A 52,732-nucleotide genomic window follows, 5' to 3' on the forward strand; every position below is an offset into this window, starting at 1 on the left:
ACGGGTCGTTAAGTCGCGACCTTCTCGCTACACCGTTCGGTACCTGAAGAAGGACCTTAACTGAACGGCATTACACCCTCGGGTGCCCTTTCTTCTGCCTGGCAGGTGCGCCTAGCGCACCACCGCATCAACGCTCGTAGCGCGAACGGCTGTTGCGGTTGCCGTTGCCGCCGCCATTGCCGCCGAAACCGCCGCCAAAGCTGCGATTGCCGTCACGGTTGCCGTCGCGGTTGCCGAAGCTGCGGCCTTCGCCGTTGCCACCGGTGTTGCCACGATAGCCGCCGCCGGTGCGGTCGCCGAAGCCACCACGGTTGTTGTCGCCAAAGCTGCGGGGGGCGGCGCCGTCGCGGTTGCCGAAACCACCGCGGTTGTCGTCGCCGAAGCTGCGGCCGCCTTCGCGGTTGCCGAAGCCACGCGCACCGTCGTTGGCGCCGCGGTAGCCGGCGCCCTGGCCGCCCTGGCCCTGGCCACGGTAGCCGCCTTCACGATTGCCGAAGCCGCCGCGGTTGTCGTCACCGAACGGGCGTGCGCCTTCCGGGCGGTTACCGAAGCCACGGCTCTCGCCGCTGAACTTGCGCTCGCCGAAGCCGGTGCGGTTCTCGCCACCGCCGAACTTGCGGTCGCCGAAGCTGCGTTCGCCGCCACGGTAGCCGCCGCCATTGCCGCGGAAGTCACCACGGCCGCCACCCGGCTTGCCGCCGAAGTTGGAACGCGGCTTGGGCGAACGGCGCGGCTCCAGGCCTTCGATCACCGAAGCGTCGATGCGCTGGTTGGTGAAGCGCTCGATGCGCTTCCACTGGAACATGTCGTTGTGGTTCACCAGGTTGATGGCGGTGCCCGAGCGGCCCGCGCGGCCGGTACGGCCGATGCGGTGCACGTAGTCCTCGGCCTGCTTGGGCAGGTCGAAGTTCACCACGTGGGTGATATCGGGCACGTCGATGCCGCGCGCGGCCACGTCGGTGGCCACCAGCACGCGCAGGTTGCCGCGGCGCAGTGCGGTCAGGGTGCGGTTGCGCGCGCCCTGGGTCATGTCGCCGTGCAGCGCGCCGGCGGAGAAGCCGGTGTCGGACAGGCGCTCGGCCAGCGAATCGGCATCGCGCTTGGTCGCGGTGAAGACGATGGCTTGCTTGAGCGTCGCGTCGCGCAGCAGGTGGTCCAGCAGGCGTTCCTTGTGCGACATGTCGTCGGTGAAGTGCAGGCGCTGCTCGATATGGCTCTGGTCGGCGCGGGCCGCGGCGATCTCGATGCGCTGCGGGTCGCGCAGCTGGCGCGAGGCCAGCTGGGCAATGCGCGCATCCAGCGTGGCCGAGAACATCAGCGTCTGGCGCGTGGCCGGGGTGGCATTGACGATGGCGTCGATGTCGTCGGCAAAGCCCATGTCGAGCATGCGGTCGGCCTCGTCGAACACCAGCATCTGCAGGGCCGACAGGTCGATGCGGCCGGCGTCGATATGATCGAGCAGGCGGCCTGGCGTGGCCACCAGGATGTCAGGCATCTTGGCCAGCGCGGCCAGCTGCTTGGGGTAGGGCATGCCGCCCAGGATGCTGGCGCAGACGATGCGGCGCAGGTTGCGGCCGTACTTGGCGGCGGCCTCGGTCACCTGCAGCGCCAGTTCGCGCGTCGGGGTCAGCACCAGCAGTGCGGGCTGCGCCGGCGACGGGCGCGGGCGCTTGCCCTTCATGCGCTTGGCGGGCTCGGTCGCGCGCTGCGGCGCCGGCATTTCGCTGATGCGCTGGATCGCGGGCAGCATGAACGCGGCGGTCTTGCCCGAGCCGGTCTGGCTCGAGACCAGCAGGTCACGGCCGGCCAGGAAGGCCGGGATGGCCTGGGCCTGCACCGGCGTGGGCGTGTTGTAGTTCAGTTCGGAGAGGGCGCGCAGGATGGCCGCATCGAGGCCAAGCGTGGCGAAACCGCTTTCCACGGCCGGGGCTTCTTCAACTGCCGGGCTGGGGTTGAGCAGGGCGTCGAGCTTGTCGAGCGGGCTCTGGGCAGCGTCGGAAGTGATCGAAGCGTCGGTCGCGGAGGCAATAGCTTGCTCCGCACGAATGTCGTGCTGGGTCATGTCGGAATGGTCAAATAAATGCATGGCACCCCGGCAAAGCAAAATGGGGTGGGCGCAGTGCAAAGTCTTAAAAAGGCTTCGGCGCCAATCGGTGAGGCCGTTACGACAGACACAGCTGGCAGTACGGCGGCAGGCAGGGCGGTGGCTGGTCCCGCTAGGCGGTCCGGCCGTATCCCTGGCAGGCAAACAGCTCAGGTTTCAGGCTGTTCAACAGGATCGGAGACGAGGCGACGTCAGGTGAGCGGTGCGTTCTGCTGGGCGGCTGGGGCCATGAAGTGATGACTAGGCGTCCGGCAGCGAGGAAACAGAGCTTGGGAGGGCAGCGGATTCGCCGCGGCAGGAAGCCGGGCGTTTGGCGGATCTCACAGTTGCGAAACTCACGGCGCGGATTATAGCAGAGTACGGAATTTTTGTTGCACTGCGAAAGCGTAACCGGATATGTCAGGCGCTCGTCACCTTCCAGACGCGCCCGCGCCACGCTGGTTGAAAGCCGAAAACCCCCGCCTATACTGGAGGCGCGAGCACACAGGATGCCCGCACGGGGCGGACGAAAACGCTCCCGCTTGACCTCTTCCAGCGGCATTGGGCCGCTGTTCGCGGCGAGCACTGCGGTCATTGACTCCAAGCGCCAGTCTTCCTGCGACTCTCCGGGTGGTCCGGATGGGCGTCCGCTACATGCTACATGGGCGGAATCATGGGAAGCCTGCCTGGAACAGAATGACCGAACTGCTGACCGCGTGACCCAGGTGGTCCGGGCCCGTCCGCATCCAAAGCCCGCCAGCGATGGCGGGCTTTTCATTTGGCGGTTGCGGTCGCGGTTCAGTCTTCTGCATCCTTGCCAGCGGCCTTGCGCGGCAGCCGCCCGAGCGGCTGCTCCTGCGGCATCACATGGCGGTTGCCCGGCAATCCGCCCGGGTAGTCGACGATGCGCGCGGCGCCCTGGCGCCGCAAGCCATGCCATGCCTGGCCGCCGGCGGTGCGCCCGCCGCCCAGGATGGCGGTCATGGCCTGCCGGTCGAGATCCATGCTGTCGGGCAAATCCTTGATGACGATCACTGCCATGGCTGTCTCCGGTCAAGCGGCGCCACGGCCATGCGGCCGCGGGACCGCTTCAGTATAGGCGAGGCGGTCCGCGGTATTGTCCGCGGGGCCGCCGCGCGGTGCGCTCAGACTGCGGCGAAATTGCCGGCCCATTGCGACGGGTTGACGTTGACGCGCACCGGGCCGAAGTCGGGGCCGACGATGCTGTTGTTGAGCGTGTTGACGTTGATGCTCTGCAGCTGCGCGATGTTCTGGTTGACGTTGACGGTGACGTTGGCCAGCGGGCCGACGCTGCCGACACCGCGGCTGAGCCACGAGTTGCCGCCGCGTACGGCGCACAGCGAGGCACGGTCGAGTTCTTTGCTCAGGGCGAGATCGCGGACGAGGATCGATGACATGGTGGTGCTCCTTTGAGTCGGGTGCCGGGGGCGGCTGGCGCGGAGATTGCAGCATCTGCGCGCCAGTCGCGGCCAGGGCGTATCAGCCGAAGATGTTGTTGGTGGCGTTCTGGTTGGTGTGCACGTCGGACTTGACGTGGTCCAGGAAGGCCGAGCCGTTGCCGTTCAGGTTGGTCACGGTCTGCATCTGCGCGATGCTTTGCGTGGCGTTGATGCTGTTGTCCAGCGACAGCCTGATCGGCGTGTAGACGGCGGCGAAGGGCAGGTAGGCCAGGCCGCCGCGCACGGCGTGCATGCGCTTGCTGTCGAGGGTTTCGGCGGCGGGCAGGTCCTTGATGGTCAGCGTGGTCATGATGTTCTCCGGTATCGGTCAGTGCGTGGGTGGCTGGGGCGCGTGGGCTCAGCCGTAGATGTTGTTGCTGGCGTTCTGGTTGGTATCCACATGCGAGCGCACGTGGTCCAGGAAGGCCGAGCCGTTGCCGTTCATGTTGGTGACGGTCTGCATCTGGGCGATTTCCTGCACGGCCTTGATGCTGCTGTCGAACGACAGCTTCACCGGGCTGTAGACCGCGGCGAACGGCATGTAGGCCAGGCCGCCGCGCACGGCGTGCATGCCCTTGCGGTCCAGGGTTTCGGTGGAGGACAGGTCCTTGATGGTCAGCGTGGTCATGATGGTCTCCGGTAGAGGAAGGTACTGCCTTGGGTCTGGTTTCGAGCATCGGGTTGGTGTCGCGCTCGGGAGGTACTAACGCAGGGACTGTGCCAATGACGTTGCCGGCCCCGCCAGGCACGCGCAACTGCCTGAAAACACGGGCGATTTATTTTCGATGTCGGCTTGCGGGCACTGGCTGCGGGCGCTGCCGCATGCCGCGGGTGACGGGCCGCGGCCAACAGGCGGCGTGCTGGTGTTGGCGCGGCCGCGACAGTGGCGCGCCAAAGGCGATGCGGTTGGCAGGGAGCGCCCGCGCGCGGCGTTGCACGCCGGCTTCGCATGGTTTGCGCATGCCTTGGGTGCGCACTAGTATCCATCTCGAAGGCAGGCATATCCGCATCGTGGGATGCGCCGTGCCAGCAACCATGTCGGGGCATCCGGTGGCCAGTCTCAAAGAACTGATCCGCAAGTTCCAGAACGGCGGTCTCTCCGACGACGAGTTTGTTGCGTCGTTCGAAACGGCGCTGGCGCAGGACCCCACCACGCCCAGCCAGGCCGCGCGCGTGGTCATCGAGGAAAACACGCGCTTCCCGTTCCCGCCCGCGGTCTATGCCGAAGTCATGCGGCGCATCGAGCGCCGCGGCGCCACGCAGTACGACGGCGCCACCGAAGCCACGCGCCTGGCCGGCACGCAGACGGGCTCGCTGTATGCGACCTCGCCCGAGCCGGGCACGCTGCCGCCGGCGGCGCATACCAAGGGCGTGGGCGATACCCTGAACGGCCGCTTCGTGCTGGAAGAATGCCTGGGCGTGGGCGGCATGGGCACGGTTTACAAGGCGCTCGACCTGCGCAAGCTGGAAGCCTCGGACCGCAAGCCCTATATCGCCATCAAGGTGCTGAACCTGCAGTTCAGCGGGCACCCCAAGTCGCTGATGGCGCTGCAGCGCGAGGCGCGCAAGGCGCAGACGCTGGCACACCGGAATATCGTCACCGTCTATGACTTCGACCGCGACGGGCCGGTGGTCTTCCTGACCATGGAATACCTGTCTGGCTCTTCGCTCAACCATGTGCTCAAGGCCCCGGGCTTCACCGGCATGCCGATGGCGCGCGCCATGTCGATCATCAACGGCATGGGCAATGCGCTGGCATACGCGCACGAGCGCGGCTTCGTGCACTGCGACTTCAAGCCCGCCAACGTCTTCCTGACCGCCAACGGCGAGGTCAAGGTGATCGACTTCGGTATTGCGCGCGGCTTCCTGCCGCCGGCCGACGAGTCCGACCGGACCGTGTTCGATCCCGGCTCGCTGGGTGGCATGACACCAGCCTATGCCAGCCCGGAGATGTTCGACCATTGCGAGCCCGACCCGCGCGACGACATCTTTGCGCTGGCCTGCGTGACCTATGAACTGCTGACCGGCAAACATCCCTACCAGCGGCTCTCGGCCAACCAGGCGCGCGATGCCGGGCTCAAGCCGGCGCAGCCGCCGCAGTTGAGCCGCACGCAATGGAAGACCCTGCGCGAGGCGCTGTCGCTCGACCGCGAGACACGCACGCCCACCGTCGCGCGCTTCCTGCATGGCATGAGCGCGGTGCCGGTGGTGTCCACGCGGCGTCCCTCGCCGCTGATGGCAGGCGGCGCGCTGGCCGTGCTGGCGGGCGTGTCGGCGATCGGCTACTACGCCTGGCATTCGCAGCGCCAGGCCGAAGCGCCGGCTGGCGACACGCGCGTCGAGGCCCCGGTTACACCGGTGCCCGCCGCGCCGGTCACCCCGCCCGCACCGGCTGCCCGTCCGGCGGTGCTGTCGATGGCCGACGTCACGAAGATGCTGGCGGCGGTGCCGTGCTCGCTGCTCACCGCCACCCAGCAGGCGCAGACGTTGCGTGTGCGCGGCTTCCTGGCCGAGAGCGTCGGCGCCGTGCGGCTGCGCGAGCAGCTCAGCGCGTTGCCGGGCGTCAAGGAGCTCAAGGGCGTGTCGATCGACACCCAGCCGCTGGCCGCCGACAAGTGCGACGTGGCCACCCTGATCGCGCCGTACTGGTCGGGCCACCGCGAAGGGGGCACGGCTTCGTCGCTGCGGCTGCGCGGCCAGGGCACGCAACTGACCGAAGGGTCACCGCTGGTGCTGGATCTGCGCACGCCGGCGCGCGACTCCTATGTCTATGTCGATTACTTCGCGGCCGACGGCAAGGTGGCGCACATGGTGCCGAGCGCGCGCGTGCCCGCCCACCAGGCGCCGCCCAGCCATGGCGCCACGGTTGGCGACGGTGGCGACTGGATCATCTCCGGGCCGTTCGGCACCGAGCTGGTGGTGTTGCTGACCACGCCCGCGCCGCTGTTCGATGGCCGGCGCGCCGAGGTCGAGCTGCACAAGGACTACCTGAAGGCACTGGAAAAGCCGCTGGCGCAGATGGCGCGCACCTATGGCCGGGACCGCATCAGCGCGGACCTGGTGCAGATCTCCACGCGCGCGCGCTGATTGCCGCCAGCCGGCCGGCTTGCCGCTTGCAAATTGCGCCAGCCGCTACTTCATGTCGCGCGCCACGCGAAAGCCGTTCTGCGACTGCCGCACGCTGGGGCTGTACTTGAAGCGCGTGGACGACACCATGTAGCTCGCCCCCTCGCGCCAGGAGCCGCCGCGGATCACGCGTGCGACGCAGGCGTTCTCGTTCCACACGCGCCCGTCGGCGGGCGCGCCCTTGTATGAGCTGTGCCAGCAATCGGCCACCCATTCCCACACGCTGCCGTTGACGTCGTGCAGGCCGTACGGGTTGGCCGCGAAGGTCCCGACCGCGGCCGGCGCATCCTGGCTCCACGGGTCGCCGCAGTCCTTGCAGTTGGCATTGCCCTTGCGCATCTGGTCGCCCCACCAGTAGGCACTGGCGGTGCCGCCGCGCGCTGCGTATTCCCATTCGGCCTCGGTGGGCAGCCGGTAGGACTTGCCGGTGGTCTTGCTGAGCCAGGCCACGTACTGCTGCGCGTCGTCCCAGCTGACGTCGCGCACCGGCGCGGTCTTCGCGCTGTCGGCGACGGTGGGGACGCGCTGGCAGCCGCCGGCGTCGGCGCAGGCATTCCATTGCTCGACCGTGACCTCATAGCGGCCGATCGCAAACGGCTGGCCGATGGTGACGTGGTGCGGGGGCTTCTCGGCGGGATCGCTGGCACTGCTGCCCATGGTGAAGCTGCCCGCCGGCAGGGAGACCAGCACCGGGCAGGCCGGGCAATCGCGGATCTCGCCGGTGCGCAATGTGGCGCTGACCGCGCCGCCCGCCGCCGCGCCCGGGCGTAGCGATGCCGTTGCCGGTGGCGCAGCAGGTGGCGCAGCGGGCGGCGATGCCGGACGCGCTGCCGCGGCCGGTGCCGGCGGCCGCGTGACCTGGCCCCCGGCAGAGGTGCCGGAGCGGGGCGGCGGCGCGGGCGCCTGGGCCTTGGGTGCGGAGGCGGACGCTGCCAGCCGCTCCAGGCGCGCCCTGGCCAGCACCGCGAAGCGTCCGTTGGGGTACTGCTTCAGGTAGGCCTCGTAGTCGCCGGCGTAATTGCTGTTCTTGATCGATTCCCAGAAGCTCAGCTCGTACTGCTCGTCGGTGTTCTTGGGCATGATGCCGGCGAGCAGCAGCGGTTCCGTGGCCGCGGGGCCGGCGGCAGCGGCGGCCGCCTGCGCAGGCAGCGGCGCGGCGGCGAGCATGGCGGCCATGGCGGCCGTGCGTACGACTGGTAGATTGCGCCACATCTTCACACCTCGCTGGAGCCGCGGCGATCCCGCTGCATGCCGGTAGCTGCCGGCACATGCGTCGGGGGCGCATTGTGGTGTTGCCGAGACGTCGACCGGCTTGCTTCAAGATAGCACAGCGCCTGTGTCTCCGGCGGGGCATTGCCATGCCACCGCGACGCGCCGGGGTCGCTTTTTCCGGGCTTGCGACCTAACCTGAATGACGAATCGCCGAGCGCTGACCAACAAGCAACAAGAATGGGCTTTCGGGACAACGTGATCGGGTTTCGGACTGTTATCCGGGAGGCGCCGCGTATGTCCAGACGATTCCTGTTCCGCCTGCTGGCGGTTGCCGCCCTGGCCGCGGCCCCGTCGCTGTCGCTGTCGACGGCAGCCCCGCCCAATGCCGAGGCCTACATCATCTGGCCGCACGATGGCACGGTCATCAGCGGCGGCAAGTTCTGGGTGCGCATGGGCCTGCGCAATATGGGCGTGTGCCCCAAGGGCGTCGAGTCGCCGCGCTGCGGGCACCACCACCTGCTGGTCGACACCGAGCTGCCGCCGCTGGACAAGGAAATCCCTTCGGACAAGAACCACCTGCACTTCGGCGCGGGCGAGACCGACGCGCGCATTGAGTTGCCGCCCGGCAAGCACACGCTGCAGTTGCTGATGGGCGATGCCAAGCACGTGCCGTTCGAACCGCCGATCTATTCGAAGAAGATCACGATCACGGTGAAATAGCGGGGCAGCGCGCGCCGCGGAAGCCGAACCAGGCCGATCAGCAAACAGGGAGAGCACCATGTCCAGAGTACTTGCCGCGGCTGTCTTTGCCGCCAGCCTGCTGCTGTCAGCGGTGGTGCAGGGTGGTTCGACGCCGGCGCCGCCCAACGCCTACCTGTATATCGGCTGGCCCAACGACGGGCAGACCATGCCCGCGGGCAAGCCATTCAAGGTCTGGTTCGGGTTGCGCAATATGGGGGTGGCGCCGAAGGACGTGAAGTACCCCAATACCGGGCACCATCACCTGCTTGTCGATGTGGACCTGCCGCCGATGGACAAGGAAATCCCCAATGACCGCAATCACCTGCATTTCGGGGCGGGGGAGACCGAGACCATGATCGAGCTGCCGCCCGGCAAGCATACGCTGCAGCTGCTGATGGGGGATGACAAGCACATTCCCACCAACCCGCCGGTTTATTCGAAGAAGATCACGATCTACGTGAAGTGACCCGGACCTTGCGGTGACGGCGGCGCGCATGCGCCGCTTTTTTTCGTGCGCCGGCGAAGCAAGTGTCGCCCGCCATCCAACATCGACGCGCAATCTGTTGGCTGCGCCCCGCCAGTGCGCGCTGACGCAAGCTCGCCGCGCCTCCGCAGCGGGAGCCGGCTGCAAGCAGAAATCCCCGTGTTTACAGGCACTTCCGTGATCCGCGCAGCCGTGGCCCCGGGGCTGGCACGCTCCCTGCGATTGTCCCTCCTGAGCGCGACACCAACCCGATGCTCGACCAAACCAAGGCAACACCTTCCTCTACCCGGAGACCATCATGACCACGCTGACCATCACCGACCTGACCACCATCGACACCCTGGACCGCAAGGGCATGCTCGCCGTTCGCGGCGGCCGCACCCTGCTCCCGTTCATGCCGGTGTACCACCCGCTCAACCTGTCGTTCGACCACAGCATCACCGCCGTGCAGGAAATCGCGCAGATGCAGACCGTCACCAACCTGAACGGCAACGGCTCGGCCTTCCTGGACCACGTGAAGTCCGACGTGCACACCAACCAGAACGCCACCAACAACATCTACGGCTGAGCCCCTGCGCGCCAGCTAGCTGCTTGTTACCGATACCGGAGATCATCATGACCACGCTGACCATCAAAGACCTGTCCGCCACCGAAGCCCTCGACAGCAAGCGCATGCATGCCGTGCGCGGCGGCCTGTCGTACCTGCCCTTTGCCGCCGTGTATGCGCCGATCAAGCTCGCGTTCGACAGCAGCATCACCGCCAAGCAGGAAATCGCGCAGTTGCAGTCCGTGACCAACCTGAACGGCAATGGCTCGGCCTTCCTCGACCATGTCCGTTCGCATGTGGATACCAACCAGAACGCCAGCAACAATATCTATCGTTGAGAAGCTTGTTGAGATGGCGCAGCGCCGCGGGGGCGTCCCCGCGGCGCTTTTGTTGAGCCCCTGCATATCGGGGTTGGAGCGCGCGCCAGCGCGCACCACAATACAGACAGACTTCGCGGCCCCGGCATGCCTTGGGGTATCTCCAGCGCATCCCGTCCGCCGCCGTCGCACGCAGGAACCCATCGTGCCCGAATCCATCACTGCCTCGCCCGCGGTTGCGTCAACCGATGCGCCGCACCGAACCGCCTGGCTGACCGCGCTGGCCGCCTGCGCGGCATTGCTGGCAGGCTGCGCCGATTTCCGGCCGCCCGTGTACCAGCGCCCGGAAACCCCGGCCAAGGCCGAATGGACGCGCCAGGAATCGATCACGGTATCGCCGGCCGAAACGGTGCAGCCCAACTGGTGGCTGGGCTTCAAGGATCCTTACCTGAACAGGCTGATCGACCAGGCGCTTTCCGGCAACTACGACATCAAGGTGCTGGCGGCGCGCATCCGCGTGGCCAACGCACAGATCGGCGAGGCCCGTGCCGGCGGGCTGCCGGTGATCGATATCGGCGCCGGTGCGAGCTTCGAGAAGAGCACCGGCCAGAAGTCCACCTGGACCTATAACGCCGGCGCCCAGCTGAACTGGGACATCGACATCTGGGGCAAGGTCGAGAAGGGCGTGCAGGCGCAGACCGCCGAGTTCCGCGCCACCGAGGCCGACTGGCGCGCCGGCTACCTGACGCTGGTGTCCAATGTATCGACCACTTACTTCCAGATCCTGCAGTTCGACGAGCAGATCGAGCAGCAGGCGCGCACCGTGGCCAAGAACGGGCAGATCCTGTCGACCTACCAGGCCATGTACCAGAACGGCCTGGTGCCAAAGATCCGGGTGATGCAGCAGCAGGCGGAAATCAACCGCCTGAACAAGGACCTGCTGGAGCTGCGCCGTTCGCGCGATGTGGCTGAAAACGCGCTGGCCACGCTGGTCGGCGTGCCCGCGGGCAATCTCAAGGTGCCGGCGGGGCGCCTGCAGGACCGCGTGCAGCCGCCCGCGGTGCCGGCCGGGCTGCCATCGCAATTGCTGGCGCGCCGCCCGGACGTGGTGGCGGCGGAATACCGCGTGCTGGCCGCGTACAACATCGTTGGCCAGGCCCGTTTGGCGCAGTTGCCCACCATCAGCCTGACCGCGCGCGGCGGCACCGCCAGCTTTGCGCTGAGCGACCTGCTCAAGTCATTCACCTTCGGCTTCATGCCCAGCATCAACCTGCCGATGCTCGACCCGAGCGTGCGCGCGCGCGTGAAGACCACCGAGGCGCAGGTGGGCGTGGCGGAAAACGAATATGGCCGCACCGTGATGACCGCGTTCGAAGAGGTGGAGAGCGCACTGGTCAATGTCGACGCGCACAAGAAGCAGCGCATCGAGCTGCAGCAGCAGGTTGAGCAGCTGCGCGTCGTGTCCGCGCAGATTGAGGCGCAACTGAAGGAGGGCGTGGTCTCGCAGCTGGAAGTGTTCGAGACCGAGCGCTCGCTGCTGGCCGCGCAACTGCAGTTGTTGGCGGTCCACCAACAGATCCTGGCCGACACCGTCACCCTGTACAAGGCGCTTGGCGGTGGCTGGCCCGATACCGACGTGCGCAACGCGGCGTCGAATCCGCCGCAGTAAGTGCTGCCAACGGTGCTGTAGGGCGGTTCAGGTGATGCCGGCGCCTGCAACGCGTTGCGCAACGCGCCCATAGCCCTGGCCACCTGCCCCGCTGCATGTGCCGCTGCCGCGCCAACCGCGCGTTCCGCGTCCCGATTGACTAGCCTTAGCCGTCGCCTACTATGTTCTTAGTCGCTTCATCCCCTGGCCTGCCGCCGCGGCAGCCGCGCTGTTGGCTTGCTGGAAACATGGCTCCTGACGAAGCACTGATCATGGAAATGCCGGTGAAAATGGCCCAGGGATTCACGCGGGAATTCTCTCAGGATCTGGCGCAGGAATTCGATGTGTTCCTGACGCCCGTGTCGCGCCCGGAGCTGGGCGAGATCCGCATCGACGAAGACCTGTTCGCCGTCGGACGCAGCGAACTGCCGTTCGCCGCCTACCCGGAAGACCTGGCCGCACCGCTGTCGCGCCGGCATGCGCGCATCTTCGCCGAGCATGGTGCGGTCTATGTGGCGGATCTCGGCAGCAAGAACGGCACGCGCGTGAACGGCGCGGCGGTGGCGCGCCAGCCGGCGCAGCTCAGCGATGGCGACGAGGTGGCCTTCGGGCCGGCGCTGTCGTTCCGGGTCCGGCTGTCGCCGCGCGCGGCGCAGCCCGAGCCGCCGCGGGTAGCGGTGACGCTGGTGCCCGAGCGCGGCGATGTCGGGCTGCAGCCGCTGCACGTGGACGGCTTCCCCTACCTGATCAGCAAGGCCGACGATGCCTTCGCGCGCTACCGCGACAGCTATCCGCAGCAGGTCAACTACCTGTCGCGGCGCCACGCGCACGTGTACCTCAAGGGTGGCGTGCCATTCGTTGAGGACCTGGGCAGCACCAACGGCACCTTCGTCAACGGCAAGCGCCTGGCTGACCACGGCGTGCCGCTGGACGACGGCGACCTGATCGCCTTTGGCGGCAACCACTTTGTCTACAAGGTGCAGGTCCAGCACACCGGCGACGGCGATGCCACCGCGACGCATTCGATGCTGCAGCCTGTCGCTGCGCCGGACACGCCGCCCGCGTCCCAGGCTTCGCCCGTGCGCGACGAGGATGACCGCACCACTTTTGTCGGTGCCGCCGATTCCTTCCTCGACATCTTCTGCGTCGACTATGCCGCGCAGCAAGACGACGAGGTCAACGCCGAGGCCGAGGCACAGGCCGCGGCGGCCACGGCCGCGCACGACGGCGCGCAGGCACGCCGCAAGCGCGGGCGTGCCGCGCTGCTGCTGGCCGAAGGTGCCAGGCAGTTCGGCCTGAACGATTCCGTACGCACGCGGCGCGCGGCGCGATGGGGCGGCGCGTTGCTGTTGCTCGCGCTGCTGGCGGGGGCGGCCGTGTACTGGCGCGGTGCGCCGGAGCGCGAAGTGCAGGCGCTGTTTGCCGCAGGCGATCACGCGCGCGCGGCGCAGGCCGCCGACGACTACCTGGCGCGCCATCCCGGCGATGGCCAGGTGCAGGCCATCGGCACCGAGGCACTGATGCGTGCTGACGTGCCCGCTTTCGCCGCCAGGCTGAAGGCCGGTGATTTCAGCGGCGCCGATGCCGTGCTGGCCCGGATGCACAAGCTCAGCGCGCACAATGCCGATGCGCGGCCGCTGGTGGCGGAACTCGACTGGATCGGCAGCCTCGAACGCTTCACCGCGCAGCGCGGCGCCGACGCGCCGATCCGCCTCTACACCGACGAGGCGCCGATCCGGCAACTGCTGGCGTACTGGAACCAGGACACCACCGCGCACCAGCGCGCGCTCGGGCGCATCGCGGCCGATGTGCCGGCGTTCCGCGATCTCTATGCCGATGCGCTCAGCGACGTGCGCCGCCTGCAGAACGACGCCTCGGTCTACCTGGCTGCGATCGACCGGCTGAACGCCACCATTGCTGCCGAACTCGGCCGCGACCGCCCGGAGGCGTTGCAGCCGGTCATTGCCGAGTACCGCGAGAAGTATCCGCGCCTGGCCGGGCTTGACCGCGTGCAGTCAGACCTGGACCGCTACACCGCGCTGGTGCAGGCACTGCGCGCGCGCCGGCCCGGGCCGCTGGTGGCGCGCCTTGCCGACAGCCGCTTCGCCACGCCGCCGTTCCAGGCGCAGTTCAACCAACTGGCCGCGCGCCTGCCGCCGCCGGAGATGGTGCGTCAGTACGCCGGTGCGGCCAAGGCGTGGCAGCAGGGCGACAGCGCCGCTGCGCTCGCGGGAATCAAGCAGATCAGCGGCGGCCCCTGGGCCGAAGACCTGGCGCGCGACCTGTCGCACAAGCAGAAGGTGGCGGCGCAGTACGCCGAGCTGCAGTCCGCGCGCGGCAGCAAGGGCTATGAGGACCGGCTGCTGGGCTTCTACGCCATGCTCGATGCCGCCGATGACGGCCACTTCGCCAAGGCGGTCGAGGCCGACGTCAACGGCGTGCGCGACAGTGCCCTGCGGCGCGCGCGGGAACTGATGGGCAGCGCCGTTGCCGCATGGAAGCAATACCGCAGCAATGGCGTGATCGGCAGCGAGCAGCGGCTCGAGCCAGGCATCTCGCCCAGGTTCCGCGCGCAGGCCCGGTTGCTGTCGCAGGCACAGGATGACGCGCGCCAGGGCATGCGCATCTTCACGCAACTGCGCGCGGGCGAAAGCGCCGACCTGGCGCAACTCGCCAAGATCGAGGAAGAGATCCGCGCCGAGGCCGACCAGCAGCGGCACGCGCTGCGCGAGCTGCGCACCGTGCTCGATCCCGCCGTGCTCAAGACCAAGCTGGAACTGATCGGCGGTGAAGACACCGGCAAGGCGCCGGAGCCGGCCGCGGCTGCCGCGGCGCCACAGCAAGCGGGGCAGCCATGAAGGACGATGCCCGCCAGGGCGGCCTCAAGCCACTCTCCGAGGCGCTGGAAGACCACAGCGCCGAGGGCATTGGACTGCTGAGTGCCGAGCCGTCGCGCCTGGGACTGCTGACCATCGTCACGACTTTCACGCTGGTGTTGTGCGGGCTGGTGTGGTCCTTCGTCGGGCATGCCGATGTCATTGTCACGGCGCAGGGCACGCTGGCGCCGGAATCCGAGGTGCGCCGCTTCTATGCCCCGGTGGACGGCGAGCTGGCCGACCTCTACGTGGCCGAGGGGCAACCGGTGTCCAAGGACGACGTGCTGGCGCGCCTGAATGCGCGCGGCGCGATCGAGGCCGCGGCCAACGCGCTGGAAGCGCAGCTCAAGCTGGAAGACTCCGAGCGCGAATGGAAGCAGTTCCCCGACAAGAAGGCGCTGATGGAACGCCGCGCGGCGGCGCTCAAGCAGCAGATCGACGTGGCCACGCGCCAGCACGAGACCCGCATTGCCGAAGGCACCACGCGGCTTGCCGAACAGCAGCGCGCGCAGTTGCAGGAAGCGCGCAGCAACCTCGAGAACGCCCGGCGCGCGCGCGAATTCGCGCGCCAGGAGCAGGACCGCTACGCGCGCCTGCTGGCGTTGCCGGGTGGCGGTGGCGTTTCGCAGTCGCAGGTGGATGCCAAGCGCGCCGCGGCGCAGGACGCGGAGAACAATCTGCGCGTGGCCCAGTCGCGGCTGACGGAGCTGGACGCACGCCTGGGCCGCGAGCTTACCCAGGCCAGTTCCCAGCTCGAAAGCAGCGGCCAGGACCTGGCCGGGCTGCGCGTGCAGTATGACGCGGCGCTGCGCGAGATCGCCAACACCGAGGACAAGCTGCGCCTGCAGGTGCAGACCGCCCGCCTGGTGGCGGATGCGGCAGCGCGCATCCGCTTCGAGAACATCGACAAGGACAACTTCCTGCTGATCCTGGCGCCGGTGTCGGGTGTGATCACCGATGTCACCTCCACCCAGCGCGGCGACAAGGTGCAGGCCAACACGCCGCTGGGCGGCATTGCCCCCAAGGATGCGCGCCCGGTGGTGAAGATCGTCATCGCCGAGCGTGACCGCGCCTTCCTGCGCGAGGGCCTGCCGGTCAAGCTCAAGTTCAGTGCCTTCCCGTACCAGCGCTACGGGATCATCGAGGGCACGCTGGAATTCATCTCGCCCGCGACCAAGCCGGGCGGGCCCGACAAGCAGCCGGTCTATGAGGGCCGCGTGCGCCTGGCGCGCGACTACTACGCGGTGGCCGACAACAAGTATCCGTTGCGTTACGGCATGACCGCCACGGCAGAGATCGTGGTGCGCGAACGCCGCCTGATCGACCTGGGGCTTGACCCCTTCCGCGAGGTGGCCGGCTAGCGCAGCGGGGAGAGACAGGCGCAGAACATCTGGACAGCCTGGCGCGCAACCGCGCGGGCGTCAAAGGAGCCGAGAAAATGACTGGCATTGTGCGTATCGACGACGAGGTGCTTGGCTTCGAGGAGTTCGTGCGCTTGCTCAAGCTGACCGGACAGTTCGAAGGGCTGGTCGAGCAGATGGTGCGCGACAAGCTGACCGTGCACGCGGCAAAGCGGCAGGGCGTGGTGGTCTCGCCGGAGGAGATCCAGGAACGCGCGGACCAGTTCCGCCGCGTGCAGGGCCTGCATCGCGCCGCAGACATGAATCACTACCTGGATGCGCTGAGCATCAGCCTGGACGAATTTGAAGCCTTTATCACCGACAACCTGTACCAGGAGCGGATGATGGAGCAGGTGTGCAGCGAGGCCGCGGTGCAGGCGTACTTTGCGCTCAACTCGCCGCGCTTCGACAGCATCGAGGTCAGCCATATCGTGGTCGACAGCGAGGGCAAGGCCAAGGAGCTGATCTCGTACCTGCAGGATGATCCCGATGCCTTTGCCGAGATGGCGCGCGAGCATTCCATCGCCGACACGCGCGAGCGCGGCGGCGAGATCGGCAAGGTGTTGCGCGGTTCGCTCAAGACCGATATCGAGGCCAAGGTGTTCAATGCCGAACCGGGCGACCTGCTGGGACCGTTCCCGTCGGCTGACCGTTCCTTCTTCGAAGTCTTCCTGGTGCGCGACAAGCACCCGGCCACCCTCGACAGCGAGGTGGCGGTGGAAGTGCGCCGCCTGCTGCGCGAAGACTGGCTGATGGCCAGGGCGCAGGAACATGTCATCGAAGCCCGCTAGCGCGAGCGGCGAGCCCGCCGCCCCGCCTGCCCCGGACCAGCCGGAGGCAGGGTCGGCGCTGGCCGCCTTCCTCGCCACCGTCGAGATCCTGTCGGTGCTGACGCCGGAGGAGCTGGCACGCCTGGCGGAAGCCGCGCAGGTGCTGACCTTCGGCTTTGGCGACACCGTCTGCAATGCCGGCGAAGCGGCGCCCGGCCTGTTTATCGTCAAGTCCGGCTCGGTGCGCGTGTTCAACGAGGAGCACGGCAAGGAAATCAGCATGGGCGTGCGCAAGGCCGGCGAGGTCTTTGCCGATATCGCGCTGCTGCGCGACTACCGGCATGAGTCGTCGGTGCGCGCCTCGGGCAAGACCGAGCTGCTGATGATCCCGCGCAGCGTGGGTGAGCCCGTGGTGGCCGGCAACCCGGCGGCGCTTGCGTTTATCACCAGCTATGTCGCGATCAGTTCGGCCGGAGGCTTTGTCGCGCGGCTGTTCGACCTGCGTGGCAAGCTCGACAAGCAGGAGCTGGAGGACGCCGTGCGCAGCGTCGGCGTCAAGCGCGTGGCGGCCGGCAAGGAAATCCTGAAGCAGGACGGCCGCGAAGACCGGCGCCTGTACGTGGTGCGCCAGGGCACGGTGCGCATCGTGCGCAGCGAAGAGGGCAGCGAGTACCCGCTGGCGACGCTGGGGCAGGGCGACATCTTCGGCGAGCGTGCCTGCGTGATGCGGCAGGAGCAGCTGGCCTCGGCCATCGCCGAGACCGACGTGCGCCTGCTGGTGATTCCCGAGAAGACCGTGCAGCTGATCCTGGAGCGCAACCCGCGCCTGCGCGAGGTGCTGGAAGAGCGCATCCGGGTGTTGGACCGCGAGTTGCATCGGCAGAAGAAGCTGGCCGAACGGCGCAAGCGCCCGGTGCTGCTCGACCTGCATTCCAAGCCCGAGCTCGGCGAAAAACTGATCCGCCGCTTCGCGCTGGTGGAGCAGGCCGAGGAGATGGATTGCGGCGCGGCCTGCCTGGCGATGATCTGCCGGCACTACGGCATCCCGATGACGCTGGGCAAGCTGCGTGAACTGGCCAATGTGACCACCCAGGGCGCCACGCTGGACAGCCTGGCGCGCGCCGGCGAAGCGCTCGGCTTCACCACGCGCGGGGTGCAGTGCACGCGGGATTCGCTGATGGGCTTTGAGCTGCCCTTCATCGTGCACTGGGAGGGCTACCACTACGTGGTGGTGTACGGGATCTCGTCGCGCTGGGTGTGGGTGGCCGACCCGGCCATCGGCTTCCGCAAGATGAGCGCCGAGGAGTTCGAGCGCGGCTGGAGCGGCACCTGCCTGCTGTTCACGCCGGGCGAGAGCATGACCCAGCTGTCGGTGTCGCGCTCGCCGTGGCTGCGCTTTATCGGCTACCTGGCGCCGTACAAGAGGATCCTGGCACACCTGTTCCTGGCCACCTTCGTGATCCAGATGCTTGGGGTGGTGCCGCCGCTGATCATCCAGAACATCCTGGACGGCGTGGTGGTGCACCAGAACGTGGGGCTGCTGAACCTGCTGATCGCGGGGCTGATCATCTCCAACGTGTTCTCGCAGCTGATGTCGACGATTCGCGCATATCTGGCCAACTTCATGGTGCGCAACATGGATTTCGCCATGATGTCGCATTTCTTCAAGCACACGCTGTCGCTGCCGCTGTCGTTCTTCGCCAAGCGCAAGACCGGCGACATCTTCGCGCGCTTCCAGGAGAACCAGACCATCCGCGCCTTCCTGACCGAGTCGACCGTGACCACGGCGCTGAACCTGCTGATGGTGTTTATCTACTTCACCATCATGTTTCTCTACAACGTCAAGCTGACGCTGCTGCTGATCGCCTTCGTGATTCCGATCGCGGCGCTGACGGTGGTGGTGACGCCCAAGGTCAAGACCTATGCGCGCGAGGTGTTCGCGGCATCGACCGATGCCAAGGCCTACCTGATGGAAACGCTGGGCGGCGCCGAGACCGTCAAGGGAATGGGCATCGAGCGCCCGGTGCGGCTGCGCTGGGAGCGCAAGTACGCCAAGGCGCTGGACGCGCAATACCGGGCGCAGGCCTTCCACATCCTGGTGGGGCTGGTGAGCCAGCTGCTCAACGCCGCCACCACCATCGCGGTGCTGTGGGTGGGCGCGACGCTGGTGCTGGAGCGCGAGCTCACCATCGGCCAGCTGATCGCCTTCAATGCCTTCATGGGCAGCGTGCTGGCGCCGCTGATGGGGCTGGTGGCATTGTGGGGCCAGCTCAACGATGCCGGCGTGGCGATGGAGCGGCTGGGCGACGTGCTCGACCTCGAGCCCGAGCAGAAGCCGCAGGACGTGCTGTCGCGCGTGATGCTGCCCGACCTGCAGGGCGAGATCGTGATGAAAGACCTGTACTTCCGCTACGGCGGCGAAGACACGCCCTATGTGCTGGAGAACATCAGCTTTGCCATCCGCCCCGGCGAGATGGTGGCCATTGTCGGGCGCAGCGGCTCCGGCAAGACCACGCTGGCCAAGCTGCTGGTGGGCTTCTACAAGCCTACCGAGGGCTCGATGACAGTGGACGGCTATGACCTGAACGTGATCGACGCGGCGTTCTACCGCGCGCAGGTGGGCTACGTGATGCAGTCCAACCTGCTGTTCTCGGGCACCATCGCCGAGAACATCGCCTGCGGCGATGACAGCCCGGACCGGCGCCGTATCGAGGAGGTGGCGCGCATGGCCGATGCCCATGCCTTTATCAGCAAGCTGCCGCTGGGCTACGAGCAGGTGGTGGGCGAGCGCGGCATCGGGCTTTCCGGCGGGCAGATCCAGCGCCTGTGCATCGCTCGCGCGCTGTACCACGACCCGCGCCTGCTGGTGTTCGACGAGGCCACCTCGGCGCTCGACACGCAGTCAGAGAGCAACATCCTGGCGAACATGCAGGACATCCTGCGCGGGCGCACCGCGGTCATCATCGCGCACCGGCTCAGCACCATCATGCAGGCCGACAAGATCCTGGTGCTGTATGAGGGCGCCATCGTCGAGCAGGGCCGGCATGAGGAGCTGATCGAGCGCAAGGGCATGTACTTTCAACTGGTGCAGAAGCAACTGAGTGCCGCATGAAGCTATACAACCAGGGTGCCACCCCCGCCTCGGCCACCTCGCCGGTGTCGTTCGCCGGCCTGATCGAGAAGATCGAGATCCTGCGTTCCACGCTGCGCTGGTCGTCGCGGCTTGACCGGCCGGAGATCGAGAAGCTGCTCAAGCAGGCCACCACGCTGCGCGACGAGGTGATGGGGCTGTCGCACAAGGAGCGCTTCGTGCAGGCGGCATCGGCCGAGGCCGCCCCGCCGCAGGAAGAAGTCGAGCGCATGCCGCGCGCGCGCCGGCAGGCACTGGTTGAGCGCAGCTTTATTTTCGAAGGGACCTTCGGCGACAACCCCAAGTTGCTGGAGGCACTGGAGATTGCCGAGAAGGCGGCGCCGACCGACCTGCCGGTGCTGATCGATGGCGAGAGCGGCACCGGCAAGGAGCTGATGGCCAAGGTGATCCATGCCAATGGCTCACGCACCGACAAGCCGTTTATCTCGGTCAACTGCGGCGCCATCCCCGACAGCCTGCTTGAATCCGAGCTGTTCGGCCACAAGAAGGGCGCCTTCACCGGCGCCAGCAACGACCGCCGCGGCAAGTTCGAGAGCGCGCATACCGGCACCATCTTCCTGGACGAGATCGGCGAACTGCCGCTGACCGGGCAGGTCAAGCTGCTGCGCGTGCTGGAGGCGCACGAGATCCAGCGCGTGGGCTCGGACGAGGCGATCTCGGTCGATACGCGCATCGTCGCGGCGACCAACAAGGACCTGCGCCGCATGAGCCAGGCCGGCACCTTCCGCGAAGACCTGTTCTACCGCCTGAGCGTGATCCACGTCAGCCTGCCGTCGCTGCGCGAGCGGCGCGACGAGATCCCGCTGCTGGTTTCGTACTTCAGTGACGAGGCCGCCGGCATGCTCAAGCGCCGGCCACTCAAGCTGACGCCGCGGCTGCGCGACTTCCTGCTGCACTACGACTACCCGGGCAATATCCGCGAACTGCGCAACCTGATGTACCGGCTGAGCTGCCTGGCCGGCGACACCGCCGACCTGGCCCACCTGCCGCAGGACATCCGCCCCAGGCCCGCCGCGCTGGCGGTGGTGGGCAATGGCCCCGCGGCTGCCGACATCGCCATGGCGACGTCCCTCAGCGAAGCCAAGCGCGCCGCCAGCGACGAGGCCGAGCGGGCCTTCCTCGAACGGGGCTTGCAGGAAGTCGGCGGCACCGTCGCCGAACTGGCGCGGCGCTTCGACATGAACCGCTCGCACCTGCAGATGCTGCTGAAGAAGCACGGCATCCACTCTAAGGATTTCCGCGCCAACCGGCAGGCCGAAGGCGGCAAGGGGTAGGGCGGCGAGGCTGCCGGCGGTCGTGCCTTCAGGCGTCCAGCTCGGGATTGACCAGGGTCTTGTCAGAGCCGTAGGGGTCCGCCGCACGCAGCACCACCACCGACACGTTGTCGCGGCCGCCGGCATCGAGCGCCATCTGCACCAGCGTCGGCGCGGCCTGCGCAACGTCCTGCTGCGCCAGCACTGCCGCGATGTCGTCATCGTCGACCTCGTTGCTCAGGCCATCGCTGCACAGCAGGTAGACGTCGCCATCGGCGACCTCGGTCAGCAGCTGCTCCGGCGCCAGCGTCGGGGCCGCGCCGACGGCGCGTGTGATGGTGTTCTGCGCGGGATGGTGGCGCGCTTCTTCCGGGGTGATCAGCCCGCGCGCCAGCAGGCGCTCGACCTGGTTGTGGTCGCGCGTGAGGCGCGCGAACTGGCCGCCGCGCAGCCGGTACAGGCGGCTGTCGCCAGCCCACACGCAGGCGCAACGGCGATCGCCCGCCAGCATCACCACCACCGTGCTGCCGATGCAGCGCACGCCCAGGCGCGCCGCTTCATCGACCAGCGCCAGGTTCACGCCCTGCAGCGCCGCGCGCGTGGCGTCGACCCGGTCTTCCAGCCGGGGCTGCGGCGGCAGCGTGGCCAGCGCCTGGACCACCGCCTGGCTGGCGAAGTCCCCCACGGCATGGCCGCCCATGCCGTCGGCCACCGCCCACAGGTCCTGGCCGGGCAGGTCCAGGCAAGCGTCCTCGTTGCGCTCGCGCACGCGCCCGACGTCCGTGCATGCGGCCGAGGTCCACTGGAAGTGCGAGTCGAAACCCAATCTTGTCTCCGGTCCGCGTCAAGCCCCGGACCAGCCGGGGCACTGCCACGGCGGCGCTGGCGCTCAGATCAGCATCAGATCAGCCTGCCGTCGTTCCTCGCGCCCTGGTCGCCCTGGACATTGATGTTGGCGTTTGGCGCGTTGTTGCGGATATCAATGTTCTGGAACTGGTTGTTCATCTGATCAGCATAGAAGCTGTAGTTGATCTCGTAAAAGTTGATCACCGTCCCGAGCGGCAGCGGAGACGAGGGCACGAACGGGCGGATCCACCCGAACACCCACTGCCCGCCGGCGCCGCGCACGCGGGCCATGGCGGCGGAAGCAAGTTCGCGGCAGCTGGCGAGGTCGTTGATTGCAAGGGTGGCCATGTTCGGTCTCCGGTGGATGTGGCGTGGCGCCGGGGGCGGTACCGGTATTGAGCAAGGCGCGTGCCACAGCATGGGTGTGGCAGTAGGTCGACTGGAAACCCAAGGCCGGCGCGGGCTGCAGGGCGGGGCGGGGACAATGGGGCGCACCCCGGCAGTCCAGCCACGTTGGCCTTGACCCGACACCCGGCCAGCCAGTGTCGGGATGGACCCACCACAGCGCAAGCATCGCGCGATCCCTGCCGCCAGCCCGCCCAGGCCTCGCGGCGCGCGGCGAATGGTGGCTGCCAGCCAACAGAATTGCCGCCACGCGGTTGGCTGCCATCCGACACTCGATCCCCTCCAAAACCCCCGGATTTCCGCCAAACCGTTGTCGGGCCGGGCCTCCCTGGTATTGGCATGGTTGATGCGGTTGGTCTGGCACGAAGCAGCAATGCCTGCAGCAACCAGACACACCGAGGCCAGCCATGAACATCCAGGAAGTACAAGAACGCGCTACCGGCAGCGACGATCGTTTCGCCGACCCGCTGCCGCTCGGCGCCCACCTGGTCACCGAACGCCACGGCTACGCCCATCATGGGATCTACGCCGGCGCCGGCCGCGTCATCCACTACGCCGGTTTCGCCCGCTCGCTGCAGGCCGCGCCGGTTGAAGAAACTACCCTCGAAGCCTTCGCCGCCGGATTCGGCATCGCCGTCAAGCCGGAACCCTGCGCCCGCTTCGCCGGCCGCCAGGCCGTCGAACGCGCCCGTTCCCGTGTGGGCGAAAATGCCTACCACTTGCTGACCAACAACTGTGAGCACTTCTGCTCCTGGTGCCTGTCCGGCGAAAGCCGCAGCGAACAGGTGGAAACATGCATGCGCCGCCCGCGCGCCGCGCTGCACATCGGCTGGCTGCTGCTGGGCGCGCTGCTGCAAGCCCAACTGGGCGGCCTGAACCTGGACCTCGCCTGAACCGCGCGGCCATCACCGAATCAAGGAGCCTGCCATGTCCGGACTGATCGACTGGGAACTGCGCTGCAACCTGCGCGGACAAGCCTGCCACCGCAGCTGCGCCACTGCCGCCGCCAACTGCGCCCGCGGCCGCCACCGGCCGGGGCGCCGCGCCCTGCGCCATGCCGGCCGGCCGACGCGCCTGCCGTCGTCCGGCCGCCTTGCCGGGCGAGGCCGCCGGGACGGGTTTGCCACTGCTGGCGAGCCGGGCCGGTGCGGATTTTGATATACTCCGGGCCGTCTCCAGGATCACCGCGCCCGCGGTTCCCGATCCTGACAGTCCTGTCCCTCGCCGTAGTTCAATGGATAGAACGAGCGCCTCCTAAGCGCTAGATACAGGTTCGATTCCTGTCGGCGGGACCACAGAATAGTTCGCTGTGGTTCTCTGAAGTGCTTCCCTCCCAAGTAAATCAAGGCTTCGCGCCGAATCGACGTTCGCCAAAGTTCGTCATCGCCCGTTGGCATCCGTCACTTTTTGGGGCATCCTTAGGGGCATCTACGAATGCCCCTATTTTCGGTGCCCCTACGCGATGCCCCGCACGGTCGAGCCATTAACCGATACCAAAATCCGCAATGCCAAGCCGCGTGAGAAAGCCTACAAGGTTTTCGACGGCGGCGGCCTGTATATCGAGGTAATGCCGGATGGTCGGAAGCTGTGGCGCTTCAAGTACGTGCGGCCGTCCGGCAGCGAGAGCCGGCTGGGCTTCGGCGTCTACCCGGGCGTCACCCTGGCTCAGGCCAGGTCGCAGCGCGAGGCCGCGCGCGCCATCGTGGCGGACGGGCGCGACCCGGGCGCCGTGAAGCAGGAAGAGCGCCGCGCCGCGCGCATCGCCGCCGGCAACTCGTTCGAGGCGGTGGCCAGGGACTGGCACGCCACCCAGAAGGGCAGCTGGAACGAGGTCTATGCCGGGAAGGTGCTGGCCTCGCTCGAGAATGACGTCTTCCCGGTACTCGGCAGCACGCCGATCGCCGACATCAAGGCGCCGGCCGTTCTGGACCTGCTGAGGAAGGTCGAGGCCCGCGGCGTGCGCGACACTACGAAGCGCATCCTGCAGCGCATGCGCGCGGTGTTCCAGTACGGGATCATCTATGGCCTGTGCGATCGCAACCCGGCCGCCGACATCGACAGCGCCGCGGCGCTGAAGTCCGAGCCGGTTCAGCATCAGGCCCGCGTGTCACATATCGAGCTGCCGCAGCTGCTGCGCGACATCGATGCGTACGAGGGCGACGCCGTGACGCGCTTGGCGTTGCAGTTCATGACGCTAACGTTCGTGCGCACCACCGAAATGATCCAGGCGCGGTGGGCCGAGATCGACGAGGCCAAGGCAGAGTGGCGCATCCCGGCCGACCGGATGAAGATGCGCGATCCGCACATCGTGCCGCTGTCGACTCAGGCGCTGGCCGTCCTGGCCGAGCTGCGCGAGATCACCGGCCATCGCGACTTCCTCTTCTACAGCCCGCGGGGCAAAACCGGCTACATCAGCAACAACACGATGCTCTATGCGCTGTACCGTATGGGGTACCACTCGCGGATGACTGGCCACGGGTTCCGGGGCCTGGCCTCAACAGCGCTGAACGAGTTGGGCTTCCGCCCGGACGTCATCGAACGCCAGCTGGCACACGTCGAGCGCAACAAAGTTCGCGCTGCTTACAATCACGCTCAGTACTTGCCAGAGCGCCGGCAGATGATGCAGGCGTGGTCAGATCACGTCCAAGGGACGAAACTTCAACAAGAGGGGCAATAGAGATGCGAGCTCTAGTCAGAGTTGTGCTGTTAGCTGCGTTCGTTAGCTGCCTGACGTGGGGAGTACTGAAGCCAGGCTTCGATTCGATCACTGCCGCCATTGTCGCTTTCGGGACATTACTCGGTGCCTTCGTTGTCGAAAAGCGATCGGAACCGTCGATGTCTCAGAAAATTGGAAAGGGCGGGAAAGGGCTTCAAGCGGGCGGAAACATTACCATTAACAAAAAATAGAGAGCATCATGTTCGGAGCCAAGCAGGAACAACAAGCCGCCAGTGGGGCGATTGCTATTCAGGCAGGTGGTAACGTCAGTATCGGTCTGCAGCTTTCCGAAGTCAGAGAGTTGGTACAACTCTTCCTCAATCAAAATTTTCCTGTTCTCAGGGAGGAGGCTAAGGCGGCCGCAGAAGGGCACGTTCAGAAGTTCCTTGGTGCATTGGAGGAAAAGGTCATTCGCTCGGCGGCAACCATAGATCCGACTCGATTCAAAGATCCAGATGTTCAAGCCACGATGAACGATGCTGTTCAAGCCAGCGCACGCAAAGGGGATGCAATCGATACCGATGTCCTTTGCGCTTTAATTGCTGAGCGCATCTCGATTCGGCCCGGCGAATTCAAGGACATTGTTATTTCAGAGTCCGTCAAGGTCGTGCCTTTGCTCACTGCGCCGCAGGTGTCGATGGTCTCATTGGTTCATTTCGTGAATTCAATGTGGTTCGGTGAATTGCCTTCGCTGCGGGCACTTGAGCCATGGGCACAGGCGGCGATGCCGGCGTTTCGGCTGGCAGCAGGCTTGTCTATGGCTCAAAAGCGACATGTTGAGTATGCCGGGGCATGCTCTTACATCAATATGGTCGAGACAAGTCCCTATGGTCACGCTCGTCAGCAATGTGCACATCTTGGGTACGATGACGCCAACAAGTTTTACGAGGATATTTGCGCCCAAGCCCCAACGTACGCTGCAATACTGAATCAATATTCAGCGGATCATTTGTGGTGCATTAGTTTGACCAGCGTTGGGCAAGCTATTGCTTTGGCGAATCTCACTCGTTTTCTTCCGGGCATTGATTACAGCGTCTGGCTAAAATGAGTCCTTTCGCCGTTCGCAGGCACCCGGTGATTCCACGCCGCCGCCGCGCTGTCATCGCACTTGTGCGTCAGCGCGATCTGTTGGCCGCAGTACGCGATGTCGATGCAGCTGGCGGCCGACCTGGCGTCTTCATTTGGCCGGGCAGCCCGCAGAACGGGCACGGCAGCACTGCGATTGGCTTCATGGCGCTTCGCCCTTTCATGCAGTGAATCGTTGCGGCCGTGTGCTGGCCGCGATATAGAGGGGATGCTTGGGGCTGCCATCCTTATTTAGGCCCAGGTGGTGCAGCAGCGTGCCGCGGCCGCACATCCGGATGATGCGCAGCACTTCCGCCGCGCGTACCGGCGCCGCCTTGTGCGCACCCCAAGCGCAGATCACCACAGAGCAGCGATCGATCGCGTCCATCATCGCACCGTTGGTAGTGTCTTCCCGCCCGAGAGGCTCCGCATGTGTCAGCAAGCCGTCCGGATCGGTCGATCGCAGCGGAAACAGATTCACCACTTCCAGTCGCCCGTACTTCCCCGCCAGCGCCCGCTGCATGCACCTGGTGATGGTCGGATCGTTGACCAGATGATCAGCGGTCGACGGGTTGAGCATGATGAACCCCAACGCCGGCCGGCTGGCATCCCACTCGCGCCAGAGGCGGTAGCGATACTGCTCGCCGTCGGAGAGGATGCAGCCGGCCTCGCCGTCGAGGGTCTGGGTGATCAAGCGCTTCATGCTAGGATTTCTGGAAAACAATCCGGGAGACTCACATGGTTGCTCCGAATCGACAGTGTGTTGTGCGTGGCCATACGATTGTCGTCACCCTTCAGGATGGCAGACTGGAGGTCTCGATCGAAATTCGCGTTCCGCAGGGAAAGGCAGGCGGCCTGCATCCTCCGCGGCTGGTGTCGATTGCCCCCTTTTTGCAGGGTGGTCTCTCTGAGGTGGCAGCACTCGAGGCGGTTCGCGACCTGGTCGCACTCGGACTTGGAGGCTATGAGATGGGAAACGGGTAGCATCAGCTAAACCTCCGGAAGTCCATCACCCACACCCATGGATTCGCCGCCCAAGCGCCGGCGCCGTTGATGCTGTCCCACAGCAAGGCGTAGGCCGCCTGCGGAATGGGGGCGGCGTGGCCGTCAGCACCTGACCACCAGCCGCCCGGCGCCGACATCAGGCCTTCGGCCAAGGCGTCGGCCTCGCTGCAGTCATTCAGCCGCTCGACGCGTACGCCAGTGATCTCGAGCGTGATGCGCGACGCCCAACGCGGCATGAAGCGCGCGTGCCGGTAGCGGCCGGGCTCTGGCGGATCGCCGTGCGGCGGGGTGCTGGTGTGTTGCCAGTTCCGCCGCTCGCTGTCCGCCTCGTATTGGATCGGTGCCCACGGCTTCATGTATCCAGCGTCGAGGCACATCTCTGCAATCCCTCCGCCGCTGTGCAGGTCCAGTTCCTTCGTAGACCGCCATGCCTCGCGAACGTATAGGCGGTCGCCCAGTTCCCCATGGGGGCAGCCCCGTTGGTTCGGGAACCTGGCCAGCACCTTGTCGACATCCAGGGCGTCAAATTCAGTGGCCACGCGCCGCGTCTGCGTCTTCCGACCGTCCAGGATGGCGCGCACCATGGCGCCGCTGAAGAGGATGGGGCGTTCTTTGGTCATGTTAGGATTCCGTGATACTAAAAGGAGGGACGGGCATGGCATACCCAGTCGCTGTTCGAGTTGCCGACGATGATGTCGGCGTCAATTTCCAATTGTTGGTCAGGGGCTGGAATCAATCCTTCTGCATCAGCCGCGAAGCGTTGGAGGATCACTTCAGCGCTGGTGGCAGAGATCTCAGCGAGGCAATGCTCAAGGCATTTCGTGATCACTTCGATGCAATCGCGCAAGCTGCCGAACAGAAGCATGGCGTTCCCAGCAACGCCGTCATAGTTCTGCGATCGTCCGACTTCGGCTGACCAGAGGCGGAGGCGGTCATCACTTGAGCACGTGCCGGCGAATGCCGGTGATGCCAGGTGGCAGGGCGTCGCTCGCCTGCTGGGCATCGAGAAAATCGGCGCTGCTCTGGCCGGTGACCTTCAGGTAGTCCACCTCAACCTTAGCGCTGTCCACGACGACCCGGGCGACATCGGCCACGGCCCGGGCGCGTTCTACGTCCATCGGGTTATCGCGGTTGCGGAGGTCGGCCAGGGTGTCAAGCAGATGCTGGCGGACAGTGCTGATGTTGTTCGAGCTCATGACTGCTTCTCCTTCGCTTCGCGGGAAATTCGGTTGACCTGACGCGCTATGGCGCCCTTGAGCTGCACCAGCTTGGCCAGCTCAGGTGATTTGTTCTTGGGGTGGTTGCGGCGCGCCAGCTCGGCGCGGCTGACGAGCTCCAGGGCGTCATCTGTGATCAGCGCTGCGTCGGTGGTTCTGCGCCCAGGGCGAAACGTCACCGCGTGACCAGTCGGGATGGGGCCGTTTGCCGCTTCCCACACCAGGCGATGCACCGCAACCCAGCGGCGCACCGGGACGATGTTGGGGTCGTCAGTGACTTTGCGCTCGAGGTAGCCATCCCTATTGATGCGCTCGGTTCCGATCGGCTGATAGTTGTGCGACATCTCGGGCGGCCGGCCCTTTTTGAATTGGGTCTCGGCGCTCCGGCCGCCGGCCTTCCAGCCCTTCAGGCCAGTATTCCAGCCGGGCTGCCCCTTGCGAAACCGGGAGCCGTTGCCGCGCACACCATCAAGGCGCCCCGACGCGGGGCTGGCAAAGAACTCCTCAGACTTGCGGACGCCGAGCTCGTCGGCAAGGCGGTACACCGTGGCGACGGTACGGCCCAGAGCTGCGGCCAGATCGCAGGTCTTGGAATTTGGGTATAGCTGGCGCACGGCCTCAAGCTCATGCGGTTGCCATGGGCGTCGCATCATTCGCCCCCTTTGCTGGTGCGCAGCACGGTGCGGTCGTCAGCGGCCTTGCGCGCATCCTTCCATTGTTGGCAGGCACGCTTATGGCTGCTCCACCCGCCGTTCCCTCGGCATTCCTTCCCGCAAACGCACACCTGTGCCAGTTGCGCATGCTTGCGCACTTGCGCCTTCCTCTTGTCGCTTACGATGTTGGCGCTCATTTCGCATCCCTCGCATCGTCTGCGCCTGTAGCGGGTGGCGTGGCGGCGAGCACATGGCAGATGGCCGAGTAAAGCGCTGGCTTCAGGCCATTGAAGATCGGCCCAGGCAGTTGGTGCGGCATCGCCTCGATGAACTTCCAGCATGCGTCGTTGATCACGATGCTGGTCAGCTCCGGCACATGGCATTGCGGCGCAGCGTGCACGGTCCGAACTGGCGACGAGATGTGAGACAGCGTTGCCTGCAAGGCAGGGATCGCCTCATCCATCGCCAGCGCGAGAGTGGTCGGGCTGTTGGCAGTCTCCCAGGCGCGCGCGACTTTCCCGGCGGCCTCGCGTAAACCGTTGGCCTGCAGTTCGCTGGCTGCGGCTGGCGTAGCGAGCTTTTCCTGCTTCAGCGCGTTGTACTCAGTCAGCAGCTCTGTCTTGACATAGACACAGCCTTCTGGCGCTTCTCGATTGAAGAGCGCGGCGCGCTTGGCGATGCGCATGCACAGATCGAAATCGTCGCGCGACAAGGTACGGCCGGCTTCTTCGTGCACGATGGCGAGTAGGGCGGTGTGGTTAATCTGTTCGCTCACCTTTCGCTCCTCACACGGTACAGGGCCAACAGCAGCGCTTCAGCATCGACCGTCAGGAACAGACGCTCGCGCTTCGTACCAATCTGGGCCGCGATCTCAACGTATTCCGGCCCGCTATCGCTGTCATCGCTGACGTACACGATGACGTCGCTGGCGGTGTATGGACCGTCTGCGTCATCCTTCCACGCCTGTGCTCGGCCGATGATGTTCTGGTAGCTCATCTCAGTGATCCTTGATCGATTCGAGGAAAGAGGCCATCGGCCCGAACTTCACCCAGCGCGACAGGGGCTGGTGCGGGTGCTTCACCGCGGCGCGCTTGAGCTCGTGCGCCAGCTTTTCCAGCTGTGCGATCTGCAGCGTCATCACGGCGTGTGCCTGGCGACAGACCGTCAGCGCCTCTTCGGCGTGCGCGGCGGCATGCTGGGCTGCCATCAGCTGCCGGCGCAGGTCGGCGTCGGTGGCAAGGACGGAGAGGGCGTGCATCAGTGGCCCCCGCGCGTGGCGATGATTTGCTCATCCACCCACTTCTGGACCTCTTCCTCGATCCAGCCGCTGGCCCGGCCCAGCTTGATGGGCGCGGGGAAGGTGTGTTCTTTGATCCGCTCGTAGATGGCGGTCTTGCCCAGGCCGACACGCTCAGTGACCTCGGGCAGCCGGATGATTCGGCGCTGCGGTTGGGTGTTCATGAGAAATGCCTCCCATGCAGTTCATCGAGCTTCTCGACCTGGTTGCCGGTGAGCTTCGTCACCTCGCCGGCGTGCATGCGTTGCGCGAGGCTGCGCACAAACTGTTGTTCCCAGGCGCTGAGGTCCTTGGTTCCCAGTAGACCTTCCAGACGCTGGATCATGGTGGTGGTGCTGACCATCACGCGGCCTCCCTGATGCTTCCGACCTGGTGGTCCTCGATCCAGTAGGCGGTGATGGACTCAGGCAGCTGCCCGGGCGGCGCCTTGAGGCTCATGAAGACCAGGGCCGTGTCGATCTCGCCCGCCGCTGACAGGTCGTCCAGCCACCAGAACAGCCGGTCGCGCTCTGCGCCGATCAGGACGTCAGCGCGGTCCAGCACCAGCAGGCGCATGCCGGTCAGGCGCGAGATGGATTCGGCCAGCAGGGCGTCGGCGCGCCACTTCTCCGATTCGGAGAACAGGGCATAAGGCCGGCCACCGTCGCCCGTGATCGCCATGTCGGCGCCGATGCCGATGCGCATCCATTCGGACTCGACTGCCGCGGCGGCCAGGCGCTCGTTGATGGGGTCCAGTGCCTCGGACAGCAGCTCGGCCGGGATACCGCTGGGCCCGAACGCCTCGGCCAGCGCTTCCCACGCGATAACGTCGGCGTGGTGCTGGGCGGCCTTGGCCGTCTGCTCGGCGGCCTGGGCGATGGCCCGGCGCGCGGCGCGCGCGGCTTCGAGCTCTTCGCCAACCTTGCCGATAGCGGATTGCAGGATGCTGAGCTCGCTTTCGATCTTGGCGCGCAGCTCGCCGTCGGCGTCACCGGTATCCGCCGCGGCGTCCTTGCGCAGCAGGGCAAGCTGCTTGGCTGCGGCGTCGGCTGCGTCGCGCTCGGCCGTGCGGCTCTTCAGGGCGTTCGCCAGGACGTTCAGGCTGCGTTCGTACTCGGGCAGGCGTGCCGCCGCTTCGGGGTCGGCCTGGGTCGGCTCGTACTTCGCCAGCTGGCCGGCCAGGAAGAGCAGCATGGCGCCGCACTCGGGGCAGCTGCAGGGCATGCCGGCCACCTTGCCGCCGGCAGCGGCCCGCAGCGCCTCGACCTTGGGGCGGAAGGCGTCCAACTCTGCCTGTGCCCGCTCAACCGATTCCTGCGCCTTAGGCAGCTGAGCAGCCTTGGCCGACAAGTCGGAGATCTGGCGCTCACGGTGCGCGCGCTGGCGCGCCGCGGCGTCGATCTCGCCCAGCTGCCGCTGCAGGTCGCCAGCCGATGCACTGGCGTCGGCAATATCGGCCTCGCATTCGGCGATCGTGGCGGCCAGGTCTTCCGGGGCGGGGCCGCCGGCTGGCGCGGGTGCGATCCAGTCGGCGGCCTTGACGCTGCCGTAGGTCTCGTTGGTGATTGCACGCCAGGCGCCCTTCGCGGCGGTGGCCTTGGTCTGCGCTTCCTTGGCAGCGGCGTCGAAGCCGGCACGCACCAGCGGCAGCACGGCTTCGGTCTTCTTTGCATCGCAGCCGCGCGCCACCAAGCGCTCGCGCACCTGATCGGTACCGATCTTGATGCCCATCAGGTCGAACAGGAAGGCGCGGCGTTCTTTGACGTCCAGCTGGGCGAAGCGCTGGGCGTCCAGCACGAATGGCAGCCGCGGGTCGGCCGGGATGCCCTGCGTGACTTTGCCGGAGGGGAGGGCGACGCTGTTGGACTGGGGGCCCGTGGAAATCACAATCGATCCCGATTCGGTTCCGTCGTGCAGCAGCTGGCTGTATTCCTTCTTGAGGCTGACGCGCACGCTCTCACCAGCCAGCGCCATGCGCACGGCTTCCTGGATGCTGGACTTGCCGGCGCCGTTCGGGCCACAGATCAGGGTCACCGGCGTGACCGGGCTGATGTCGGCTGCCCGGATGCCGAGAAAGTTGCGGGCGTGGATGTGGGTGAGCTTCATGCTGTTGCCCCTTCGGATGCCACCAGGTGGCGGTTGCCCTCGTTGTCGGGTGCCGAGACGATGCCGTTGACTTCCATTGCCTCTATCAGGCGAGCCGCGCGGTTGTAGCCGATGCGCAGATGGCGCTGGACCAAGGAGATCGACGCGCGGCGGTGTTCGATGACCAGCTCGCGTGCGGCGGGATAGAGTTCATCTTCCGAACCCCTTTCTGCGTAGACGTAGCTGGATTCGGCGCCTGCTCCAAAGTCGAGCTCGCTGTCACTCGGCACCAGGCACAGCTCGATTTCGTCCTGCAGGAACTCCGCGATTCGCGCCACCTCGTCGCCGCTGGGCTTGAGCGACACCGAGAACGTCACGGTCACCTTGAATCCGTCCTTGGGCTCCAAAGCGAACTTTTTGACGCGCACGCCAAAGAACGTGCTGCTGACCATGTCCAGCCGGTAGCTCTCCAGCTCATGGCCGTAGGTGACGGGGCCCATGATCTTGTTGCGCACGGCGCCGTTCGAAAGGAAGACGAAGTTGGACAGCAGCTCATCGAAGAACCGCATGACGTTGTGGTCGGCCACAGTCTTGAGCTTCAGGTCGAGCGCAAGCTCCTGCGCATCCTCGGGCCCTTCCTTGCGGGTGTTGAGGTGCAGGATGGTCGCGCGACCCATGAATCGGAATTTGTCCATGGGTCTCGGCCTCAGTCAGCGTTGATCGGCGCGCGGGTGCGGCGGGCCGGCTGCGCGGGGGGTTCATCAGACGGTGCCAGTTCGCGCATGCGGCGCGCGGCGACCTGGTTGAGCGTCGCCTTCTGCGTTTCGTCCGACAGCTGCTTGATCAGGCTGCGGGCGTAGTCCAGGTCCTCGATCGACGAGGCCTGCAGCAGCTCGCGGTTCACGTCCTGGAACGTGGGGGCGTCGCCGGCGTCGGTGTTGTCGCCCGGCACCGGCTCGCCGGCCGGTGCATCCGCGGTATCGACTTCCGGTTTTTCGACCTCGGAGGAGGCGGTCTGCGCCGGCGCGGTCTTGCGCTCGACGACCTCGGCCGGCTGCGCGGGCTGGGCCGCTGCCGCGCGGGCGCCACCGCGCAGTTCGTCGACTGACGTGCTGGCCACCGTGTACGAGCCGTCCGGGTGCAGATCGATGATGTCCTGCGCCTCTTCGACAGATTGCAGGCCCATCAGCAGCTCGGGCGCGTAGAGCTTCCCGAAGAAGCTGGCGGTGCGGTAGCGCAGCATGACCTCGTCCATGGTCTGCCACTTGCTGCCGTTCTTCGTGTACCAGCCTTCCTTGACGGCCATCTCGATCGATACCGAGGGCGACTCGATGCGCTCGCCGGTTTCCTTCTCGATGGCCCAGGCCACGCATACCTTGTCGAGGATGGTCACCTTCTTCGTGACCACGTTGCGGTTGCCGTTCTCCCAGACAGTCTCGACACGCTCGACGGTCTTCTCGCCCAACGCCTTGATGTCGAAGCGCAGCGGCGAGAAGCGGCCGCAGCCGTTCACCGCGGCGATGATCCACTGCGACGACCAGGAGGGGCGGCCTTCGACGATGTAGAGGTTCTGCATCACCATCAGGGGGTCAGCGCCCATACGCTGGGCCATGTTCAGTGCCACGACGGCGTTGGCAAGAGCATTCGGGTTCTCGCGCGATTCTTTGACGTTGCCGTATTTGTCCAGCTTCTCGATCACCTTGCGGTAGGCCGCGGGGACCAGGGTGGACGACGCCAGCAGGTTGGCGGCGCGTTGCATCAGTTCGAACGACTGCGAAGTGCCGAAGCCCATGGTCACGACGGGAGCGGCTTCGCGCACGGCGGGCGAGCGCATTTTTTCGAGGGTTGCGGTTGCGGTCATGGTGGTGGTCTCTTTTCGAAGTTTCGAAATTCCGAAATTTGTGGTCAGGACTTGTATGGGCAGGTGGCGTGCCGCGGGCAGTACTTCGCCGAGCACAGGACGGATTTGCCGTTGCCGTAAAAGGCGCCGGAATGGATGAGGCGGGATGCGTGCTGCAGCAGGCCCGGCTGTTCTTCGGTGCCCAGCAGTGCCGCGCGCGGCGATTCGATTTCGCCGGTACCGACGCGCTGTGCCGCGGCGGTCTTGCCGGTGTTCAGGCCGACGATCTGCGCCGGCGCGCTGATGGGCACGCCCAGGGCGTGTTCCGCCAGCAGCTCGTAGACGCCCAGCTGCGGGCCGTGGCCGGCGGTCACCGCGGTGCCGTCGGTGCCCACGGCGCGCCCGCCGGTCTTCAGGTCAGAGATCCCGAAACCTGCCTCGGTGGTGCGCACGCGGTCGGTGGTGCCGGTCAGGGCCAGCCCCAGCTCCGGGATCTCCAGACGCTCGCAGGCAACCTCGACGCCGACGTAGCGCTGGCGCGGGGCGATCTCGGCGCAGTAGCGGGCATGCAGCGCCAGGCCGATGCGCTCGGCGGCGGCCGGGTCGGTGTCGTCCCAGTCCACTTCGGCGTTCTTGTCGCGGATCGTGTCGACCAGCACGCCGGCGGCGTCGTCGGCGGTGATGGGTGCGCCATCGAGCGTGGCCTGGTCGAACAGGCCGGTGCTGGCGTGCACGGCGGTGCCCAGGTGCGCGGCGGCGCCGGACGGCATGCGCATGCCCAGGATGTGCTTCGCTTCCCAGCGCGCCGGGCAGTCGAAGAGTTCGGCCAGCGAGCTGGCGCGGATGGTCACGATGTTCATGGTGGTGGTCTCAGTGGATGCGGGTCAGCTCGGGTTCACCGCTGGCGAGCCAGCGGCCGGTGGGGCGGAAGCCCGCGGCGTGCTGCAGGCGCAGCCAGGCCTCCCAGGTGATTTCGGGGTTCATGTGGTCTTCCGGAACGAGGTGGGATGGACCAGGACCGGCTCATCCGTTGCTGCGGCGTAGACGCAGAACACGGCGGCCAGGGCGGCGGTGGAGACGAGCCACAGGCAGATCAGCTGCCCAATGGCGCGGGCGAGGGTGGGGCGGCGCTTCATGCTGCGGCCCCGGTGACGCGTGCGATGACGGCCTCGCGCTCGAAGGCGCGGGTGATTCCATCGCCGTCGACGCCGTCGCGAGCGTTGCGTTCGCCCCAGACCATCTGGCTGGTCGACATCAGGTTCAGGGCGTTGCGGATGATCAGGTGCGCGGCTTGCAGCTCACGCAGCAGCTCGGCGCGCGAGCTGTCTGCGGCTGCCTGGCGGATAGCGGCTTGAGTCGGGGTCATGGCTCGCCTCACTCCAGACCGTAGGCGCGGACCACGACGACGTAGTCGAGGCCTTCCCAGTAGCGGCCCACCACGCTCGGCGAGCGGTGCGGGTCGATCAGGTTCTTGCGGTCGAGAGCGGCGGCGTAGACCTGGTCTTCGTCGGTGCCGCGGAACTCGAAGTGCGGATTGCCGTACATCGTGCGGCTGATCTCGCGCACTGCCGGCAGGGCATGGCCGCCGCCGGCGCGTTGCTGCGCTTCGAACGCGCGCTGATAGGCGGCTGCAGGGGGAACGGCGTTTGGCATCTCTGTCTCCAGCGAACCGCTGCGAACGTCAGCGGCGTGGAGATAAGTATAGAAACGCTAGACAATAGAAGTCAAGGCAATCTATACAAATGTTCAGTGAGCCTATACTTCGTCGGCAGCAGCTGAAGTAACTTCGGACCGCACAGACGCAAAAAAGCCGCCTCAAGGGCGGCTGCGGTGTGTGGTGCGGGCAATAAAAACCCGCCGAGGCGGGCCTGGTGCCAATCCTCAGGATTGAGTCTTGATGGCGTCGGATGGCTGCATAAGGCGCCGGATTTTCAGGCGGCCTGCAGGAAGCTCTTCTCCATCTGCTACGAACACTACTTTCAGATTTGCCTCTTCTGGGATATTCAGAGGTGACAAGACAACTTGAGACGTGATTGCCAGCCGAGTGAAGGGATCTTCTGGGTCATCTCTTGACTGGATGTCTGCAATGATCTGAGAAAGCACTTCTTCTGGCAGGTTTTGCTCCTGCACTAACTGCGTACCAAGCGTAATTTTGAACCCAAGCGTCTTAAATGGCTCGGTCCTTGAAGTGAAGGCGTATGCAAGGATGCAGAGCTTTGGGAGCGTGGCCGGAATTTGGGGAAGGTAAAGCTCACCACCATACATCCCGATGGCGGAAACCTTATTTCCAACTTCGAACCTTATATCGTCGCAGAACTGAGAGAACGCAAGTCTAGTCATGATTCTTGTCCGCTCATTGTGGGCTGTTCTGTTTGTATGATGTTCGCAATATCATCTAGGCTAATTCCCAGGGCACTGGCTATCTTCGAGGCCGTATGTAAGTAAACTTTTATTCGACCACTTTCGATTTTGGCAATGTGGGACTGGCTTGTGCCGACCAGGTCAGCAAGTTGCTGCTGGGAATACCCTCGCTTCATACGCAATCCGGCTAGCGTGATCGCTCTTTCAGAGTAGATCTCGTTCGCAAGACTCTTCCGAGCTTCAGCCATTCTGGCGCGGTACGCGGGATCTACAGCCTCGCGTTGCGCGGCTGCAATATTACGGGGCAATCTGCCAGTAAGCGGTGAGCGAACTGCTTCGGGTCGAACAATAACTGTCAGATTTATTGGAAGCTCAGTCGTGCCGGAAGGTTGCGTTCCGGTGCCACTAGCGAATGCGTGGTATCCCGATGCCGTCGTACTCTTCGAGTACTCGCAAGGTAATAGGATGATTTCGCTCATAGTCGTAGTACTCATGGCTATATGCCATCCCCTGCGGCTTCTTTTTCACCACGGCAAGCGCGTACAAACAGTCCTCGCTCGGCTTAGGATGGTAAGCGTAAAGAATTCGATAACTGCCTAAGGCGCGCAATCCACGGATTCGGTAGATATTGAAGCCTTCCTGTTGCAGTTCAACGATAGCCTTGACGTTAAAAATAGGGTCGGGATAAGTCCGCTCGATGGACCACTCGGTCATCTGCCGGAGAGCAGTTTCATCGCCAGCAAGCTCAGAGAGGAATGCGTCCAGTCTGTCCGCGTCGGCTGCAGTTGCAGGCGAGTTGCGCAACAGATCTAGGTCGTCCTGGATGTGGTCCCCATCGTAGAGAGCTGTCACTATATCACGCAGTATATAAGTGGTGGGCCGAAAGTGAAAGCGGTGATGACTTTTGTGACGTTTCCGCTATCTCTCTGTTCGCTTTGCGTCCAGAGCGTTCGGGTGAGTCTTGAGACTAGTCGGGCCGCCAAGCCGACGATTTTACGATGCCCGCGACGTACTGCAGGCGCTCGATCTGCTCCTGCGGGATGCGGACCATGCCGTGCCGCTCGTTGACTGACGAGAGGTGCACCACACCGTCGCGCACATAGGCCAACTCCTTGACCATGACGCGGCCGTCCTGAGACTTCACCAAGACCTCGTCGCCGTTTGTCACAGCGTGGTTCGGCTCCACCACGACGAATTCGTTGTGCTTAACGCGAGGCCGCATCGAATCGCCGTTGCAGCGCAAGCCGTAGGCGTCCGGGTCCATGGTGGGAAACACCAGGAAGCCGTCACCGTGGCCCACGGGGTATTCGATGTCGGAGAAGTGCCCGTTGTCGCCGAGCTGAGCCATGCCAACCACTGGAATGCGCCTGTAGCTGCTTGATGGGATATGGACGATGTCAAAGGGCAGGCTGGGCTCGTCTAGCTCGGCCTCCTGGGGATTCGACAGCTGCGGTGCGCCCTTGCCGTTGATCAGCCAGGCCGGGCTGTACCCGTAGTTCTCTTGCAACTTCACCGCATGGTGAAGCTGCAACTTCGGCGCGTCCGGCTCCAACCAGGATCGCACGACGGCCGTCTCGACCCCTAGCAGCGCGGCAAGAGCATGCACGTCCAGATGTTGTTCCACCAGAACGATCTGCAAGCGCTCTGCGGGTGAGCTGCCGCGCTCCATGCCGGGCGCCAAGGGCGTGAGGATGCTTGGCTCGGAACTCGGGCGGCGCAGCTCATCGGCTAGCCTCGGGCTGATCGCTTCGAGATCGACGCCCAGGCCCCTCGCGAAGCCCTGGGCGACCTTCATGGTGAGAGGGATTTGGCCGGCCAGGTACTGATTAATCTGCTGGCCAATCTCATAGCGGCGGCTGAACTCTTCGATGCTGAGCCGGCCGCGGTGCTGGGTGAAGAGGTCACGGAGGCGGTCCGCATCCTCTTTTTGCCAGGCCACTAGGGTTCCAGCGCCCTGGACGGAGGTGGGTGCGTCCTGGCCAATGGGCAAACCGCTTAACTCTGCGATCGCGCTGAGCTGCGCAAAGCTGGCTTCGTGCCGGCCGTTTTCCCATGCCGACACGTTGCCCTTCGTGAGGCCGAGCGTCTCCGCCAGCTGCTCCTGCGTGAGGCCAGCCTTCTTGCGAGCGAGACGAATCCAGGACTTCATTTCCATCGCGCGATGGTACAGAAAATCTAAACAGGTATGGTCTACGTTTTCTTTACCATGGTGTCTAGAAGTTCTATACTTATCGAAAACTTGAACCGGATTCGGAATCATGAGCGATCACCCCGTAAAGCGAGCTGCTGCACTGGCAGGCGGCTATGAGAAGTTGGCGAAGGCGCTGGGCGTCACCAGAGGCGCGGTGCACCAATGGTTGGATGAGGGACGGCAGGTCCCAGCCGAGCACTGCCCGAAGATCGAGCTGATTACCGGCGGGCAGGTGACCTGCGAAGAGCTGAACGACAAGGTTGACTGGGGGTTCGTGCGCTCGTCGCGCGATTCGCCGGCTGATCGCGGGGCGCGGAAGGGTGGGAAGCCGAAGGCTGACGCCCATGAATCTCACCCTGAGGCCGCCTGAAGGCGACCCAGGCACCAAGACCTTTGGCGCGCCGCTTGGCTCGCCGGGCACAAAAGAAGGGCGATAGCCCAACCGGGGGAATTGCCATGCTGCGCAGTCCGCAGAGGGCGACATCTGGCCGAAGCCGACGCGGCATAGCGCGGCGTGCTGCTTGCCTGAGTGGCAAGCGGTGGTGGCATCCGTTTCCCATTTTCTTCTTCTCGCCGGCCAGCGCGCCGGCTGTCTTGTTTCGTTGGGTGAATCGTATGAACCTCATTGAGCACTTGGGAGCATCACATGCCTAGCCTGGAATCCATGGTGCTGAACCGTGTTGCTCCGCTCACCCAGAAGAAGGTGGCCGAGCGCATCGGCGTCGAGCCGACCAACTTCTCCCGGTTCCTGAACAACAGCGGCCACCGGCTGACTTTCGCCGAGTTCTGCCAGCTGTTCGACGTGCTCGAGCTGGACGTCGTCGCGCCCGGCGACGACAGCATGGTTTGCCTGCCGCGCGAGGAATACCAGGCGCTGCGCACGCTGGCCCGGAAAGGCCTGGAGGTCGCGTGATGGACGAGGTGATTACCGTCGGGGCCGCGGCGCTGATGTTCGTGTCGGTGATCGGCTCGATCGTGTGGGGGTTCGTGACATGAAGGTCGACCACTGCTACCAGGGCGACTGCCGCGAGGTCATGCGCGACCTGATCGCCGCCGGGGTACGCGTGCAGTGCATCGTGACCAGCCCGCCGTACTGGGGCCTACGCGACTACGGCCACGCGGGACAGATCGGACAGGAGCCGACCCTGCGCGGGTTCCTCGACAACATGGTCGAGGTGTTTGACCTGTGCCGTCAACTGCTGGCTGACGATGGCACCCTCTGGCTGAACATGGGCGACAGCTACGCCAGTAACGCCGGCCCGACCGGCCCCATGACCGGTGCACAGTTCATCAACCGTCAGCGCGGCAAGGCCGCCATCTGTCTGTCGAATCGCAAGGCTGGCCAGGAAGCGGGCCTCAAACCGAAAGACTTGGTCGGCCAGCCTTGGCGCCTTGCCTTCGCGCTGCAGGATGCCGGCTGGTGGCTGCGTCAGGACATCATCTGGCACAAGCCCAACCCGATGCCCGAGAGCGTGCGCGACCGCTGCACCAAGGCCCATGAATATCTGTTCCTGATGACCCGCAGCGAGCGGTATTACTTCGACGCGGACGCCATCAAAGAGCCTGCCACGTATGGGCCCACGCCCACGGGCGTCGGCTTTGGTCACGGCTACGACGCCGAACCGAAGGCGCGCGTGCGAGTGCCAGGCAACGTCAACCCGGCAAAGGGGCAAGCCGCCTACGAGGCTGGCGACGACCGACATCGGACAAAGGCAGGCCTCCAAGCCTACGCCCACAAAGTGCGCGAGAGCGCAAAGCGAGGCGACTTCGATGGGAAGACGAACGATCTGCCCGGCCGGGAGGCCTTCCGCGCGATCACCGAGATGCGGAACAAGCGCAGCGTCTGGACGATCGCCACGCAGTCGTACAGCGGCGCCCACTTCGCCACCTTCCCGGAAGCGCTGGTCGAGCCCTGCATCCTGGCGGGATCTCGAGCAGGCGACATCGTCTTCGATCCGTTCATGGGTTCCGGAACTGTGGCCAGCGTCGCGCAACGTCTGGGCCGCCGCTGGCTCGGCGCAGAGTTGAATCCGGACTACATCGCCTTGCAGGCTGAGCGGACGCGCCAGCCGGGCCTGGTCCTCGAGGTAGCAGCATGAGCAAGAAGAACGACACCTGGATGCCGCTGTACATAGGCGACTACCTGGCCGACACGTCGCGGCTGACCACCGAGCAGCATGGCGCCTACCTGCTGATCCTGATGGACTACTGGCGCAACGGACCGCCGCTGGATGACGACGAAGAGCTGGCGACGATCGCGAAGCTGTCGTTGGCGCAGTGGCGCAAGCACGCCCCCAAGATCCGCTCGCTGTTCCACTCCGAAGATGGGCGCTTGGTCCAGAAGCGTGCAGAGGAAGAGCGCTCGAAGGCGGGCCTGATCAGTAACAAACGGCGCGAGGCCGGCAAGCAAGGCGCTGCCAAACGATGGGGCAAAGAGGGTGGCAAACCTGATGACAAACCGATAGCAAATGCTATGGCAAATGGCATAGCAAATGGTATGGCAGACCCATCGTCTGAGACATGGCAAAACGATAGACCGTCACAATCACAGATACATAAAAACAAAAGCTATAGCGGCGGCGTAGGTGATTCACAGGGGGTAGAGCCTGTGGATAACTCCGATTCGCCGCCGCTTTCCGCTGACGCGATCGGCGAACAGCTGGTGCTGCTCGAGGCCGAGCGGGGCAGGACGTTGCGGCTGTCCTCGCGCGCGCACGAGGCGTTGCTCCGGCTTGAGGCCCGGCACATCGCGCTGCCAGTGTTGCTCCGGGCTCATGCCCTCGCGTGCGCGCGAAGGGCGGCCGACGGGGATCCAGCGGCGGTGAACCCGGGCTTCCTTGAGCCGTTCATCGACGAGGCCAATGCGCCAGGGCAGGGCGGCGGCACCGCGGCGGCTTGGGACGAGACTACTGAGGGCGTGCAGGCCAAGGCCAGCGAACTGGGCATCCCACCGCAGCAGGACGGCGAGGCGTGGTTCTGGTTCCGGCTGCGGGTCATTCGCGATTCCGGCGAGCAGCACCGCATCGAGCGCGAGGTCAGCAAGGCCGAGCGGATGAACCCCAACGAGTTCGAGCGCGTGTACCGGCTCATGTACGGCGTCGCGCCGGGGCAGGTGGCAGCATGACGCAATCGCTTTTCGACCAACCCAAGCCCGTGCTGCGCCGCGTGGCGTTCACCGTTCCCGGCCAGCCGGTGGCCAAGGGCCGGCCCAAGTTCGCGCGCCAGGGCGCCTTCGTGCGGACCTACACGCCGGAGAAGACGGCCAGCTACGAGAACCTGGTCAAGCTGGCCGCCCAAGACGCCATGTCCGGCCGCCCGCCGTTCGACGGCCCGGTCGAGCTGACGCTGGACATCCGGCTGCAGATCCCGGCCAGTTGGTCCAAGAAGCGCCAGCAGCTGGCCGAGGCCGGCGAGGTCGCCGCGACCAAGAAGCCCGACGCCGACAACGTGCTCAAGGCCGTCAAGGACGGCATGAACGGCATCGTGTGGATCGACGACGCCCAGGCGGTCGAGTACCGCATCAGCAAGCGCTACGGCACGACGCCGGGCGTGCGCGTCATCGTGGAACAACTGCCGCTGCAGGCGGCGTGAGGAATGAATTTGACGGGGGAAAACATGACGGAAGAACGCCTCTTCGACAGCTCGCACGCGGCGCTGGTGTTCGCGTTCAACTACTCGGGCCAGCAGTACCAGGCCTCGGCGATGAACAAGGCCATGACGCCGGCTATCGGCTCAGGGAAGGGACTGATTGGCGTCGACGGCGCCGCGCAGGCCGGCATGATCCGCAACGAACTGAGCATGCTGCCCGAGCTCCACCAGGCAGTGCTCACCGCGCGCTGTGCGCCGCGGGACATCCTCTGCGACTGCGGCCGGCCGTGCTGCGCAGCACGGCGCCCCAACCCGGAATGGGAAGCGGCCATCGTCTGGCTGACCGACCGCGCCATGCAGCAGCTGTCCGGCTCGTTCTCGCACTACCGCGTGCGGCGCTCGATCCTCGAGAAGATTTTCGGCGTCCGGATCGACCTGCAGCAGATCGCGGAAGACTGCGGCGCGCACCGCAACACGGTCAGCGCTCACAACATGAAGCTGAAGGTCTGGATCGAGGGCGAGAAGAAGCGCGGATTGATGGCCGCGCCCGGGGTTGAGTCGGTCGCCTGGACGGCCATCGACATCCGGCTGAAGGCGGCCGCGATGGTGAAAATCGAAGAAGTGGCTTGACATTGTGCATTTCATGCACAAAAATCGCCTCAATTCGATACACCTCCGAACTACGTCAAGAGCCCGCGCAAGCGGGCTTTTTGCTTCAGCGTTCAGAACTGAATTTGGACGGTTTGGGCTCCACGAGCCTTCAATTCTTTGACAATCTCGTCAATGGAGGCGTCGCGTAGAGAGCGGATCTCAGCTTCGTCCAGCTCGTCCTCGAAGTCTCCAAAGGACAGCTCGTTGTCATCGAGTTCCTCGATTTCCTCAGTTTCCCCGATCGCAGCCTGGCCAACGTCGATCATTCGAGTCGTCCATTGGAATCGAGACCGCTGATTTCGCCGACCGACTATGAACGTGCCAAGACCTGCTTCGTCCATGGCCTTGAACATTTCGATCACCTCTCGCCGCGGTGCCTTCTGACTCGCCATGACGGACTCCACGGCTGTGACCTTCCGGTTTTGCGTGCGGTCGGCAAGGCTCTCCAGGAAACCAGCCGCTGTGTCCGACAAAGCTGCGATTGCCAGAACGTCCTTGGTGTTGACCTTCTTTTTCATCTTAAAGACCCTTGTTTTTTGTTAAGGCACCTTAAGTATGAATAAGATGTCTTATTCGGTCAATAAGAATCTTTGTTTCGCAGCGCTAGCGCGCCGTTCTTTGTTGTTACCGCATTTCTACCGCGTATGAAAAAGGCCGATAAGCTCGCCATCCGCTACCGCGCGGCGAGCGACCTGGTGCGATACGAGCGGAATGCGCGGACGCACAGCGCCGCCCAGATCGAGCAGATCAAGGCGTCGCTGCGGCAGTTCGGCTGGACCAACCCGGCGCTGACCGCGGGCGATGAACTGCTGGCTGGTCACGGCCGGCTGGAAGCGGCCACGCAGCTGTGGGCCGACGGCGAGACCATCGCCAACTGCCCGGTGCCGGGCGAGGTGCCCACGGTCGACCTGTCGCACCTGTCGGCGGACGAGCGGCGCGCCTACATCCTGGCCGACAACAAGCTGGCCGAGAACGCCGGCTGGGACGTTGACCTGCTGGCCGGCGAGCTGCTGGACCTGCGCGACGCCGGCTTCGACCTGGCGCTGACAGGCTTCGACTCCGACGAGCTGGCCGAACTGCTCGACCCTCAGCCACCCGGCGCCGGCGGTGGTGGTGGCCAGTCGCTGGCCGACCGGTTCATGGTGCCGCCGTTCAGCACGCTCAACGCACGCGACGCGGCGTGGCAGGACCGCAAGAAGGCCTGGCTGGCGCTGGGCATCCAGTCGGAGCTGGGCCGCGACGCACCGGCGTACGCGTCGGCGTCTGAGCACCAGAAGGCAGGCCGCCCGGCCACGCAGCACAGGACCAGCGTGTTTGACCCGGTGCTGTGCGAGCTGGCCTACCGCTGGTTCTGCCCTGCCGGCGGCCTGGTGCTGGACCCATTCGCCGGCGGCAGCGTGCGCGGCATCGTCGCGGCGCGGCTGGGCCGGCAGTACGTGGGCATGGAGCTGCGGCCCGAACAGGTCGAGGCCAACCGCGGCCAACTGGGCCTGCTGCGGCCGGAAGACCCGGCGCCCGCCTGGCACGTCGGCGACAGCCGGCAGATTGGGCGGCGCCTGGCCGATGTCGAGGCCGATTTCGTGTTCTCGTGCCCGCCTTACGCGGACCTGGAACGCTACTCGGACGATCCGGCCGATCTGTCCACGATGGACTATCCGGCCTTCCTGACGGCCTACCGCGAGGTGGTCGCGGGCGCCGTCGGCCAGCTCAAGCCAGACCGCTTTGCCTGCTTTGTGGTCGGCGACGTGCGTGAGAAGCGTGGCACTGGCGCCTACCGCAACTTCGTGGCCGACACCATCGAGGCCTTTCTCGACGCCGGTGCGCAGCTGTACAACGAGGCCATCCTGCTTACCGCATACGGCAGCCTGCCCATCCGGGCCGGCAAGCAGTTCGCGGCGAGCCGGAAGCTGGGCAAGACTCACCAGAACGTGCTGGTGTTCGTCAAGGGCGACTGGAAGCGGGCGGTGGCCGCCTGCGGCGACGTGGACGTGTCGGACGACCTGTTCCCGGAAGCCGAGGACTGAGAGTTTCACCATGGCGGGACGCAAACCATTCCAGCCGACCGACGCTGACCGCAGGCTGGTGGCCTCGCTCGCCGGCTTCGGCGCGCCGCATGAGTACATCGCCAGCCAAGTGATTAACCCGCAGACCGGTAAGCCGCTGACGGCCAAGACGCTGCGCGCGCATTTCCGCGCCGAGCTGGACACCGCGAAGGACAAGACAAACGCCCTGGTGGCGCAGGCCCTGTTCAAGCAAGCCACCGGCACCGGCAAGGGCGCGGTCACCGCGGCGATCTTCTGGCTGAAGACCCAGGCTGGATGGAGGGAAACGCCGAAGCGCATCGAGCTGACAGGGGAAGACGGCGGGCCGGTCGAGCAACGAACCACTGTCGTCGATGAAAAAGAGGTCGTAGCCGCCGTCGCCAAGCTCGAGGACGAGTATTGACCCTGCCATCGAGCGGGCCGTCCTGAAGGCGAAATGCGAACGCGACCACCTGTTCTTCAGCCGGTACTTCTTCAAGCACCGGCAGGGCATCAAGTTCCGCGTCAACTGGCACCACGTGCTGGTCGCGGACACGGTGCAGCGTGTCATCGATGGCGAGCTGAAGAACGTCGTCATCAACGTGCCGCCGGGCTCGTCGAAGACCGAGCTGGTGGCGATCAACCTGATCGCGCGGGGCCTGGCGGTGAACCCGCGCGCGCGGTTCCTGCACATCTCATATTCGGATGACCTGGCGCTGCTGAACAGCGAGACGGCGCGCGAAATCGTCCAGTCGGACGAGTTCCAGGCGCTGTGGCCGCTAGCGATCGCGCCGGACGCGAAGTCGAAGAAGCGCTGGAACGTCATCGCCGACGGCAAGAAGGCGGGTGGTGTGTACGCCGTGTCGCTGGGGGGGCAGATCACCGGCTTCCGCGCGGGGCACATGACCGAGGGGTGGCAGGGCGCCATCATCATCGATGACCCGCTGAAGGTCGAGGACGCATACAGCAAGCCGAACCGCGACAAGGCGAACCGCAAGCTGCTGTCCACGGTGAAGAGCCGGAAGGCCAACCCGGACACGCCGATCATCGTGATCATGCAGCGGCTGGCTGAGGAAGACCCGACGGGCTTCATCAAGGCCGGCAAGGTGCCGGGCGACTGGGAATTCATCGAGATCCCGGCGCTGATCACCGACGAATACGTCGAAGCGCTGCCCGAGCGCATCCGCGCGATGGTCGAACTGGGCGAGAAGGATGCAGACGGGCGATTCAGCTACTGGCCCTACAAAGAACCGCTCGACGACATGCTGGCCAGTGAGAAGGCTGACCGGTATGTGTTCAGCGGGCAATACATGCAGCGCCCCAGCCCGCTGGGCGGCGGCATCATCCGCAGTGCCAACTTCGGGCGCTACTCGGTGGCGCCAGAGCTGCACAAGCGCGTCATCTATGCCGACACGGCGCAGAAGACCGCCGAGCGGAACGACTACAGCGTGCTGCAGTGCTGGGGGCACGGGAAGAACGGTCGGATCTACCTGCTGGACCAGATCCGCGGGAAGTGGCCGGCGCCCGAGCTGCGGCAGAAGGCCATCGACTTCTGGAACAAGCACCTGCCGTACGACTTCCACTTCGGCGCCGCGCTGGTGAAGATGCGCGTCGAGGACAAGGCCAGCGGCACCGGGCTGATTCAAGACATCCAGGCGTCGGGGACCATCCCCGTCGAAGGGATCGAGCGGCATCGCGACAAGCTGGTACGCGTTATGGACGTGGTCAGCTATATCGACGCCGGCCTGGTCATGATCCCCGAGGCGGCGGAGTGGGTCAGCGATTTCACGCAGGAATGCGACGCCTTCACCCCTGACGACACCCACGCGCACGATGACCAGATCGATCCAATGGTGGATGCGATCAACGACATGCTGGCCGGCGGCCGCTCGATGGACATCTGGACCAAACTCGGACAGCAATGAACCGTAACCAACGCAAAGCGCAGCAACGGGCGCACAAGGCCAACGTGGCCGCGTCCGCGGGCGCCAAGCGCTGGATCAGCGGCGACAGCTTCCAGAATTTCGAGGCGCGCGTCGGCCTAGGCACGAACAACCAGGCGAGCCAGTACAGCTACGGCTTCGACTTCATCTCGCGCAACCGCGTGCAGATGGAAGCCATGTACCGGTCGTCCTGGGTGGTCGGCCAGGTTGTGGACGTGGTCGCCGAGGACATGACCCGCGCCGGCATCGAGATCGGATCGGACTTGGCCCCGGATGACAAGGACAAGCTGAACGCCGCCATCGAGCGTATGGCGCTGTGGGACCGCATCTGCGACACCATCAAGTGGGGGCGGCTGTACGGCGGCGCGATCGCAGTGATGCTGATCGATGGCCAGCACCCGTCCACGCCGCTGCGGCCCGAGTCTGTCGGGAAAGACCAGTTCAAGGGCCTATTCGTGCTGGACCGCTGGCTGGTACAGCCAACCCTGAACGACCTAGTCACCGAGCTGGGCCCGGACATGGGCATGCCGCGCTACTACGACGTGGTCGACGACAGCATCGCGCTGCGGCGCCAGCGCATCCATTACAGCCGCGTGCTGCGGATCGACGGTGTCGAGCTGCCATACTGGCAGAAGGTCAGCGAGAACCTGTGGGGGCAGTCGGTCATCGAGCGGCTGATTGACCGGCTGGTGGCGTTCGACAGCACCACCGTGGGCGCCGCGCAGCTGGTCTACAAGGCCCACTTGCGCACGCTGAAGGTGGAAAAGCTGCGCGAGATCATCGCCATGGGCGGTCCGGCGCTTGAGGCGCTGATCAAGAACGTGGACATGATCCGCCGGTTCCAGTCCAACGAAGGCTTGACGCTCGTTGACGCGGCCGACGACATGCAGACCGACACGTACCAGTTTTCCGGCCTGGACAACGTCCTGATGCAGTTCGGCCAGCAGCTGTCCGGCGCGTCGCAGATCCCGCTGGTGCGCCTGTTCGGCCAGTCGCCGGCCGGGCTCAACAGCACCGGCGAGAGCGACATCCGGACGTACTACGACGGCATCAACCAGAAGCAGGAACGCCAGCTGCGCAGCCCGGTGACCCACTTGATGGAAGTCCTCGGCCGGTCCGTACTGGGCCGCGCCCTGCCTGAGGGGTTCGCCTATTCGTTCAAATCGCTGTGGCAGCTGTCCGACACCGAGAAAGCCCAGAACGCCAAGACGGTGACCGAGGCGGTGACCGGTGCGCTCGACTCGGGCCTGATCGACACGGCCACGGGCATGAAGGAACTGCGCCAGTCCAGCCACGTGACCGGCATCTACACCAGCATCACGGACGAGCAGATCGAGGAAGCCGAGAACGCCCCGCCGCCGACCCCTGAGATGGAACTGCCCGATGCTGATGACCCGAACGACGGACCGCAAGAAAAGCCGGAAGAATCCGGTTCGCCTGGCCGGACCGGAAAGGCAGTACGGGACTCAGCTGCGCCACGTCGCCAAGCAGGTGGGCGCGTTGGTCAATGGCTTTCCGCCTGGCGATCCCGCCGCAGCGCCGACGATTGAGCAGCTGCTGCGCCGCTACGCCGAGGCACTGACACCGTGGGCGGAGGCCACCGCGGCGCGCATGCTGGCCGACGTCAACCGGCGTGACGAGCAGGCCTGGATGACACAGGCGCAGGAGATGTCCCGCGCGCTGCAGTTGGAGATCCGGACGGCGCCGACCGGCGCAACGATGCGCGCGCTGATGGCTGAGCAGGTCGGGCTGATCAAGTCCATTCCGTTGGAGGCGGCCGAGCGCGTGCACCGGCTGACGATCGAGGGGCTGGAAGACAGCACCCGGGCCGCCGAGATCTCCAAGGCCATTCAGGCGTCGGGGGATGTGGCGAAGAGCCGCGCCGACCTGATTGCCCGGACGGAAGTGGCGCGGACCGCGTCGACGCTGACCGAGGCCCGCGCGCTGCATGTCGGCTCGCCCGGCTACTTCTGGCGCACCTCTGGCGACGGCGACGTGCGCGAGTCGCACAAGAAGATGGAAGGCAAGTTCGTGGCCTGGGACGACCCGCCGACGCTTGACGGCATGACCGGGCATGCCGGGCAGTTCCCGAACTGCCGCTGCTACCCCGAACCTGTGATTCCCGAGGACTGATATGCGCTTCTACACCGTCCAGAAGTTGGGGCCGAAGCGCTCGTTGACGCCCGAAGGCTTCCTGCTGTGCGAGGAAGTGCCCGTCGCGCGCACCGGCGAGATGCTGTATGGCCCGGGCGAGGTGCCGGTCGAGCCGGGCCCTGACGGCCTGATCCGCATCAGCCGGACACCGGAAGAGGTGTTCCGCGATGCGACCCTGGCCAGCTGCGTTGGCAAGCCCGTGACCCTCGACCACCCAGAGGACTTCGTCACGCCCGCAAACTTCTCGGCGCTCGGTAAGGGGTCGATGCTGAATCTCCGCCGCGGCACTGGCATTGCCGATGACCTGCTGATCGCCGATCTGCTGGTGACAGACCAGGTCGCAATCGACGCCATCCAGAAGGACAGCATCGAAGAAGTCAGCCTCGGCTATGAGGCCGACTACGAACAGGTATCACCCGGCCGCGGGGTGCAGCGGAACATCGTTGTCAACCACGTAGCTCTCGTTGAGCGCGGCCGGTGCGGACCGCGCTGCGCGATTGGCGATAAGGAACCTCAAATGGCAAAGAAGAAGCCCACTTTCCTCGACAAACTGCGCGCCCTGATGAAGGACGCCGAGTCCGACATCGAAGAAGAGAAGAAGACCGGCGATGAAGCGCCGGATGATGAAGACGAGGACGATGATCCGCCGGCAAAGACCGGTGACGCGCAGTCTGTCCTGCTCAAGAAGATCCTGAAGCGCATGGGCGCCCAGGACGCCGCCATTGCTGAGCTGGGCAAGCGCAAGGCCAAGGACTCGGAGAAGGAAAAGACCGACGACGAGGACGAAGACGACCCGGAAAAGAAGAAAACCGGGGACGATGGTGACCTCACCGACCCCGAGACCGCCGGCACGCTGAACCAGGCTGAGGTCGACCTGTACACCGGCGACGCCGCATCCAGCATCCCGTCGCGCGCGGAGATCCTGGCGCCCGGCATCAAGCTGCCGACCCTGGACGCCAAGATGGCGACCAAGGACCTCGCCGCCTCGCTGTGCAAGTGCCAGCGCAAGGCCCTGGACCTGGCCTACCAGACCGACGCTGGCAAGAAGGCCATCGGCCCGTTCCTGGGCGGCCTGACGGCTGACTTCGAAAAGCTGCCCGCCGCTCTGGTGCATGCGGCCTTCATGGGCGCCAGCGAGCTGGTGAAGGCGCAGAACAATGCCGGCAACAGCCGCAGCGCCGCGCCCACGCGCGACTTCGGCAAGGCCCGCACCGTGGCCGACATCAACGCCGCCAACCGCAAGTACTGGGCCGACCGGTCCGCCAACTAAGGAGTCCCGAACATGGGCAACGCAATCCTGTATCGCATGGCCTCGGGCATCCCGGGCGACATCTCGCGCCAGTCGCAGGCGACCGTCGAGGCACAAATCCTGAACTCGGCGCTGCCGTTCCCGGGCTATGGCCTCTTCGGCAAGATCGCAGCCGGCAAGTTTGTGCCGATCGCCGGCGGCGACACCGCGGCGGCGGTCTATGGCCTGCTGGTCCGTCCTTACCCGACCACCGGCGGCGCCGGCTCGGAACCGCTGGGCACGGCCACGCCGCCCACCACCGGCGTCGCGGACGTCCTGCGCCGCGGCTACATGACCGTCAAGAACAATGCCGGCACGCCTGCCATCGGCGGTGCGGTGTATGTCCGCGTGGCCACGCCCGCCGCCGGCAAGCCGATCGGCGGGATCGAAGCAGCGGCCGACGGCGCCAACACCATTGTGGTGACCGGCGCCACGTTCATGAACGCCGGCGACGCCAACGGCAACGTCGAAATCGCCTACAACATCTAAGGGGTCACCCAGAATGAGCAAAATCATCGTTCCGCGCATGGCAGCGGCGGCCGCGATCGCCATGGTCAACGCCCCGGCGATCATCCGCGCCCGCACGCGCGACAACATGCTGACGTTCGACAGCCGTACGATCGACAGCACCGGCGCTTTCCTGATCGGCGAGCTGGAACGCCTGGACCAGACCCTGCACGGCCCGCTGGCCTCGGTGACCTGGTCGCGCGACATCGACCTGCGCGAGGACGTGTCGATCGCAGATGAGACCTCGTCGTTCACCAACTCTAGCTTCGCGGCCGCCGGCGGCGCGTCGCCCAACGGCAAGTCGTGGATCGGCAAGGACGCCTCGGCCATCGCCGGCATCGCGCTGGACATCGGCAAGACGGCGAACCTGCTGACCCTGTGGGGCATGCAGATCGGCTGGACCATCCCCGAGCTGGAAAGCGCCCAGAAGCTGGGCCGCCCGGTGGACCAGCAGAAGTTCGCCGGCATGCAGCTGAAGCACAACATGGACGTCGACGAACAGGTGTACATCGGCGATACCGTGCTGGGCGTCACCGGCCTGGTGAACAATGCCGCCGTGACCAACCTGTCGAACGCCCTCACGGGGAACTGGAACACCGCAACGGCTGACCAGATCGTCGCGGACATCAATGAGCTGCTGACGAGCGTCTGGACCGCATCCGCCTACGCGTACTGCCCGTCCGAGCTGCGGCTGCCGCCGGCCAAGTTCGGGATTCTGGTGAGCCGCAAGGTCAGCGACGCCGGCAATATCAGCGTGCTCGAGTACGTGAAGCAGAACACCATCTCGAACTCGATCAACGGCCGCCCGCTGAACATCCAGCCCCTGAAGTGGCTGTTTCAGCGCGGCACCGCGAGCGCTGACCGCATGATGGCGTACACCAAGGAACAGGACAAAGTCCGCTTCCCGTTGGTGCCGCTGCAGCGCACGCCGCTGGAGTACCGCGACATCCGCCAGCTCACCACCTACTTTGGCCGCCTGGGCGTGGTCGAAGTCGTGTATCCGGAGCTGATCGGCTACCGCGACGGCATCTGACGGGAGAGCGACATGCCGAGGATCTACATCAAGAAGGCCTTTACCCTGCAGCACGAGGGCGAGAAGCACGAGTTCGCGGTGGGCAACCACGAGGTGCCTGCCGCGATCGCCGCCCACTGGTTCGTGAAGGCGCATACCGGCGAGGAACCGGCGGCCAGCCCAGAAGCCGATGCCGAACTGGCGGAGCAGCGCGCGGCACTGGACTCTGCCGCCGAGTTCTTGGAAGGCAAGGCCAAGGAGCTGAAGGAGCTGCAGGACGCTCTGGACGTGCGCGCCGGCACCCTCGCCGACCGCGAGCAGGCCGCCGACCAGCGCGACGCCGACCTGGCCAAGCGCGAGGCGGCGGTGGCAGACCGCGAGCAGGCCGCCGAGAAGGCAGCCGCTGATGCGCCCAAGGCGGCGAAGTCGCCGAAATGAGGGGTATGATGCCTCGCGAGGGGCATCAACCATCCGCCTATGACACCCGACCAGTTCCGACAGGACTTTCCCGAGTTTACCGACGAGACGAAGTACCCCGACGCCTCAGTCGAGTTCTGGCTGACGGTGTCGTCATCGCTCGTCAACGAGTGCCGCTGGGGAGTGCTGACGGACCAGGGCATCGAGCTTTGCACCGCCCACCACCTGGTGCTGGTCGCGCGCGACGAGCAGGCCGCCAGCGTCGGCGGCATCCCGGGCCAGATGACCGGCCCGCTTGCTTCCAAGGCCGTCGACAAGGTCAGCGCCAGTTACGACACCGGCGCGGCGACCATCGACGACGGCGGATTCTGGAACTTGACCACCTACGGCGTGCGGTACCTGACCCTCGCCAAGATGATGGGC

62 protein-coding genes and 1 tRNA gene (1 of these 63 cut by a window edge) are annotated in these 52,732 nt (G+C 65.7%); 33 read left to right on the plus strand and 30 right to left on the minus strand.

What is annotated here, in order from left to right:
- Positions 1–127: 127 nt before the first annotated feature.
- From AC3WLE_RS26470 to AC3WLE_RS26490, 5 genes are all read right to left on the minus strand, one after another.
- Positions 128–2,062, minus strand: coding sequence for a DEAD/DEAH box helicase (locus tag AC3WLE_RS26470; protein WP_492356656.1), 1,935 nt, complete (start codon positions 2,060–2,062; stop codon positions 128–130).
- Positions 2,063–2,881: 819 nt separating this feature from the next.
- Complete coding sequence (locus AC3WLE_RS26475) at positions 2,882–3,124, minus strand: hypothetical protein (protein ID WP_058696648.1); 243 nt, start codon at positions 3,122–3,124, stop codon at positions 2,882–2,884.
- A 104-nt stretch (positions 3,125–3,228) separates the two neighbouring features.
- Positions 3,229–3,501, minus strand: coding sequence for a hypothetical protein (locus AC3WLE_RS26480; RefSeq protein ID WP_011615788.1), 273 nt, complete (start codon positions 3,499–3,501; stop codon positions 3,229–3,231).
- 82 nt (positions 3,502–3,583) lie between these two features.
- Positions 3,584–3,853 (minus strand): hypothetical protein, encoded by a 270-nt coding sequence (locus AC3WLE_RS26485; protein WP_011615787.1) that lies wholly within the window; start codon positions 3,851–3,853, stop codon positions 3,584–3,586.
- A 48-nt stretch (positions 3,854–3,901) separates the two neighbouring features.
- A complete protein-coding gene (locus tag AC3WLE_RS26490) occupies positions 3,902–4,171 on the minus strand; it encodes a hypothetical protein (protein WP_011615786.1) in 270 nt (89 codons plus the stop codon).
- Between the two features lie 407 nt (positions 4,172–4,578).
- Between AC3WLE_RS26490 and AC3WLE_RS26495 the strand changes: the two genes are divergently transcribed.
- Positions 4,579–6,630 carry a serine/threonine protein kinase gene (locus tag AC3WLE_RS26495; protein WP_492319871.1) on the plus strand — a complete coding sequence of 684 codons (2,052 nt, stop codon included), beginning with the start codon at positions 4,579–4,581 and terminating at the stop codon, positions 6,628–6,630.
- A 45-nt stretch (positions 6,631–6,675) separates the two neighbouring features.
- Here AC3WLE_RS26495 and AC3WLE_RS26500 read toward each other — a convergent pair whose 3' ends face one another.
- The gene (locus tag AC3WLE_RS26500; protein ID WP_492363601.1) at positions 6,676–7,881 is read right to left on the minus strand and encodes a formylglycine-generating enzyme family protein; all 1,206 of its coding nucleotides are present in this window, start codon (positions 7,879–7,881) and stop codon (positions 6,676–6,678) included.
- A gap of 294 nt (positions 7,882–8,175) precedes the next feature.
- Between AC3WLE_RS26500 and AC3WLE_RS26505 the strand changes: the two genes are divergently transcribed.
- The 10 genes from AC3WLE_RS26505 to AC3WLE_RS26550 all read left to right on the plus strand — a co-directional run bounded on the left by AC3WLE_RS26505 (position 8,176) and on the right by AC3WLE_RS26550 (position 21,089).
- Positions 8,176–8,601 (plus strand): DUF4399 domain-containing protein, encoded by a 426-nt coding sequence (locus AC3WLE_RS26505; RefSeq protein WP_011615783.1) that lies wholly within the window; start codon positions 8,176–8,178, stop codon positions 8,599–8,601.
- A gap of 58 nt (positions 8,602–8,659) precedes the next feature.
- Positions 8,660–9,088 (plus strand): DUF4399 domain-containing protein, encoded by a 429-nt coding sequence (locus tag AC3WLE_RS26510; RefSeq protein ID WP_492340342.1) that lies wholly within the window; start codon positions 8,660–8,662, stop codon positions 9,086–9,088.
- Positions 9,089–9,404: 316 nt separating this feature from the next.
- Positions 9,405–9,674: a hypothetical protein gene (locus AC3WLE_RS26515; protein WP_492319741.1), complete on the plus strand. Its 270-nt coding sequence runs from the start codon at positions 9,405–9,407 to the stop codon at positions 9,672–9,674.
- Between the two features lie 47 nt (positions 9,675–9,721).
- Entirely contained in the window at positions 9,722–9,991 is a 270-nt protein-coding gene (locus AC3WLE_RS26520) for a hypothetical protein (RefSeq protein ID WP_492319742.1), read from the plus strand.
- A gap of 184 nt (positions 9,992–10,175) precedes the next feature.
- On the plus strand, positions 10,176–11,639 hold the full coding sequence (locus AC3WLE_RS26525; protein ID WP_492356655.1) for an efflux transporter outer membrane subunit: 1,464 nt from the start codon (positions 10,176–10,178) through the stop codon (positions 11,637–11,639).
- 227 nt (positions 11,640–11,866) lie between these two features.
- The gene (locus AC3WLE_RS26530; protein WP_492356654.1) at positions 11,867–14,476 is read left to right on the plus strand and encodes an FHA domain-containing protein; all 2,610 of its coding nucleotides are present in this window, start codon (positions 11,867–11,869) and stop codon (positions 14,474–14,476) included.
- Complete coding sequence (locus AC3WLE_RS26535; protein WP_011615777.1) at positions 14,473–15,855, plus strand: beta-barrel domain-containing protein; 1,383 nt, start codon at positions 14,473–14,475, stop codon at positions 15,853–15,855. The genes AC3WLE_RS26530 and AC3WLE_RS26535 overlap by 4 nt, the downstream gene beginning before the upstream one ends.
- 77 nt (positions 15,856–15,932) lie before the next feature.
- Positions 15,933–16,685, plus strand: coding sequence for a peptidylprolyl isomerase (locus tag AC3WLE_RS26540; protein ID WP_492356653.1), 753 nt, complete (start codon positions 15,933–15,935; stop codon positions 16,683–16,685).
- Positions 16,666–19,776 (plus strand): peptidase domain-containing ABC transporter, encoded by a 3,111-nt coding sequence (locus AC3WLE_RS26545; protein ID WP_492356652.1) that lies wholly within the window; start codon positions 16,666–16,668, stop codon positions 19,774–19,776. The genes AC3WLE_RS26540 and AC3WLE_RS26545 overlap by 20 nt, the downstream gene beginning before the upstream one ends.
- A complete protein-coding gene (locus AC3WLE_RS26550) occupies positions 19,773–21,089 on the plus strand; it encodes a sigma-54 interaction domain-containing protein (protein WP_492319747.1) in 1,317 nt (438 codons plus the stop codon). The genes AC3WLE_RS26545 and AC3WLE_RS26550 overlap by 4 nt, the downstream gene beginning before the upstream one ends.
- A gap of 28 nt (positions 21,090–21,117) precedes the next feature.
- On the opposite strand, the gene AC3WLE_RS26555 is transcribed toward AC3WLE_RS26550, so the two are convergent.
- Positions 21,118–21,894 (minus strand): PP2C family protein-serine/threonine phosphatase, encoded by a 777-nt coding sequence (locus tag AC3WLE_RS26555; protein WP_010813593.1) that lies wholly within the window; start codon positions 21,892–21,894, stop codon positions 21,118–21,120.
- Between the two features lie 74 nt (positions 21,895–21,968).
- Positions 21,969–22,262, minus strand: coding sequence for a hypothetical protein (locus AC3WLE_RS26560; protein WP_492319748.1), 294 nt, complete (start codon positions 22,260–22,262; stop codon positions 21,969–21,971).
- Positions 22,263–22,726: 464 nt separating this feature from the next.
- Here AC3WLE_RS26560 and AC3WLE_RS26565 point away from each other — a divergent pair, with 464 nt between their 5' ends.
- From AC3WLE_RS26565 to AC3WLE_RS26585, 5 genes are all read left to right on the plus strand, one after another.
- A complete protein-coding gene (locus AC3WLE_RS26565) occupies positions 22,727–23,212 on the plus strand; it encodes a lecithin retinol acyltransferase family protein (RefSeq protein WP_492352903.1) in 486 nt (161 codons plus the stop codon).
- 34 nt (positions 23,213–23,246) lie between these two features.
- Positions 23,247–23,477, plus strand: coding sequence for a hypothetical protein (locus tag AC3WLE_RS26570; RefSeq protein WP_492352902.1), 231 nt, complete (start codon positions 23,247–23,249; stop codon positions 23,475–23,477).
- Between the two features lie 62 nt (positions 23,478–23,539).
- Positions 23,540–23,614: transfer RNA gene (locus tag AC3WLE_RS26575), tRNA-Arg, on the plus strand.
- A 167-nt stretch (positions 23,615–23,781) separates the two neighbouring features.
- Complete coding sequence (locus AC3WLE_RS26580) at positions 23,782–24,996, plus strand: tyrosine-type recombinase/integrase (RefSeq protein WP_492356651.1); 1,215 nt, start codon at positions 23,782–23,784, stop codon at positions 24,994–24,996.
- A gap of 238 nt (positions 24,997–25,234) precedes the next feature.
- Entirely contained in the window at positions 25,235–26,083 is an 849-nt protein-coding gene (locus tag AC3WLE_RS26585; protein ID WP_492356650.1) for an LPO_1073/Vpar_1526 family protein, read from the plus strand.
- Between the two features lie 198 nt (positions 26,084–26,281).
- Here AC3WLE_RS26585 and AC3WLE_RS26590 read toward each other — a convergent pair whose 3' ends face one another.
- Both AC3WLE_RS26590 and AC3WLE_RS26595 read right to left on the minus strand, forming a co-directional pair.
- The gene (locus tag AC3WLE_RS26590) at positions 26,282–26,803 is read right to left on the minus strand and encodes a DUF1643 domain-containing protein (RefSeq protein WP_492356649.1); all 522 of its coding nucleotides are present in this window, start codon (positions 26,801–26,803) and stop codon (positions 26,282–26,284) included.
- 283 nt (positions 26,804–27,086) lie between these two features.
- On the minus strand, positions 27,087–27,725 hold the full coding sequence (locus tag AC3WLE_RS26595; protein WP_492356648.1) for a hypothetical protein: 639 nt from the start codon (positions 27,723–27,725) through the stop codon (positions 27,087–27,089).
- Positions 27,726–27,760: 35 nt separating this feature from the next.
- On the opposite strand from AC3WLE_RS26595, the gene AC3WLE_RS26600 reads away from it, so the two are divergent.
- Complete coding sequence (locus AC3WLE_RS26600; RefSeq protein ID WP_492356647.1) at positions 27,761–28,021, plus strand: DUF1488 family protein; 261 nt, start codon at positions 27,761–27,763, stop codon at positions 28,019–28,021.
- Positions 28,022–28,040: 19 nt separating this feature from the next.
- Here the strand turns inward: AC3WLE_RS26600 and AC3WLE_RS26605 are convergent, their stop codons facing one another.
- The 19 genes from AC3WLE_RS26605 to AC3WLE_RS26695 all read right to left on the minus strand — a co-directional run bounded on the left by AC3WLE_RS26605 (position 28,041) and on the right by AC3WLE_RS26695 (position 38,692).
- Positions 28,041–28,301: a hypothetical protein gene (locus AC3WLE_RS26605; RefSeq protein WP_492356646.1), complete on the minus strand. Its 261-nt coding sequence runs from the start codon at positions 28,299–28,301 to the stop codon at positions 28,041–28,043.
- Positions 28,298–28,975, minus strand: a complete 678-nt coding sequence (locus tag AC3WLE_RS26610; RefSeq protein ID WP_492356645.1) for an HNH endonuclease signature motif containing protein — start codon at positions 28,973–28,975, stop codon at positions 28,298–28,300. The genes AC3WLE_RS26605 and AC3WLE_RS26610 overlap by 4 nt, the downstream gene beginning before the upstream one ends.
- Positions 28,972–29,172, minus strand: coding sequence for a hypothetical protein (locus AC3WLE_RS26615; RefSeq protein ID WP_492356644.1), 201 nt, complete (start codon positions 29,170–29,172; stop codon positions 28,972–28,974). Before AC3WLE_RS26615 ends, AC3WLE_RS26610 begins: the two co-directional genes overlap by 4 nt.
- Positions 29,169–29,750, minus strand: a complete 582-nt coding sequence (locus AC3WLE_RS26620) for a hypothetical protein (protein WP_492356643.1) — start codon at positions 29,748–29,750, stop codon at positions 29,169–29,171. Before AC3WLE_RS26620 ends, AC3WLE_RS26615 begins: the two co-directional genes overlap by 4 nt.
- Positions 29,747–29,971 (minus strand): hypothetical protein, encoded by a 225-nt coding sequence (locus AC3WLE_RS26625; RefSeq protein ID WP_492356642.1) that lies wholly within the window; start codon positions 29,969–29,971, stop codon positions 29,747–29,749. Before AC3WLE_RS26625 ends, AC3WLE_RS26620 begins: the two co-directional genes overlap by 4 nt.
- Position 29,972: 1 nt before the next feature.
- Entirely contained in the window at positions 29,973–30,233 is a 261-nt protein-coding gene (locus AC3WLE_RS26630; protein ID WP_492356641.1) for a hypothetical protein, read from the minus strand.
- On the minus strand, positions 30,233–30,436 hold the full coding sequence (locus AC3WLE_RS26635; protein WP_492319759.1) for a helix-turn-helix transcriptional regulator: 204 nt from the start codon (positions 30,434–30,436) through the stop codon (positions 30,233–30,235). The genes AC3WLE_RS26630 and AC3WLE_RS26635 overlap by 1 nt, the downstream gene beginning before the upstream one ends.
- Positions 30,433–30,615: a hypothetical protein gene (locus tag AC3WLE_RS26640; RefSeq protein WP_492356640.1), complete on the minus strand. Its 183-nt coding sequence runs from the start codon at positions 30,613–30,615 to the stop codon at positions 30,433–30,435. The genes AC3WLE_RS26635 and AC3WLE_RS26640 overlap by 4 nt, the downstream gene beginning before the upstream one ends.
- Complete coding sequence (locus tag AC3WLE_RS26645) at positions 30,615–32,357, minus strand: AAA family ATPase (protein WP_492356639.1); 1,743 nt, start codon at positions 32,355–32,357, stop codon at positions 30,615–30,617. The genes AC3WLE_RS26640 and AC3WLE_RS26645 overlap by 1 nt, the downstream gene beginning before the upstream one ends.
- On the minus strand, positions 32,354–33,031 hold the full coding sequence (locus AC3WLE_RS26650) for a DNA translocase FtsK (RefSeq protein ID WP_492356638.1): 678 nt from the start codon (positions 33,029–33,031) through the stop codon (positions 32,354–32,356). Before AC3WLE_RS26650 ends, AC3WLE_RS26645 begins: the two co-directional genes overlap by 4 nt.
- 11 nt (positions 33,032–33,042) lie before the next feature.
- Entirely contained in the window at positions 33,043–34,197 is a 1,155-nt protein-coding gene (locus AC3WLE_RS26655; RefSeq protein WP_492356637.1) for a hypothetical protein, read from the minus strand.
- Between the two features lie 44 nt (positions 34,198–34,241).
- On the minus strand, positions 34,242–35,036 hold the full coding sequence (locus tag AC3WLE_RS26660; RefSeq protein ID WP_492356636.1) for a RecB family exonuclease: 795 nt from the start codon (positions 35,034–35,036) through the stop codon (positions 34,242–34,244).
- 120 nt (positions 35,037–35,156) lie between these two features.
- The gene (locus AC3WLE_RS26665; RefSeq protein ID WP_492356635.1) at positions 35,157–35,312 is read right to left on the minus strand and encodes a hypothetical protein; all 156 of its coding nucleotides are present in this window, start codon (positions 35,310–35,312) and stop codon (positions 35,157–35,159) included.
- A complete protein-coding gene (locus AC3WLE_RS26670; RefSeq protein WP_492356634.1) occupies positions 35,309–35,542 on the minus strand; it encodes a hypothetical protein in 234 nt (77 codons plus the stop codon). Before AC3WLE_RS26670 ends, AC3WLE_RS26665 begins: the two co-directional genes overlap by 4 nt.
- 8 nt (positions 35,543–35,550) lie before the next feature.
- On the minus strand, positions 35,551–35,829 hold the full coding sequence (locus AC3WLE_RS26675) for a hypothetical protein (protein WP_492356633.1): 279 nt from the start codon (positions 35,827–35,829) through the stop codon (positions 35,551–35,553).
- Positions 35,830–36,057: 228 nt separating this feature from the next.
- Complete coding sequence (locus tag AC3WLE_RS26680; RefSeq protein ID WP_492356632.1) at positions 36,058–36,516, minus strand: DUF6941 family protein; 459 nt, start codon at positions 36,514–36,516, stop codon at positions 36,058–36,060.
- On the minus strand, positions 36,513–37,031 hold the full coding sequence (locus tag AC3WLE_RS26685) for a helix-turn-helix domain-containing protein (protein ID WP_492363602.1): 519 nt from the start codon (positions 37,029–37,031) through the stop codon (positions 36,513–36,515). The genes AC3WLE_RS26680 and AC3WLE_RS26685 overlap by 4 nt, the downstream gene beginning before the upstream one ends.
- Positions 36,943–37,389, minus strand: a complete 447-nt coding sequence (locus AC3WLE_RS26690) for a hypothetical protein (RefSeq protein ID WP_492356630.1) — start codon at positions 37,387–37,389, stop codon at positions 36,943–36,945. Before AC3WLE_RS26690 ends, AC3WLE_RS26685 begins: the two co-directional genes overlap by 89 nt.
- 115 nt (positions 37,390–37,504) lie before the next feature.
- Positions 37,505–38,692, minus strand: a complete 1,188-nt coding sequence (locus tag AC3WLE_RS26695) for a helix-turn-helix domain-containing protein (protein WP_492356629.1) — start codon at positions 38,690–38,692, stop codon at positions 37,505–37,507.
- 103 nt (positions 38,693–38,795) lie between these two features.
- Here AC3WLE_RS26695 and AC3WLE_RS26700 point away from each other — a divergent pair, with 103 nt between their 5' ends.
- The 6 genes from AC3WLE_RS26700 (at position 38,796) to AC3WLE_RS26725 (ending at position 42,946) form a co-directional block, all read left to right on the plus strand.
- Positions 38,796–39,098 (plus strand): transcriptional regulator, encoded by a 303-nt coding sequence (locus AC3WLE_RS26700; protein ID WP_492356628.1) that lies wholly within the window; start codon positions 38,796–38,798, stop codon positions 39,096–39,098.
- 276 nt (positions 39,099–39,374) lie between these two features.
- Positions 39,375–39,641: a CII family transcriptional regulator gene (locus AC3WLE_RS26705; protein ID WP_092307189.1), complete on the plus strand. Its 267-nt coding sequence runs from the start codon at positions 39,375–39,377 to the stop codon at positions 39,639–39,641.
- A 79-nt stretch (positions 39,642–39,720) separates the two neighbouring features.
- Entirely contained in the window at positions 39,721–40,827 is a 1,107-nt protein-coding gene (locus tag AC3WLE_RS26710) for a DNA-methyltransferase (protein ID WP_492356627.1), read from the plus strand.
- Positions 40,824–41,852: a YdaU family protein gene (locus AC3WLE_RS26715; RefSeq protein WP_492356626.1), complete on the plus strand. Its 1,029-nt coding sequence runs from the start codon at positions 40,824–40,826 to the stop codon at positions 41,850–41,852. The genes AC3WLE_RS26710 and AC3WLE_RS26715 overlap by 4 nt, the downstream gene beginning before the upstream one ends.
- Positions 41,849–42,319: a RusA family crossover junction endodeoxyribonuclease gene (locus tag AC3WLE_RS26720; RefSeq protein WP_492356625.1), complete on the plus strand. Its 471-nt coding sequence runs from the start codon at positions 41,849–41,851 to the stop codon at positions 42,317–42,319. The genes AC3WLE_RS26715 and AC3WLE_RS26720 overlap by 4 nt, the downstream gene beginning before the upstream one ends.
- Before the next feature lie 24 nt (positions 42,320–42,343).
- Entirely contained in the window at positions 42,344–42,946 is a 603-nt protein-coding gene (locus AC3WLE_RS26725) for a DNA-binding protein (protein WP_492356624.1), read from the plus strand.
- A gap of 92 nt (positions 42,947–43,038) precedes the next feature.
- Here AC3WLE_RS26725 and AC3WLE_RS26730 read toward each other — a convergent pair whose 3' ends face one another.
- Positions 43,039–43,485: a hypothetical protein gene (locus tag AC3WLE_RS26730; protein WP_492356623.1), complete on the minus strand. Its 447-nt coding sequence runs from the start codon at positions 43,483–43,485 to the stop codon at positions 43,039–43,041.
- Positions 43,486–43,611: 126 nt separating this feature from the next.
- On the opposite strand from AC3WLE_RS26730, the gene AC3WLE_RS26735 reads away from it, so the two are divergent.
- The 10 genes in view from AC3WLE_RS26735 to AC3WLE_RS26780 are tightly spaced (at most 39 nt apart) and all read left to right on the plus strand, a layout consistent with a single transcriptional unit that may run on beyond the window.
- Positions 43,612–44,991 (plus strand): DNA methyltransferase, encoded by a 1,380-nt coding sequence (locus AC3WLE_RS26735; RefSeq protein ID WP_492356622.1) that lies wholly within the window; start codon positions 43,612–43,614, stop codon positions 44,989–44,991.
- Between the two features lie 10 nt (positions 44,992–45,001).
- A complete protein-coding gene (locus AC3WLE_RS26740; RefSeq protein ID WP_492356621.1) occupies positions 45,002–45,412 on the plus strand; it encodes a hypothetical protein in 411 nt (136 codons plus the stop codon).
- Complete coding sequence (gene terL / locus AC3WLE_RS26745) at positions 45,408–46,913, plus strand: phage terminase large subunit (protein ID WP_492356658.1); 1,506 nt, start codon at positions 45,408–45,410, stop codon at positions 46,911–46,913. Before AC3WLE_RS26740 ends, terL begins: the two co-directional genes overlap by 5 nt.
- Positions 46,910–48,481 carry a DUF1073 domain-containing protein gene (locus tag AC3WLE_RS26750; RefSeq protein ID WP_492356620.1) on the plus strand — a complete coding sequence of 524 codons (1,572 nt, stop codon included), beginning with the start codon at positions 46,910–46,912 and terminating at the stop codon, positions 48,479–48,481. The genes terL and AC3WLE_RS26750 overlap by 4 nt, the downstream gene beginning before the upstream one ends.
- Positions 48,432–49,064: a phage head morphogenesis protein gene (locus AC3WLE_RS26755; protein WP_492356619.1), complete on the plus strand. Its 633-nt coding sequence runs from the start codon at positions 48,432–48,434 to the stop codon at positions 49,062–49,064. Before AC3WLE_RS26750 ends, AC3WLE_RS26755 begins: the two co-directional genes overlap by 50 nt.
- Before the next feature lies 1 nt (position 49,065).
- On the plus strand, positions 49,066–50,355 hold the full coding sequence (locus AC3WLE_RS26760) for a DUF2213 domain-containing protein (protein ID WP_492356618.1): 1,290 nt from the start codon (positions 49,066–49,068) through the stop codon (positions 50,353–50,355).
- A gap of 12 nt (positions 50,356–50,367) precedes the next feature.
- Positions 50,368–50,862, plus strand: coding sequence for a structural cement protein Gp24 (locus AC3WLE_RS26765; protein WP_492356617.1), 495 nt, complete (start codon positions 50,368–50,370; stop codon positions 50,860–50,862).
- Positions 50,863–50,875: 13 nt separating this feature from the next.
- Positions 50,876–51,913 carry a DUF2184 domain-containing protein gene (locus AC3WLE_RS26770; RefSeq protein WP_492356616.1) on the plus strand — a complete coding sequence of 346 codons (1,038 nt, stop codon included), beginning with the start codon at positions 50,876–50,878 and terminating at the stop codon, positions 51,911–51,913.
- A 12-nt stretch (positions 51,914–51,925) separates the two neighbouring features.
- Positions 51,926–52,330, plus strand: coding sequence for an STY1053 family phage-associated protein (locus AC3WLE_RS26775; RefSeq protein ID WP_492356615.1), 405 nt, complete (start codon positions 51,926–51,928; stop codon positions 52,328–52,330).
- Positions 52,331–52,369: 39 nt separating this feature from the next.
- Positions 52,370–52,732: the 5' portion of a DUF4054 domain-containing protein gene (locus AC3WLE_RS26780; RefSeq protein ID WP_492356614.1), read on the plus strand. 21 nt of this gene lie beyond the right edge of the window; 363 of the gene's 384 nt are visible here — the first part of the coding sequence; the start codon lies at positions 52,370–52,372; the stop codon falls past the right edge of the window.

Source organism: Cupriavidus sp. FW306-1B-F12B, from assembly GCF_058781795.1.

Bases quoted from the DNA above. Each gene is read 5' to 3' on its own strand.
- AC3WLE_RS26570 (WP_492352902.1), top strand. From the start codon at position 23,247: ATGTCCGGACTGATCGACTGGGAACTGCGCTGCAACCTGCGCGGACAA.
- AC3WLE_RS26535 (WP_011615777.1), top strand. From the start codon at position 14,473: ATGAAGGACGATGCCCGCCAGGGCGGCCTCAAGCCACTCTCCGAGGCG.
- AC3WLE_RS26605 (WP_492356646.1), bottom strand. From the start codon at position 28,301: ATGAGCTCGAACAACATCAGCACTGTCCGCCAGCATCTGCTTGACACC.
- AC3WLE_RS26595 (WP_492356648.1), bottom strand. From the start codon at position 27,725: ATGACCAAAGAACGCCCCATCCTCTTCAGCGGCGCCATGGTGCGCGCC.
- AC3WLE_RS26635 (WP_492319759.1), bottom strand. From the start codon at position 30,436: ATGAACACCCAACCGCAGCGCCGAATCATCCGGCTGCCCGAGGTCACT.
- AC3WLE_RS26650 (WP_492356638.1), bottom strand. From the start codon at position 33,031: ATGGACAAATTCCGATTCATGGGTCGCGCGACCATCCTGCACCTCAAC.
- AC3WLE_RS26490 (WP_011615786.1), bottom strand. From the start codon at position 4,171: ATGACCACGCTGACCATCAAGGACCTGTCCTCCACCGAAACCCTGGAC.
- AC3WLE_RS26585 (WP_492356650.1), top strand. From the start codon at position 25,235: ATGTTCGGAGCCAAGCAGGAACAACAAGCCGCCAGTGGGGCGATTGCT.
- AC3WLE_RS26630 (WP_492356641.1), bottom strand. From the start codon at position 30,233: ATGCACGCCCTCTCCGTCCTTGCCACCGACGCCGACCTGCGCCGGCAG.
- AC3WLE_RS26540 (WP_492356653.1), top strand. From the start codon at position 15,933: ATGACTGGCATTGTGCGTATCGACGACGAGGTGCTTGGCTTCGAGGAG.
- AC3WLE_RS26675 (WP_492356633.1), bottom strand. From the start codon at position 35,829: ATGCCAAACGCCGTTCCCCCTGCAGCCGCCTATCAGCGCGCGTTCGAA.
- AC3WLE_RS26475 (WP_058696648.1), bottom strand. From the start codon at position 3,124: ATGGCAGTGATCGTCATCAAGGATTTGCCCGACAGCATGGATCTCGAC.
- AC3WLE_RS26615 (WP_492356644.1), bottom strand. From the start codon at position 29,172: ATGAGCGCCAACATCGTAAGCGACAAGAGGAAGGCGCAAGTGCGCAAG.
- AC3WLE_RS26600 (WP_492356647.1), top strand. From the start codon at position 27,761: ATGGCATACCCAGTCGCTGTTCGAGTTGCCGACGATGATGTCGGCGTC.
- AC3WLE_RS26515 (WP_492319741.1), top strand. From the start codon at position 9,405: ATGACCACGCTGACCATCACCGACCTGACCACCATCGACACCCTGGAC.
- AC3WLE_RS26655 (WP_492356637.1), bottom strand. From the start codon at position 34,197: ATGACCGCAACCGCAACCCTCGAAAAAATGCGCTCGCCCGCCGTGCGC.
- AC3WLE_RS26625 (WP_492356642.1), bottom strand. From the start codon at position 29,971: ATGAGCTACCAGAACATCATCGGCCGAGCACAGGCGTGGAAGGATGAC.
- AC3WLE_RS26735 (WP_492356622.1), top strand. From the start codon at position 43,612: ATGAAAAAGGCCGATAAGCTCGCCATCCGCTACCGCGCGGCGAGCGAC.
- AC3WLE_RS26495 (WP_492319871.1), top strand. From the start codon at position 4,579: ATGTCGGGGCATCCGGTGGCCAGTCTCAAAGAACTGATCCGCAAGTTC.
- AC3WLE_RS26765 (WP_492356617.1), top strand. From the start codon at position 50,368: ATGGGCAACGCAATCCTGTATCGCATGGCCTCGGGCATCCCGGGCGAC.
- AC3WLE_RS26520 (WP_492319742.1), top strand. From the start codon at position 9,722: ATGACCACGCTGACCATCAAAGACCTGTCCGCCACCGAAGCCCTCGAC.
- AC3WLE_RS26470 (WP_492356656.1), bottom strand. From the start codon at position 2,062: ATGACCCAGCACGACATTCGTGCGGAGCAAGCTATTGCCTCCGCGACC.
- AC3WLE_RS26770 (WP_492356616.1), top strand. From the start codon at position 50,876: ATGAGCAAAATCATCGTTCCGCGCATGGCAGCGGCGGCCGCGATCGCC.
- AC3WLE_RS26545 (WP_492356652.1), top strand. From the start codon at position 16,666: ATGTCATCGAAGCCCGCTAGCGCGAGCGGCGAGCCCGCCGCCCCGCCT.
- AC3WLE_RS26750 (WP_492356620.1), top strand. From the start codon at position 46,910: ATGAACCGTAACCAACGCAAAGCGCAGCAACGGGCGCACAAGGCCAAC.
- AC3WLE_RS26560 (WP_492319748.1), bottom strand. From the start codon at position 22,262: ATGGCCACCCTTGCAATCAACGACCTCGCCAGCTGCCGCGAACTTGCT.
- AC3WLE_RS26505 (WP_011615783.1), top strand. From the start codon at position 8,176: ATGTCCAGACGATTCCTGTTCCGCCTGCTGGCGGTTGCCGCCCTGGCC.
- AC3WLE_RS26670 (WP_492356634.1), bottom strand. From the start codon at position 35,542: ATGACCCCGACTCAAGCCGCTATCCGCCAGGCAGCCGCAGACAGCTCG.
- AC3WLE_RS26665 (WP_492356635.1), bottom strand. From the start codon at position 35,312: ATGAAGCGCCGCCCCACCCTCGCCCGCGCCATTGGGCAGCTGATCTGC.
- AC3WLE_RS26610 (WP_492356645.1), bottom strand. From the start codon at position 28,975: ATGATGCGACGCCCATGGCAACCGCATGAGCTTGAGGCCGTGCGCCAG.
- AC3WLE_RS26705 (WP_092307189.1), top strand. From the start codon at position 39,375: ATGCCTAGCCTGGAATCCATGGTGCTGAACCGTGTTGCTCCGCTCACC.
- AC3WLE_RS26530 (WP_492356654.1), top strand. From the start codon at position 11,867: ATGGCTCCTGACGAAGCACTGATCATGGAAATGCCGGTGAAAATGGCC.
- AC3WLE_RS26645 (WP_492356639.1), bottom strand. From the start codon at position 32,357: ATGAAGCTCACCCACATCCACGCCCGCAACTTTCTCGGCATCCGGGCA.
- AC3WLE_RS26725 (WP_492356624.1), top strand. From the start codon at position 42,344: ATGACGGAAGAACGCCTCTTCGACAGCTCGCACGCGGCGCTGGTGTTC.
- AC3WLE_RS26775 (WP_492356615.1), top strand. From the start codon at position 51,926: ATGCCGAGGATCTACATCAAGAAGGCCTTTACCCTGCAGCACGAGGGC.
- AC3WLE_RS26565 (WP_492352903.1), top strand. From the start codon at position 22,727: ATGAACATCCAGGAAGTACAAGAACGCGCTACCGGCAGCGACGATCGT.
- AC3WLE_RS26510 (WP_492340342.1), top strand. From the start codon at position 8,660: ATGTCCAGAGTACTTGCCGCGGCTGTCTTTGCCGCCAGCCTGCTGCTG.
- AC3WLE_RS26660 (WP_492356636.1), bottom strand. From the start codon at position 35,036: ATGAACATCGTGACCATCCGCGCCAGCTCGCTGGCCGAACTCTTCGAC.
- AC3WLE_RS26715 (WP_492356626.1), top strand. From the start codon at position 40,824: ATGAGCAAGAAGAACGACACCTGGATGCCGCTGTACATAGGCGACTAC.
- AC3WLE_RS26580 (WP_492356651.1), top strand. From the start codon at position 23,782: ATGCCCCGCACGGTCGAGCCATTAACCGATACCAAAATCCGCAATGCC.
- AC3WLE_RS26700 (WP_492356628.1), top strand. From the start codon at position 38,796: ATGAGCGATCACCCCGTAAAGCGAGCTGCTGCACTGGCAGGCGGCTAT.
- AC3WLE_RS26710 (WP_492356627.1), top strand. From the start codon at position 39,721: ATGAAGGTCGACCACTGCTACCAGGGCGACTGCCGCGAGGTCATGCGC.
- AC3WLE_RS26680 (WP_492356632.1), bottom strand. From the start codon at position 36,516: ATGACTAGACTTGCGTTCTCTCAGTTCTGCGACGATATAAGGTTCGAA.
- AC3WLE_RS26740 (WP_492356621.1), top strand. From the start codon at position 45,002: ATGGCGGGACGCAAACCATTCCAGCCGACCGACGCTGACCGCAGGCTG.
- AC3WLE_RS26480 (WP_011615788.1), bottom strand. From the start codon at position 3,501: ATGTCATCGATCCTCGTCCGCGATCTCGCCCTGAGCAAAGAACTCGAC.
- AC3WLE_RS26485 (WP_011615787.1), bottom strand. From the start codon at position 3,853: ATGACCACGCTGACCATCAAGGACCTGCCCGCCGCCGAAACCCTCGAC.
- AC3WLE_RS26760 (WP_492356618.1), top strand. From the start codon at position 49,066: ATGCGCTTCTACACCGTCCAGAAGTTGGGGCCGAAGCGCTCGTTGACG.
- AC3WLE_RS26685 (WP_492363602.1), bottom strand. From the start codon at position 37,031: ATGAGTACTACGACTATGAGCGAAATCATCCTATTACCTTGCGAGTAC.
- AC3WLE_RS26720 (WP_492356625.1), top strand. From the start codon at position 41,849: ATGACGCAATCGCTTTTCGACCAACCCAAGCCCGTGCTGCGCCGCGTG.
- AC3WLE_RS26590 (WP_492356649.1), bottom strand. From the start codon at position 26,803: ATGAAGCGCTTGATCACCCAGACCCTCGACGGCGAGGCCGGCTGCATC.
- AC3WLE_RS26500 (WP_492363601.1), bottom strand. From the start codon at position 7,881: ATGTGGCGCAATCTACCAGTCGTACGCACGGCCGCCATGGCCGCCATG.
- AC3WLE_RS26730 (WP_492356623.1), bottom strand. From the start codon at position 43,485: ATGAAAAAGAAGGTCAACACCAAGGACGTTCTGGCAATCGCAGCTTTG.
- AC3WLE_RS26695 (WP_492356629.1), bottom strand. From the start codon at position 38,692: ATGGAAATGAAGTCCTGGATTCGTCTCGCTCGCAAGAAGGCTGGCCTC.
- AC3WLE_RS26640 (WP_492356640.1), bottom strand. From the start codon at position 30,615: ATGGTCAGCACCACCACCATGATCCAGCGTCTGGAAGGTCTACTGGGA.
- AC3WLE_RS26550 (WP_492319747.1), top strand. From the start codon at position 19,773: ATGAAGCTATACAACCAGGGTGCCACCCCCGCCTCGGCCACCTCGCCG.